Annotated in this window: 53 protein-coding genes, 1 tRNA gene and 1 pseudogene (1 of these 55 running past the window's edge); 22 read left to right on the forward strand and 33 right to left on the reverse strand. The window is 37.0% G+C overall.

Annotation, left to right across the window (positions count from 1 at the left end):
• The 17 genes from AC27IF_RS05515 to AC27IF_RS05595 all read right to left on the reverse strand — a co-directional run.
• Positions 1–438 (reverse strand): flagellar protein FlaG (locus AC27IF_RS05515; protein WP_487052768.1); only part of this gene is annotated, 438 nt, incomplete at its 3' end.
• A 113-nt stretch (positions 439–551) separates the two neighbouring features.
• Positions 552–1,364, reverse strand: coding sequence for a flagellin N-terminal helical domain-containing protein (locus tag AC27IF_RS05520; protein ID WP_487052769.1), 813 nt, complete (start codon positions 1,362–1,364; stop codon positions 552–554).
• Positions 1,365–1,556: 192 nt separating this feature from the next.
• The gene (locus tag AC27IF_RS05525; RefSeq protein ID WP_487052770.1) at positions 1,557–2,369 is read right to left on the reverse strand and encodes a flagellin N-terminal helical domain-containing protein; all 813 of its coding nucleotides are present in this window, start codon (positions 2,367–2,369) and stop codon (positions 1,557–1,559) included.
• A 190-nt stretch (positions 2,370–2,559) separates the two neighbouring features.
• Positions 2,560–3,375: a flagellin N-terminal helical domain-containing protein gene (locus AC27IF_RS05530; RefSeq protein ID WP_487052772.1), complete on the reverse strand. Its 816-nt coding sequence runs from the start codon at positions 3,373–3,375 to the stop codon at positions 2,560–2,562.
• A 177-nt stretch (positions 3,376–3,552) separates the two neighbouring features.
• Entirely contained in the window at positions 3,553–4,758 is a 1,206-nt protein-coding gene (gene flgL / locus AC27IF_RS05535; RefSeq protein WP_487052774.1) for a flagellar hook-associated protein FlgL, read from the reverse strand.
• A 14-nt stretch (positions 4,759–4,772) separates the two neighbouring features.
• Positions 4,773–6,743 carry a flagellar hook-associated protein FlgK gene (gene flgK / locus AC27IF_RS05540; RefSeq protein WP_487052776.1) on the reverse strand — a complete coding sequence of 657 codons (1,971 nt, stop codon included), beginning with the start codon at positions 6,741–6,743 and terminating at the stop codon, positions 4,773–4,775.
• A gap of 45 nt (positions 6,744–6,788) precedes the next feature.
• Positions 6,789–7,841, reverse strand: a complete 1,053-nt coding sequence (gene flgJ / locus AC27IF_RS05545) for a flagellar assembly peptidoglycan hydrolase FlgJ (RefSeq protein ID WP_487052778.1) — start codon at positions 7,839–7,841, stop codon at positions 6,789–6,791.
• A gap of 62 nt (positions 7,842–7,903) precedes the next feature.
• The gene (locus tag AC27IF_RS05550) at positions 7,904–8,986 is read right to left on the reverse strand and encodes a flagellar basal body P-ring protein FlgI (RefSeq protein ID WP_487052780.1); all 1,083 of its coding nucleotides are present in this window, start codon (positions 8,984–8,986) and stop codon (positions 7,904–7,906) included.
• Between the two features lie 32 nt (positions 8,987–9,018).
• Positions 9,019–9,714: a flagellar basal body L-ring protein FlgH gene (gene flgH / locus AC27IF_RS05555; RefSeq protein ID WP_487052782.1), complete on the reverse strand. Its 696-nt coding sequence runs from the start codon at positions 9,712–9,714 to the stop codon at positions 9,019–9,021.
• A 34-nt stretch (positions 9,715–9,748) separates the two neighbouring features.
• Complete coding sequence (gene flgG / locus AC27IF_RS05560) at positions 9,749–10,537, reverse strand: flagellar basal-body rod protein FlgG (protein WP_487052783.1); 789 nt, start codon at positions 10,535–10,537, stop codon at positions 9,749–9,751.
• A gap of 68 nt (positions 10,538–10,605) precedes the next feature.
• The gene (gene flgF, locus AC27IF_RS05565; protein WP_487052784.1) at positions 10,606–11,349 is read right to left on the reverse strand and encodes a flagellar basal-body rod protein FlgF; all 744 of its coding nucleotides are present in this window, start codon (positions 11,347–11,349) and stop codon (positions 10,606–10,608) included.
• A 164-nt stretch (positions 11,350–11,513) separates the two neighbouring features.
• Positions 11,514–12,890, reverse strand: a complete 1,377-nt coding sequence (gene flgE / locus AC27IF_RS05570; protein ID WP_487052786.1) for a flagellar hook protein FlgE — start codon at positions 12,888–12,890, stop codon at positions 11,514–11,516.
• Positions 12,891–12,916: 26 nt separating this feature from the next.
• Positions 12,917–13,606: a flagellar hook assembly protein FlgD gene (locus AC27IF_RS05575; protein WP_487052787.1), complete on the reverse strand. Its 690-nt coding sequence runs from the start codon at positions 13,604–13,606 to the stop codon at positions 12,917–12,919.
• A gap of 156 nt (positions 13,607–13,762) precedes the next feature.
• Positions 13,763–14,182 (reverse strand): flagellar basal body rod protein FlgC, encoded by a 420-nt coding sequence (gene flgC, locus AC27IF_RS05580; RefSeq protein WP_487052788.1) that lies wholly within the window; start codon positions 14,180–14,182, stop codon positions 13,763–13,765.
• Positions 14,183–14,184: 2 nt separating this feature from the next.
• Positions 14,185–14,583 carry a flagellar basal body rod protein FlgB gene (gene flgB, locus AC27IF_RS05585; RefSeq protein ID WP_487052789.1) on the reverse strand — a complete coding sequence of 133 codons (399 nt, stop codon included), beginning with the start codon at positions 14,581–14,583 and terminating at the stop codon, positions 14,185–14,187.
• Between the two features lie 214 nt (positions 14,584–14,797).
• Positions 14,798–15,628: a CheR family methyltransferase gene (locus AC27IF_RS05590; protein WP_487052790.1), complete on the reverse strand. Its 831-nt coding sequence runs from the start codon at positions 15,626–15,628 to the stop codon at positions 14,798–14,800.
• Positions 15,629–15,667: 39 nt separating this feature from the next.
• Entirely contained in the window at positions 15,668–16,597 is a 930-nt protein-coding gene (locus tag AC27IF_RS05595) for a chemotaxis protein (RefSeq protein ID WP_487052791.1), read from the reverse strand.
• A gap of 276 nt (positions 16,598–16,873) precedes the next feature.
• On the opposite strand from AC27IF_RS05595, the gene flgA reads away from it, so the two are divergent.
• The 3 genes from flgA to AC27IF_RS05610 all read left to right on the forward strand — a co-directional run bounded on the left by flgA (position 16,874) and on the right by AC27IF_RS05610 (position 18,509).
• Entirely contained in the window at positions 16,874–17,566 is a 693-nt protein-coding gene (gene flgA, locus AC27IF_RS05600; RefSeq protein WP_487052792.1) for a flagellar basal body P-ring formation chaperone FlgA, read from the forward strand.
• A gap of 95 nt (positions 17,567–17,661) precedes the next feature.
• Positions 17,662–17,970: a flagellar biosynthesis anti-sigma factor FlgM gene (flgM, locus tag AC27IF_RS05605; RefSeq protein WP_487052793.1), complete on the forward strand. Its 309-nt coding sequence runs from the start codon at positions 17,662–17,664 to the stop codon at positions 17,968–17,970.
• Positions 17,971–18,077: 107 nt separating this feature from the next.
• Positions 18,078–18,509 (forward strand): flagella synthesis protein FlgN, encoded by a 432-nt coding sequence (locus AC27IF_RS05610; protein WP_487052794.1) that lies wholly within the window; start codon positions 18,078–18,080, stop codon positions 18,507–18,509.
• Positions 18,510–18,556: 47 nt separating this feature from the next.
• On the opposite strand, the gene AC27IF_RS05615 is transcribed toward AC27IF_RS05610, so the two are convergent.
• Together AC27IF_RS05615 and AC27IF_RS05620 are read right to left on the reverse strand one after the other, a co-directional pair.
• Positions 18,557–19,057 (reverse strand): LPP20 family lipoprotein, encoded by a 501-nt coding sequence (locus AC27IF_RS05615; protein WP_487052796.1) that lies wholly within the window; start codon positions 19,055–19,057, stop codon positions 18,557–18,559.
• Between the two features lie 12 nt (positions 19,058–19,069).
• On the reverse strand, positions 19,070–19,714 hold the full coding sequence (locus AC27IF_RS05620; protein ID WP_487052797.1) for a FlgO family outer membrane protein: 645 nt from the start codon (positions 19,712–19,714) through the stop codon (positions 19,070–19,072).
• Positions 19,715–19,957: 243 nt separating this feature from the next.
• On the opposite strand from AC27IF_RS05620, the gene AC27IF_RS05625 reads away from it, so the two are divergent.
• The gene (locus AC27IF_RS05625; protein WP_487052799.1) at positions 19,958–21,133 is read left to right on the forward strand and encodes a flagella assembly protein FlgT; all 1,176 of its coding nucleotides are present in this window, start codon (positions 19,958–19,960) and stop codon (positions 21,131–21,133) included.
• 635 nt (positions 21,134–21,768) lie between these two features.
• Here the strand turns inward: AC27IF_RS05625 and AC27IF_RS05630 are convergent.
• The 3 genes from AC27IF_RS05630 to AC27IF_RS05640 all read right to left on the reverse strand — a co-directional run bounded on the left by AC27IF_RS05630 (position 21,769) and on the right by AC27IF_RS05640 (position 29,327).
• On the reverse strand, positions 21,769–26,070 hold the full coding sequence (locus AC27IF_RS05630) for an Ig-like domain-containing protein (RefSeq protein ID WP_487052801.1): 4,302 nt from the start codon (positions 26,068–26,070) through the stop codon (positions 21,769–21,771).
• Between the two features lie 668 nt (positions 26,071–26,738).
• Positions 26,739–26,876, reverse strand: coding sequence for a hypothetical protein (locus tag AC27IF_RS05635; protein WP_487052803.1), 138 nt, complete (start codon positions 26,874–26,876; stop codon positions 26,739–26,741).
• A 138-nt stretch (positions 26,877–27,014) separates the two neighbouring features.
• Complete coding sequence (locus tag AC27IF_RS05640) at positions 27,015–29,327, reverse strand: sensor histidine kinase (RefSeq protein ID WP_487052804.1); 2,313 nt, start codon at positions 29,325–29,327, stop codon at positions 27,015–27,017.
• Between the two features lie 250 nt (positions 29,328–29,577).
• On the opposite strand from AC27IF_RS05640, the gene tkt reads away from it, so the two are divergent.
• Together tkt and epd are read left to right on the forward strand one after the other, a co-directional pair.
• Positions 29,578–31,566: a transketolase gene (gene tkt / locus AC27IF_RS05645; RefSeq protein WP_487052805.1), complete on the forward strand. Its 1,989-nt coding sequence runs from the start codon at positions 29,578–29,580 to the stop codon at positions 31,564–31,566.
• 83 nt (positions 31,567–31,649) lie between these two features.
• The gene (gene epd / locus AC27IF_RS05650; RefSeq protein WP_487052806.1) at positions 31,650–32,672 is read left to right on the forward strand and encodes an erythrose-4-phosphate dehydrogenase; all 1,023 of its coding nucleotides are present in this window, start codon (positions 31,650–31,652) and stop codon (positions 32,670–32,672) included.
• 92 nt (positions 32,673–32,764) lie between these two features.
• Here epd and AC27IF_RS05655 read toward each other — a convergent pair whose 3' ends face one another.
• Positions 32,765–33,607 carry an HDOD domain-containing protein gene (locus tag AC27IF_RS05655; protein ID WP_487052807.1) on the reverse strand — a complete coding sequence of 281 codons (843 nt, stop codon included), beginning with the start codon at positions 33,605–33,607 and terminating at the stop codon, positions 32,765–32,767.
• Positions 33,608–33,884: 277 nt separating this feature from the next.
• Here AC27IF_RS05655 and trhP point away from each other — a divergent pair, with 277 nt between their 5' ends.
• Positions 33,885–35,288 (forward strand): prephenate-dependent tRNA uridine(34) hydroxylase TrhP, encoded by a 1,404-nt coding sequence (gene trhP, locus AC27IF_RS05660; protein ID WP_487052808.1) that lies wholly within the window; start codon positions 33,885–33,887, stop codon positions 35,286–35,288.
• Between the two features lie 11 nt (positions 35,289–35,299).
• Positions 35,300–35,551, forward strand: coding sequence for a YfhL family 4Fe-4S dicluster ferredoxin (locus AC27IF_RS05665; protein WP_487052809.1), 252 nt, complete (start codon positions 35,300–35,302; stop codon positions 35,549–35,551).
• A gap of 125 nt (positions 35,552–35,676) precedes the next feature.
• Here AC27IF_RS05665 and AC27IF_RS05670 read toward each other — a convergent pair whose 3' ends face one another.
• The 3 genes from AC27IF_RS05670 to AC27IF_RS05680 form a co-directional block, all read right to left on the reverse strand.
• Positions 35,677–38,397, reverse strand: coding sequence for a CHASE domain-containing protein (locus AC27IF_RS05670; protein ID WP_487052810.1), 2,721 nt, complete (start codon positions 38,395–38,397; stop codon positions 35,677–35,679).
• Between the two features lie 318 nt (positions 38,398–38,715).
• A tRNA-Leu gene (locus tag AC27IF_RS05675) sits at positions 38,716–38,803 on the reverse strand.
• 118 nt (positions 38,804–38,921) lie between these two features.
• Positions 38,922–39,125: a helix-turn-helix domain-containing protein gene (locus AC27IF_RS05680; RefSeq protein WP_487053322.1), complete on the reverse strand. Its 204-nt coding sequence runs from the start codon at positions 39,123–39,125 to the stop codon at positions 38,922–38,924.
• 163 nt (positions 39,126–39,288) lie between these two features.
• Between AC27IF_RS05680 and AC27IF_RS05685 the strand changes: the two genes are divergently transcribed.
• From AC27IF_RS05685 to AC27IF_RS05715, 7 genes and pseudogenes are all read left to right on the forward strand, one after another.
• A complete protein-coding gene (locus tag AC27IF_RS05685; protein WP_487052812.1) occupies positions 39,289–39,528 on the forward strand; it encodes a zinc ribbon domain-containing protein in 240 nt (79 codons plus the stop codon).
• Between the two features lie 136 nt (positions 39,529–39,664).
• A pseudogene (locus tag AC27IF_RS05690) lies at positions 39,665–40,423 on the forward strand (endonuclease).
• Positions 40,424–40,756: 333 nt separating this feature from the next.
• The gene (locus AC27IF_RS05695; protein ID WP_487052814.1) at positions 40,757–41,314 is read left to right on the forward strand and encodes a hypothetical protein; all 558 of its coding nucleotides are present in this window, start codon (positions 40,757–40,759) and stop codon (positions 41,312–41,314) included.
• 120 nt (positions 41,315–41,434) lie between these two features.
• On the forward strand, positions 41,435–42,013 hold the full coding sequence (locus tag AC27IF_RS05700; RefSeq protein ID WP_487052816.1) for a protein kinase family protein: 579 nt from the start codon (positions 41,435–41,437) through the stop codon (positions 42,011–42,013).
• Positions 42,014–42,120: 107 nt separating this feature from the next.
• Positions 42,121–42,741 carry a hypothetical protein gene (locus tag AC27IF_RS05705; protein ID WP_487052817.1) on the forward strand — a complete coding sequence of 207 codons (621 nt, stop codon included), beginning with the start codon at positions 42,121–42,123 and terminating at the stop codon, positions 42,739–42,741.
• Between the two features lie 177 nt (positions 42,742–42,918).
• Entirely contained in the window at positions 42,919–43,305 is a 387-nt protein-coding gene (locus tag AC27IF_RS05710; protein ID WP_487052819.1) for a hypothetical protein, read from the forward strand.
• A gap of 148 nt (positions 43,306–43,453) precedes the next feature.
• Complete coding sequence (locus AC27IF_RS05715) at positions 43,454–43,627, forward strand: hypothetical protein (protein ID WP_487052821.1); 174 nt, start codon at positions 43,454–43,456, stop codon at positions 43,625–43,627.
• Here the strand turns inward: AC27IF_RS05715 and AC27IF_RS05720 are convergent.
• Positions 43,617–44,435, reverse strand: coding sequence for a hypothetical protein (locus tag AC27IF_RS05720; protein ID WP_487052823.1), 819 nt, complete (start codon positions 44,433–44,435; stop codon positions 43,617–43,619). The genes AC27IF_RS05715 and AC27IF_RS05720 overlap by 11 nt on opposite strands.
• A gap of 195 nt (positions 44,436–44,630) precedes the next feature.
• Between AC27IF_RS05720 and AC27IF_RS05725 the strand changes: the two genes are divergently transcribed.
• The 5 genes from AC27IF_RS05725 to AC27IF_RS05745 all read left to right on the forward strand — a co-directional run bounded on the left by AC27IF_RS05725 (position 44,631) and on the right by AC27IF_RS05745 (position 49,773).
• Positions 44,631–44,960 carry a hypothetical protein gene (locus AC27IF_RS05725; RefSeq protein WP_487052824.1) on the forward strand — a complete coding sequence of 110 codons (330 nt, stop codon included), beginning with the start codon at positions 44,631–44,633 and terminating at the stop codon, positions 44,958–44,960.
• A gap of 144 nt (positions 44,961–45,104) precedes the next feature.
• The gene (locus AC27IF_RS05730) at positions 45,105–46,025 is read left to right on the forward strand and encodes a LysR family transcriptional regulator (protein WP_487052826.1); all 921 of its coding nucleotides are present in this window, start codon (positions 45,105–45,107) and stop codon (positions 46,023–46,025) included.
• 26 nt (positions 46,026–46,051) lie between these two features.
• Entirely contained in the window at positions 46,052–47,602 is a 1,551-nt protein-coding gene (locus AC27IF_RS05735) for a hypothetical protein (RefSeq protein WP_487052827.1), read from the forward strand.
• Between the two features lie 9 nt (positions 47,603–47,611).
• Positions 47,612–48,568 (forward strand): uracil-DNA glycosylase, encoded by a 957-nt coding sequence (locus AC27IF_RS05740; RefSeq protein WP_487052828.1) that lies wholly within the window; start codon positions 47,612–47,614, stop codon positions 48,566–48,568.
• A 113-nt stretch (positions 48,569–48,681) separates the two neighbouring features.
• Positions 48,682–49,773 carry a YHYH domain-containing protein gene (locus tag AC27IF_RS05745; RefSeq protein ID WP_487052829.1) on the forward strand — a complete coding sequence of 364 codons (1,092 nt, stop codon included), beginning with the start codon at positions 48,682–48,684 and terminating at the stop codon, positions 49,771–49,773.
• 173 nt (positions 49,774–49,946) lie between these two features.
• Here AC27IF_RS05745 and AC27IF_RS05750 read toward each other — a convergent pair whose 3' ends face one another.
• Positions 49,947–51,044 (reverse strand): HNH endonuclease, encoded by a 1,098-nt coding sequence (locus AC27IF_RS05750; RefSeq protein ID WP_487052830.1) that lies wholly within the window; start codon positions 51,042–51,044, stop codon positions 49,947–49,949.
• 317 nt (positions 51,045–51,361) lie between these two features.
• Between AC27IF_RS05750 and AC27IF_RS05755 the strand changes: the two genes are divergently transcribed.
• Positions 51,362–52,189, forward strand: a complete 828-nt coding sequence (locus AC27IF_RS05755) for a hypothetical protein (RefSeq protein ID WP_487052831.1) — start codon at positions 51,362–51,364, stop codon at positions 52,187–52,189.
• A 161-nt stretch (positions 52,190–52,350) separates the two neighbouring features.
• Positions 52,351–53,538: a hypothetical protein gene (locus tag AC27IF_RS05760; protein ID WP_487052833.1), complete on the forward strand. Its 1,188-nt coding sequence runs from the start codon at positions 52,351–52,353 to the stop codon at positions 53,536–53,538.
• A 367-nt stretch (positions 53,539–53,905) separates the two neighbouring features.
• Here AC27IF_RS05760 and AC27IF_RS05765 read toward each other — a convergent pair whose 3' ends face one another.
• The 5 genes from AC27IF_RS05765 to AC27IF_RS05785 all read right to left on the reverse strand — a co-directional run.
• On the reverse strand, positions 53,906–54,358 hold the full coding sequence (locus AC27IF_RS05765) for a hypothetical protein (RefSeq protein ID WP_487052834.1): 453 nt from the start codon (positions 54,356–54,358) through the stop codon (positions 53,906–53,908).
• Between the two features lie 357 nt (positions 54,359–54,715).
• On the reverse strand, positions 54,716–56,785 hold the full coding sequence (locus tag AC27IF_RS05770) for a DNA-primase RepB domain-containing protein (protein ID WP_487052836.1): 2,070 nt from the start codon (positions 56,783–56,785) through the stop codon (positions 54,716–54,718).
• Positions 56,786–56,892: 107 nt separating this feature from the next.
• Positions 56,893–57,411 (reverse strand): hypothetical protein, encoded by a 519-nt coding sequence (locus AC27IF_RS05775; RefSeq protein WP_487052837.1) that lies wholly within the window; start codon positions 57,409–57,411, stop codon positions 56,893–56,895.
• A gap of 2 nt (positions 57,412–57,413) precedes the next feature.
• Positions 57,414–57,593 (reverse strand): hypothetical protein, encoded by a 180-nt coding sequence (locus AC27IF_RS05780; RefSeq protein ID WP_487052839.1) that lies wholly within the window; start codon positions 57,591–57,593, stop codon positions 57,414–57,416.
• On the reverse strand, positions 57,593–57,671 hold the end of the coding sequence (locus AC27IF_RS05785) for a hypothetical protein (RefSeq protein ID WP_487052840.1). The gene runs 218 nt beyond the window's last position; the window shows 79 of its 297 coding nt (coding positions 219–297); the start codon falls outside the window, past its right edge; it ends in the stop codon at positions 57,593–57,595. Before AC27IF_RS05785 ends, AC27IF_RS05780 begins: the two co-directional genes overlap by 1 nt.

Below are 57,671 nucleotides of genomic sequence, written 5' to 3' on the forward strand. Positions count from 1 at the left end.
TTTACTACTTATTTGTTCTTGCAGCTCTTTAATGCGAGTTGCCATGGAGATAATTTCATCGGAAGGAAACTGTCTGATCAACTCCTGGCTTTTAACATCAATAATCTTAATAACGGTTCTGCCAGAGTCTTCATCAACCAAGAAATCAACATTTTTACTTACTGAGTTAACAAAATTAGCAACAGATTCAATAGACTCTTCAATAAGACTTTGTGATTGCTCTGATTCTTGCTGATTAGCTTCATCTTGCTTAAGCTGTGCTTCAGCAGCTTTTAGTTGTGCTAAACTTTCCACCGGCACAGAATTGCCATTGGCTTGTTTAAGCGGCTCTTCGCTCGCTGTTAACTCACTTCGGTTTTGCTTAGTGTTTATTTGACTCGGCGCAGTGATATCTGCATTTAAACCTGCACCATGAGACGTTATTACCGATGTGGACATAATAAACCCCTACCTACTTAGTAGCTACAACTAACCATTTAGTTATAGCAACCCTAAACGACTAAAGGACACTCATTTTGAGTGCCCCTTAAATTACCTATAGGGCATCACAATTACAGTAATGACAATGCAATTTGTGGCTGCTGATTCGCTTGTGCCAACATTGAGCTAGCTGCTTGTTGCAATACTGAGTTACGTGCTAACGTTGCTGACTCTGCAGCATAATCAGTATCTTCGATACGTGAACGAGATGCTGATACATTTTCTGCAGCATTATCATTACTACGAATAACACTTGAGAAACGGTTTTGCTTAGCACCTAAATCTGAACGAGTACTGTTTACCGTTGATAAAACGCTATCTAAGTTAGTAATAACTGATTGCGCATCAGCAAATGTTGTCAAGTTACCTGCTGCACCAATTGCGGCAACAGAGAAACTAGCACTGATTGTAATAGAAATCGTTTGACCGGCATCAGCACCAATTTGGAAACTAGCTGAATAAGTAGAATCTAATAAAGCTGTACCACCAAATGAAGCTTGCTCAGAGATACGCGTTAATTCAAATTCTAATTCAGTGTACTCAGTATCAAGTGCAGCTAAATCTGCTTCGGTATTTGAACCGTTTGATGCTTGTACTGCTAACGTACGCATACGTTGTACTGTATTAGTATATTCATCAAGTGCACCCTCAGCCGTTTGTGCTAATGAAATTGCATCATTGGCATTACGTGAGCCTTGATTTAAACCATTTACTTGTGAAGTTAAACGGCTAGAAATTTGTAAGCCGGCAGCATCATCTTTAGCACTGTTAATACGTTTACCTGACGACAAACGTTGATAGCTAGTGTTTAACTCATTAGTTGAGTTTGACAACTGACGTTGAGAGTTTAACGATGCGATATTACTATTTACTGATAAAGCCATGATATGCCCCTATTGGATTCTATCCGTTTTTCTATTTACAACTAAAATTGGTTGTTAACAAAATTGATTACTAATTAAGTTATCGGTTAACGTTTAAATTACTTTAGAAATATTTTCAATTTCTTTCATTTAATTTTCATATTATTGATAAGTTGTTGTATTAAAAGTATATAACAACTTATCAAAGCTCAATTACAATAACGACAAAGCTATTTGTGGCTGCTGATTTGCTTGCGCCAACATTGAACTAGCTGCTTGTTGTAATACAGAGTTACGTGCCAATTGCGCTGATTCTGCCGCATAATCGGTATCTTCAATACGAGATCTCGATGCTGAAACATTCTCTGCTGCATTTTCATTACTACGAATAACACTTGAAAAACGGTTTTGTTTAGCACCTAAATCTGAACGAGTGCTGTTGACCGTAGAAAGCACAGTATCTAAATCAGTTATACGCGATTGCGCACCATTAAAGCTGGTGATAGAGCCGGCAGCATTAATGTTAGTTGATGAGAAATTCTGTGCGATTGAAATTGAAATGGTTTGCCCTGCATCAGCACCAATTTGAAAGTTTGCTGAATAAGAGCCGTCTAATAAATTAGTACCACCAAAAGAAGCTTGAGCCGCTACTCGGTCTAATTCTAACTCAAGTTCACTATACTCAGTATTCAATGCCACTAAATCAGCATCGGTATTTGAACCATTAGATGCTTGAACGGCTAAGGTACGCATACGCTGTACAGTATTGGTATATTCATCAAGTGCACCTTCAGCGGTTTGTGCTAAAGAAATAGCATCATTCGCGTTACGTGAGCCTTGGTTTAACCCGTTAACTTGAGATGTTAATCGGCTAGAAATTTGCAAACCAGCCGCATCATCTTTAGCGCTGTTAATTCGCTTGCCTGATGATAAACGTTGGTAGCTAGTATTTAATTCATTAGTTGAATTTGACAGCTGACGCTGTGAGTTTAATGATGCAATATTACTATTTACACTTAAAGCCATCTCGATACCCTCAAAGTTAGGTTAAACAGTAAATAGACTAATGAATTTACCGCTGTTAACTAAGTTATCGGACACATTGAAAATAACTTTAATCTTTTTTAAAATAAAAAAGCTTACTTCGTTAAAAACAAAGTAAGCTTTAATTATTTACTTTTCTTATTATTGGCTTTAGGCCAATAAATTCAGTAGATTACTGAAGTAAAGATAGCGCTATTTGTGGTTGCTGATTCGCTTGTGCCAACATTGAACTAGACGCTTGTTGTAACACTGAGTTACGAGCAAGCATTGCTGATTCAGCTGCATAATCGGCATCTTCGATACGTGAACGTGACGCGGATACGTTTTCTGCGGCATTTTCATTACTACGGATTACACTTGAAAAACGATTTTGCTTCGCACCTAAATCAGAACGCGTACTGTTAACTGTCGCTAACACAGAATCTAAATTGGTAATTCTTGACTGCGCCCCATCGAAACTAGTAATACTACCGACAGCACCCACCGCGGTTGCAGAGAAGCTTGCTGCTATAGTAATTGAAATAGTTTGTCCGGCATCAGCACCAATTTGGAAGTTAGCCGAATAGGTACCATCTAATAAATTTACACCACCAAAGCTAGCGTCGTTAGATATTCTATCTAATTCTAGCTCAAGCTCTGTAAACTCAGTGTTAAGTGCCGCTAAATCAACCTCGGTATTTGAACCATTTGATGCTTGTACTGCTAGGGTTCTCATACGCTGAACGGTATTGGTATATTCGTCTAACGCGCCTTCAGCGGTTTGCGCCAAAGAGATGGCATCATTAGCGTTTCGAGAAGCTTGATTTAAACCATTTATTTGTGAAGTTAAACGTGCAGATATTTGTAAACCTGCGGCATCATCTTTGGCACTGTTAATTCTTTTACCAGAAGACAAACGTTCATATGAAGTTGTCAAATCATTGGTAGATTGAGCCAATTGACGCTGCGAGTTCAACGATGCGATATTACTATTGACGACTAAAGCCATTGTTATCATCTCCTAATTTTAGGGTGGCTCTTAGATAACAAAATCGTTTGGGAACCACACATTTTCTAAATTACTGTTTAACTTGTACTACTAAGTTAAATTTAACGTTTACTGTTTTATTAAAATTCTTATCAAAATATTAAATGCATGTTGCATGCCAAAATTAATTGACGGTCATTACAAATAATTAAACAAGCTTAAATTCTTAATTTGTACAAAGCTTTGCTGCGCTGCTTGTAATGACACTTGTGACTGTTCGAACGTTGCGACAGCCTTAGCAAAATCTAAATCTTCAATGTTAGAGCGCCCCGAAGATAGGTAAAGCTCTGCATCTAGGTGATTAGATTCTTGATTATCAATCAGCGTAAGTCTCACCCCTGCTTCAGCTCTTCTGCCTGTCATATGGTTTAAGGCTTCATCTAATTGACCTAAAATCACATCGTAATCAACTTTATGTTGAACAGGATCGGCTGGGTTAACACCAACATTCATCCAGTCGATAGCGGCTTTAACCGTGTCAAAAATACTGATATCGGCTTGCGGAGTTAAATCAAAGTCATCACCCGGCAACGGGTTGCCGCTAATCTGCACTTCAACACCATTAAAGGCAACGGTTTGCCCTGGCGCATAAGTGGTAGTATTAAATACAACAGCACCATTACCATCGGTCACGGTTAAGTCTGTTGCAGAAGCAAAATTGAAATTGTAATCAGGTGGGTTAGTAACCGTATCATAAGCGCCGGGATTAGCTATTACAGCTTTGTTAACCGAAATACCCGAAGTATTAGTATTATAATTTGCTGAAAAGTCGCCAATATCATTAGGGACTTTTTCAAAAGCATCATCACCAGACTGATTAATATCAACCATCACGTTTTTAGCTATTTGCAGCTCTCTGACACCGCTATCACCGTGATAAATAACAGAGTCATCTGGCTGTAAGGTAAATGGCTGCACGTCAACCTGATAACCGGCATAAATGTAATCACCAGATTCATCTTGCGTGTTAGCAATATCGAGCAATTGTGACTGAGTATTCTTTCCTAGCTCAGCTAAAGACTTAATACTGTCATCAGATAAAGTACCATTATTAGCTTGAATGAATAATTGCTTAAGCTGCTGCATCACATCTTCAGCACTGGCGAAAGAGACTTCTTGAAGGCTGTTACGGTTTTCAGCTTGATTAAGGTTTCGTTGGTATTTTTCAATATTAGCCAAGCCATCTTTATAGCCCGCTAACGTACCATAAGAAACAGCATCATCTTTCGCCGTTAACACTCTTTTACCGCTCGCTAAATATTGGATTTGATCATTAACATCAGACTGTTTATTACTCAGCTGTTGAGCATTTTGAAAATAAAACTGTTGAGTAGAGACTCGCATAAATGACTCCTTATTTACCTAGCGGCTGCCAGTAATGTGTCAAAAATAGTATTGGCAACTGAAATGATTTGTGACGCTGCTTGATAAGCTTGCTGAAACTTCAATAAGTTAGCCGCCTCTTCATCAAGGTTAACCCCTGATGTTTCTTGATTGCGATTATATGCTTGGGTATACAGTGCTTCTGCAGTTTCAGCCACTAGCTTTGCTGAGCTTGACTTAGAGCCAACAACCGAAGTTGAAATCGCTAAGCTTTGGCTAAAGGTTTCTTTGCCACCATTTAACACGCCAGCTTCTTGAGTTTTAGCCATAGCAACAATGTTGCTGTTATTACCCAAACCAAAAGCATCATCAATAAAAAATTGTTCAGGGGCACTAGGCGCTGAGCCTGATGGGGTACCAGAAATTTCCACCTGAAAGCTTGCCGTTGCCGGCAATGGCGGCAAGTCAATGGTTTGACTCGGTGGTGTATAAGCAATTGGGGCTGATGTTGCCCCTAAGTTATCCGTAATAGTGTAGTTAAACGTTCCGACAGGGCTTTCTAAAACATCAATACGGATAGGCATTGCTGCTTGTGCACTTAACGGGTCAAACATATCTACAATAGCAATTTTACCGGCGCTAATATTATTATCTGACGGGGTGATCTCTACAGCAGAGCTAGCAGCAATACCTGCGCCATCAGTTAATGTTACATTCATTAAGGCAGCACTATTTTCTGTTGGCCTAACGACAAAAGAATCATCATTCGCTGGTGCGCCACTGCTTTCAATAAACTCAAAACCAAAGGGAGTAGTATAAGTTCCCGCGCCCGGCGCTCCAAGGTTAGTTGTCGCGTTAGTAGTCATGTTTGTCATGATGTAATCAGTGCCATTATATCGCACTTCAAATTCATCCGTAGGTAAGGCCGAAACATCAGTAATATTGACCTGTGCCTGTAAATTACCGCCATTAGTTGATGGCGACAGTACTCGTCCCTGCTGCAATTGTGAGGTGTTAATATCATTGAAAATATTAGCGCCTTGCTGACCATTTAAATCTAAACCATCGGCTTGGCTATCATTCAACGTAGAAGCAATAGCCATGGATAACCGATTAATTTCACTGCGAATCTGGGTTAAATGCTCATCTCTAAATTCAAAAGCACCACCAAGCGCCCCACCTAACGTATCTCCTTGGATGGAAACACTAGAATTAGGGCTAACTAAACGTAACTGAGTTTTTAAAGGATCAGGATCACCAGCATCAACACTAACTGTTAAAGGCGTAATACCCGCAACCAGTGTAGTTCCTTGCCCTATCATTACAGTCATCACACCGTTAGTATCTTCGACGGTATTCACATTGGTGTATTGACCTAATTCATTAATTAATTGATCGCGTTTATCCAACAAGTCATTTGGCTGACCTGCTTGTGTTAAATCTTTTGCTTGTAAAATAGTTTCATTAATTTTGGCAAGTTCAATAGAGATCTCTGAAATATTACTGGCAACCTGAGCAATTTCGCCATTAATAGACTTTTCAATATCATCAAAATTTTGATTCAAGGCGTTGAAGTCTGCGGCTAATGATTCTGCTTGATTTAAGACGATGCTACGCAGGCCTAAATCGCTTGGATTATCAGCAATGCCATTAACGGCCTGATAAAATTGCCCCACTGAATTCATGATGGCTTGACCAGAATAGCTCATGATGTCATTAAGCTGATTTAAGCTGCCATTTAAAGCATTCGCATTGCCTAAATTAGATTGATTAAGTAATTGTTCTTTATAGGAGAATTGATCATAAAGACGAGTAATATCTTGAACGTAAGTGCCCGAGCCTATGTAATTAGAGCCGCTAGTTAAACCTAAAGAAGCATTCTGCTCGGCTCGTTGACGGGTATACCCTTCAGTATTAACATTAGATATATTATGACCTGTTGTTGCCAACTGCTGCTGAGCAGCTAATAAGCCACTCACGCCGGTTTGGTATAAACTTACTGTCATAATTAATGCCTCAACATAAGAGGTAGCGAACTACCTATTATCAATTTATTTACTTATTAAATTTGAGACTGTACGCAGTGTTGCCATAATTTTATTGGCGTATTGTGGATCTGTCGCATAGCCTGCTTTTTGTATTCCTTGCAGGAAGTGTTCCACATTACTAGGATTTTCAAGTGCCTCTTGATATCTATCGCCACTTGAGAGGAAATTGACATAGTCATTAACACTTTCAGATAATGATTGGTAAGCTCTAAATGGCGCAGATTTTTTCACCATAGTGCCTTGTTCAAATTCTAAAGTATCTTTTTGAATTTTATCGCCAGCCCAGCGGTTATCGGCTTTTATGTTAAATAAATTGTTTGAACTAGTGCCGTCATCGTGTTTAATTATTTTTTGACCCCAACCGGTTTCCAGTGCCGCTTGAGCAATAACCACTTGAAATGGAACACCGAGTTTTTCCTGCACGGCTTTTGCCGGCTCAGTTAACGCAGTAACAAAATCTTTAGGCGCTGAAAAGTTTGGCGTGGATAATTTGACGCTTGCAGGAGTACTGCTATCAAGAGTTATTTCATTCGTCTTCGCAGCCGTTTTTTGAGCTTTAAATGGAATGGTAGTTTCATCAGTTGCTGAAGAGTTTGCTCGGCTCAAATAAGTCTGCAAATATTCGTCATTTGGCGGTGTTTTTTCCCAATTCAGTTTATCTTCTTTAGCAAGCTTTTTAACTTCCTCAAGATTACCGTCATTTCGAAGTACTGTTCTTGGAGTGAAGTTGTCGCTATCACCGCCTAATTGTCGAACAATCAACTCAGATAAACCTAAAGAGCCATTAGATGACATCTCAAGTGACATTTGCTGATCATGCATATCACGATAAAATTTAGTAGATTGAGAATTAAATGGGCTATCGGACTCCAACACTTCTTGTGCTTTACGCATGCTTTTTAGCAACATTTGCGTAAATATTGCTTCAAACTGCTGAGCAGCTTCTTCCAAAGCCGCTTTTTTAGCATCACCATCTGCCGACTTTGATTGTTGGCGAATTGAGTTCAAGCCATTAATTTCTAGGAAGTTTTGGGCTTGTTTAAAGTTAGTATCCATTATTAGATCCAGCCTGTAGTCATAATATCAGTTAACCCGCACGATAAACGTGTCGAGATAACTTAAATAATGATGAGTTCGCCGCGAATAGCCCCCGCTTGATCAAGTGCTTCTAATATCGCCATAACATCCCCTGGCCCAGCACCCACTTCATTGATAGCTCGTACTAATGTGTCTAAGGTGACACCCGGTTTGAAAACAAACATACGAGCGTCGCTTTGGGTTACATTAACCGCAGATTCATTAGTTACTACAGTTTCACCTTCAGCAAAAGCATTCGGCTGTGAAACATTTTGCACTTCATTAATAGAGACGGTAATACCACCATGAGTAATGGCTGCAGCTAATAATCGCACTTCTGAGCCAATAACTATGGTACCTGTTCGAGAGTTAACAATAATCTTTGCTGAGCTAGAGTCTGGCTCAAATTCTAAATTTTCTAATACCGATAAAAAACTGACTCGATCAGCGATATCACGCGGGGCAGTAACTCGCACTGAGGTTGCATCTATCGCTCGCGCAGAGCCGGCAATAAGATCGTTAATCGTATCTGACAAGCGCTTTGCTGTAGTAAAGTCAGAGCGCTGTAAATTAAACGTAATATAGTCCCCTTGCCCAAAAGGCGACTCAACTTCACGCTCAACCGTAGCACCATTAGCAATACGCCCCACTGTTGGCGTATTAACAATAACTTTCGAGCCATCCAGTCCTTCAGCACCTAAACCGCTAACGACTAATGAGCCTTGGGCAACCGCATAAGCGTTACCATCAATCCCCATTAAGATGGTTTGTAATAAGGTACCGCCACGTAAACTTTGTGCGCTCCCCATACTAGAAACAGTAACATCAATAGTTTGACCGGGCTTTTTAAAAGCATTTAATTCTGCATGCACAGCTACCGCGGCAACATTTTTAATTTTTGGTTTTAAGTTTTCTGGCATGGTAATGCCAAAGTTACTTAACATGGTTTTGAAACTTTGCTCAGTAAAAGGGCTTTGCTCGCCTGTGCCTGGTAAACCAACCACTAAACCATAACCAATCAGTTGGTTAGAGCGAACGCCGGCAACATCAGTTAAATCTTTGATGCGCTGAGCTTGGCTAGCAAATGCTAGCAAAGTCATGATAATTGTAATTACTGCTTTCATAATATTACCCTTCGAAGACGAAAATCGCGCGTCTACAGTGGCCACCATGTGCTATTGAAAAATTTAGTTAACCAACCTTGCTCATTCATATCAGCAAAACTACCGGTACCTGCATATTGAATACGGGCATTGGCTACCTTGTTAGATAAAATAGTATTGTTAGAGTTAATATCTTTTGAGCGAATAACGCCGGTTAAGCGGATATACTCATCACCATTGTTTAAGGTGATCCATTTTTCTCCGCGGATCATCAAATTACCGTTAGGTAAAACTTTGAGTACGTGCACGGAGATGTTTCCGCTTAAACTATTACCTTGGTCGGCCTTTGAATCTCCTTTAAACTTGGTATTTTGATTGATACCAAATTGAACCGATTGACCATTAATTGTGACAGGCGCACCACCTAAGCCGATAATGGGATCTAATACGGTATTGTTCTCTTTTTTCAATTCCGTTTTAGCATTTTTGTTCGCTTGCGTGTTTTCTTCTAAAATCACTGAAATAATATCGCCAATGCGATGCGCTTTTGAATCAGAGTAAATGTTATTTACATAGTTCTTTTTAAAAAGAGAGCCGGTAGGCACAATGGCACTTTCTTCTGCTTCAGGTAAAATAGGCGCAAAATCAGGATCATTGGGTAAAGCTTTACTGAGCTCAACCGTATTGCTACAAGCACTTAATTGCGTAACAAGCAGCGCCGTAGCAAAATAAGTTAATGTGTTTTTCATAATCGCCTCCATAACAGCTAAGGATAAAACTGAGCTATAGCTGCTGGTTGATGTAACTTAACATTTGATCTACCGCAGAAATGACTTTTGAGTTCATTTCATAAACACGCTGGGATTCAATTAAGTTAACTAATTCTTCTGTGGTATTAACATTGGAGGTTTCTAACGCCCCTTGTACTATCATGCCAAACCCTTCAAGCCCTGGAACACCCTCTTGAGGCGTACCACTGACTTGTGTTTCTGTATATAAGTTCTGCCCTATTGGCTCGAGTCCTGTCGGGTTTACAAAATTAACCGTGTTAATTTGCCCGACCACGGCTGGCTCTGCTTGGCCTTGTAATGTCACCGACACTTCACCGTCTTGTGAAACAATAATACTTAACGCATCTTCAGGAATGGTGATTTGAGGTTGTAGTAAATAACCTGCACCCGGCGTTACCATATTACCTTCATCATCCATGGTAAATTGACCATTTCGGCTATAAGCTGAAGTTCCATCCGGCATTAGAATTTCAAAAAATCCCTCACCTTGAATCATCAGATCTAAAGCATTATCTGTGGTTAACATATCCCCTTGGGTGTGGATTTTTTGTGTTGCTACCACTTTGGTACCTGCACCTAGCATTAAGCCTGAAGGCGCTTCACTATCATCGGCAGTACGACCACCAGGTTGGTTGATGTTTTGATAAAGTAAATCTTCAAATACCGCACGACTTTTCTTAAAGCCTACAGTACTGGCGTTGGCCAAGTTATTAGAAATTACCGCAATATCTTTCGTTTGCGCATCTAAGCCGGTTTTACTAATCCATAATGCTGGGTTCATACATCACCTCAAATTCAAATTCTTTAAATCCGATTTTATAAAAAATCGGCGAACACTTAGTAAACGCTTTAGAAAGCGCGTAATAACGCAGCGGAGCTAGCGTCTATTTCTTCTGCGGTTTTAATCATTTTTAACTGCATTTCAAACTGCCTTTGTAAGGCAATCATGTCGGTCATTTCATTAATTGGGTTAACATTACTTGACTCTAATTTTCCACCGAGTACTGACACCGTAATATCTGCCTGCTCTAACGCGCCATCTTTACGGCGGAACAAGCCATCACTGCCTTTTTCTAACATGCGAGAATCAGGGTTAACTAATTTCAACTTAGCCACTTCTTCTTGCACTGTACTTGGCGCGCCTTCAGGTTGAACCATAATGGTTCCGTCACGAGTCACTTCAATATTGTTAACCGGCAAAGGTAAGTAGATAGGACCACCGTCACCCACGACTAATTGGCCGCTATTGGTTTCTAAAGCGCCTTCTTCCGTTAATCGTAATTGTCCGTTTCGGGTGTAAGCAACTTCGCCTGTGGCATCTTGTACGGCTAACCAACCGCTACCTTCAATCGCAATATCAAGGGAGCGACCTGTGGTGATAACCCCACCTGAGTCAAAATTTTGGCTAGCGCGCTCTGTCATCGCAAACACTCGCGTTGGCTGTCCTTCACCAAATGCTTGCATGCTTCTCGCCTGCGCTAAATCTGCCTTAAAGCCAGTGGTTTTAGCGTTCGCAAGATTATTTGCGTTAATTGAGAGGGCTTGCATATTCTGTTTGGCACCGCTCATAGCGATGTAAAGCAGCTTATCCATAATGAACTCCAGTATGGGTAAATCTAATAAATAACTCTTTAATAGGTAAATGCAAAGAAAGTGCCAAGGTAAGAGCGATGAAGAGATAGTGAGGGGGTATAATTAAAAATGGCGCTAAATTCACATTTAGCGCCACTTATTCAAGCTAAGATAATGAAAAAATATTATCTAATTTGTAATATCGTTTGGTTTAACTGATTATCTACTTCTAGCGCTCGAGAGTTGGCTTGGAAGTTACGCTGCGCTGAAATTAAATCAATTAGCTCAGTAGTTAAATTAACGTTTGATTGCTCTAATGCAGAGGAGTTTATTGTACCAAAAGTACCCGATCCCCCTTCACCCGCTAGTGGCTCACCAGAGACAATACTTTCTTTCCAACTCGTATTACCAATCTGTGTTAAACCTTGCTCGTTAGCAAAGTTAACCATAGCAATTCGAGCAAGTGGTTGTGAAGTACCGTTTGAATACGTCGCTCGTACTAGACCATCAGCGCCAATATCAATACCAGTTAATCGCCCTACCGCTAAACCATCTTGGTTTAATGCAGTAACTTCAAAGTTAGAAGCAAATTGGGTGGGCTCATTTGGATTCGGTCCTGTGGGATCTAAATTAAAATCTATTTGAACCGTTTGTGTGGTATCAGCGCCATTTGGTAAATGGTTTGCGAAATCGTCAGTAATAATACCACCATCTGCAAGGCTAGGTACTTGCGCGATAAAGTCACCTGAAGCATCAAACTCTAATCTAGCTCCATGAACACCAGTAGGTGCGAGTGGACCTGATACATCACCACCCAAAATACCTGTGGGAGCAGGGATACTAGAATCAACTAAATCAATTGGGCTACCATCTACAGCGGCAAACATCATCCACTCATTAGGGTTAGTAGCAGGATCATCTTTAACAAAGAAATAAGTCATCACATGACTATCGCCTAAGGAGTCAAAGATAGTGACTGAGGTAGAGTTATTATAAGTCAGTGGATCATCGGGATCAAAGTTCCCCGGTGCACCAGCTATAAATGAATCACCAGCAGGTAAATTCATACGAATATCGACTTCACTGGTTTTAGTTGGCGCGCCAGAGGCGGTTGGAATAAGCACCGGCTCTGCGGTACTTAAACTTACTGATGAAGAAGAGCCATCTGAGTTAACTGGAAAACCTAATAAATGACCGCCGGCTGAGTTAACAACAAAATTTTCAGCATTCAGTTTAAATTGCCCTGCACGCGTGTAAGAGCGCTCTAAAGAATCAATTTCAGGCACAGTAGCAAAGAAACCATTACCGGTAATCGCTAAATCAAGGGCATTGTTGGTAAATTGAATACTACCTTGAGAAAATTGCTGTGCAACATCAGCAGTAAGCACACCATCCCCTACTTTAGTTTTACCTGAAGCAAGTAGTGATGCTGCATAAACATCAACAAATTCAGCACGAGACTCTTTAAAGCCTGTGGTATTTACATTGGCGATGTTATTTGATGATACATCAAGATCTTTTTGCGCTGCGTTTAATCCGCTTAGTGCTATATTAAATGACATAATTTAACCCTCTTAAAAATTCTGTGTTAACCTTCTGAAACTTCAACAACATCGGATAATGCCATTGCGCTGCCACCATTAAGGTTTAATAAAATACTGCCATTAGCACCTGCTAATGTGACACTGTCTACTTTTCGATAAGTCATGGCTTGTAATTCTGATGCTTGTCCGTCAACTAAACCTGCAACTCTAAACCGATATGCACCTGCTGGTGCCGCCTCTCCTTCAGAGTTTTGACCATTCCAAACAAAGGTGCCGCCTCCTGCTTGTAAATCTCCAACTGGTACGGTTTGAATAATTTCACCGGCAATATTCTCAACATAAATATTAACGTTACTAGCACTAACATCCGTGACAATTTTACCTTTTACATCTTCACCTTCATTCATCCCAAACACATTATCTTCTACCAGTACACTTCGGCCCACGAGTGAAGATGCTTGTAATGCTTGGCTTGAAGTCATTGAGCTTGCAAAATCGGTAAATGATTCATTTAACTGCTGAACACCATCTGTGGTTGAGAATGCTGTCATCTGAGAAATCATTTCGTTGTTATCTACAGGTTTTGTCGGATCTTGGTTTGCTAACTCTTTCGTTAACAGAGCAAAGAAATCCTCCTGAGTAAGCATGCCGTTATCATTTTCTTCGGCTACCTTGTATTCTTCTTGTTCCCAGCGAATGCCGTCTAAAAGACTACCGCCTGATACTGTTTCCATTATCTACTCCTAATTCCTGCTAGCCTAGCGCTGACTTAGTTCTAAGATTTTATTAAGCATATTCTTTGCACTTACTTTACAAAGAGCTGCTAACTGAACATTAGTTTGATACGAACGTGATGCTAAGCACACTGATTCATATAGTTCATCTGTCAATTACTTTTGTCCTAGCTGGATAGTTCTGTTTAGCATGTTTTTCGCTGACTCAGCTAACTGCACATTCGTTTGGTATGAACGAGATGCTGAGATCATATTGGTCATTTCTTCAATAACGTTTACATTGGGCTTATAAATAAAGCCTTCGCCATCAGCCATTGGGTGGTCTGGTGCATACTCAACATTGAGGGGCTTATTGCTCTCAACAATACCGAGTACTTGCACACCGGCATTACCTTCTTGTCCTGCGGCAGCTTCTTGCATAGCAGCGGCAAATACTGGATGGCGTGCACGGTAGGTTTGGTCAATACTTGAACTAACACTATCCGCGTTGGCAATATTACTGGCTGTGGTGTTTAAGCGTGTTGATTGCGCGCTCATGCCACTACCTGTGATATTAAATACGTTAAATAGACTCATAATTACCTACCTCCGCTGATGACTTTTTGCAGCGCTTTTATTTTACCGTTTAGAAATTGCACACTTGCTTGATACTCTAATGAGTTTTCTAAATACAAGTTTCGTTCCACTTGTACATCAACCGTATTACCATCACCTGTATCTGGTTGATTAGGAGTGCGAAAATCTACGTTATTATTTAATTCGGTACGAACATCAAAATGTTTACTGTTCGTTCGGCTCATGCCGTTTTGTTGTTGCAAGGTGGCTTGTTGCATGGCTTTTTGAAAGTCCATACCTTTGGCTTTATATCCAGGCGTGTCAGAATTAGCTATATTATTTGCTAATACCTCTGCACGTTCAGCGCGTAGTTGCATGCCTTGCGCATGTAACTCAAACCCTTTATCGAAACCTATAGCCATAAGATGCCACCATTGAATAAACCTTAACATCAAGGTATTCAATATTTATGCCAGATAAAGTGTCAAAGAAGATATTTGAAGGTAGTTATTGGAGGAAGTTTGTTGTTAATTGCGTTAACTCAAGGAGTAGTTAACGCTTTATAAAATAAGCTCACACCAGTTTATGGCTAAGATAGCGCATAAATTGTCGTTGCTAAAAAACACAAAAATGAAGTTATTTTTTTTGATAAACAATGCCAGGATTACACCTAAGCATATTAAAATCATTACTTAAACCAGAGAGTGATTCAGACGCTCCTAAAAATAAATAACCCGCTTTATTTAAGGTGCCATGAATTTGACCAATGATTTGCGTTTTTATTTCTGGCGAGAAATAAATGAGTACATTACGACAAAATACAATATCGAATCGCCCCATCAAACTATAGCTATTTAAAAGATTGAGAGGCCTGAAGCTAACCATTTTTTTCACTTCATCCTTAACCTTCAGCATGTCATTATCTCCTTGCTCAAAGAACTTATTTTTTCGCTCTTCTGATAAGCCTCTCGCTAACGCTAAAGAATCATAATGACCATACTTACAATGCTCTAGCATTGTGGTTGAAATATCAGTACCAATAACTTGCACACCTCGAGGAAAAGCTCCAGGATTTGCTTGTTGATATTCTAAGACTGACATTGCTATTGAATAAGGCTCTTGCCCTGAAGAGCTAGCCGCAGACCAAATTTTTACTGGTGTTCTTTGATCAGCAAAATCAGGTAACAGCTGTCTTTTGAGTAATTTAAAGGGATAATCATCACGAAACCAAAGTGTTTCATTAGTTGTCATCGCATCAATAACTGCCGCACGTAATTGTCGCTCTACAGGAGATAATGTACGGCTAACCAATTCACTTAATGACGCTATATCAAACTTATTCATCAGTGGTGCCAATCGACTTTTTACTAGGTACTGCTTATTTTCACCTAAGACGATGCCACATTGTTGCTCCAAAAATGTTCTAAATTGAAGGTAACTTCTATCGTCAAGTTGTCTTGCTGACACTATAAATTCTTCCCCTACACTATTCTTTTGATGGTGAATTTACGCTTCATAATTTAACCATTTCTTCACAGCCGTTGCTAATTCATCCGGATGAAATTTAGGGATAAAGTCTTCTGCGCCAACTTTTGCGACCATGGCATTATTAAATACACCACTTAATGAGGTATGCAGTATTATCGGCATTTTTGCCATTCGTTCATTACCTTTAACTTCGGCAGTTAGGGTATAGCCATCCATTTCAGGCATTTCAATATCTGACACCATTAGGGCAACTTTTTCAGTAATGCTATTTTCGCAAGTTGCTTCAATAGCCATAAGCTGCTCTAAGGCATCTTGGCCATTTTTCGCTAATGCCATTTTAATACCTAATGGCTCTAGTGCTCTCTTCACTTGGTTTCGAGCAACTGTTGAGTCATCAGCAATCATCACAATTCGCTCACCCAATTCAACGCCTACACCTTCATCAGCAACATCGTCGCTTAAATCAGTAGAAACTGGGTTTATCTCATTAAGAATTTTCTCAACATCTAAAATAGATACCATCTCGTTATCTATTTCAGTTACTGCCGTTAAATAACTAGACTTTCCTGCACCTTCAGGTGGTGGCATCATGTCCTTCCAACTGAGGGTAACGATACGTTCAACACCAGCTACTAAGAATCCTTGCACACTACGATTGTACTCTGCAATGATGATGAAAGAGTCTTTAGTTTGAGTAATTGCTGGCGCACCGATCGCTTTGCTTAAATCAATTACCGAGATAGTTTGCCCGCGAATATGAGCAACACCTTTTATAAAGGAGTCCTGCTTTGGTAAGGAGGTTAATCGAGGGCATTGTAAAACTTCTCTCACTTTAAAGACATTAATACCGAATCTCTGTCTACCCACTAATTTAAAAAGTAGTAACTCCAGTCTATTTTGTCCAACAAGCTGTGTTCGTTGGTTAACTGAATCTAATATACCTGCCATAAAAACCTCGTTTAAAATCAAAACTGCTTGCACTTCAACTTAAAAAGCATAAAGGCACAATTCTTGATTACTCTATTTAAGAGTCAATAATAAGTCGAAACGACTTGCCGATAGTGGCAATTAGCTTATCAAAAAGTCAAGTTATTACTAGATAAGTAATTAACAAGACTAGAATTATTAACTGCTTGTCACAATATTGACAGACTAACAACTATGCTGACTTAATTTAAGCATAGTCGAGTATTTGAATTTACCTAAAGATAAACAACAAAAACTATGCCTTATATAAAAGTTTTTTTATTTATATCGTACTTTATAGTACTAACACCTGCTTTTAGCTTTGCTAAGGCTTTTGACAGTGCATATCTTGAGACACTTGCTAAAGATTACCTTGAGAACAAAATAACACCACCACCCGGTGGAAAGTTAGCTATTAGCGTTAGTAAACTAGACTCAAGAATAATAATAAAACCCTGCCAACAAGCGCTTAAGGCAAATATACCTGAAAATCATAACGGTAGAAACGTAAATGTTAAAATAAGTTGCGATGATTCAACTCCTTGGAAAATATATATCCCAGCAAAAGTTGAAAAAACCTTTGCAGTTTTAGTGGCCACAACAATCATTGAAAAAGGTATGATCCTTTCTGAAAGCAATATCGCTATTCAATATTTATCGAGTAATAAAATACGAGGTAAAAAGCTTGCTGATAAAACTGCGGTATTAGGCAGTAAAGCAATAAAACGGATCGGTAAAGGCAGAGCAATCAGTAGAAAGAACGTTTGTTTAGTATGTAAAGGCGATACGGTAACGATTATTGCTAAGTCTGACAACTTTATGATTAAAACACGTGGCATTGCGATGAGTGATGGTAATATTAATCAGCAAATTAAAGTGAAGAACTCTCGCTCGGGGAATATTATCAACCCAAAAGTTAGCGCTATTAATCAAGTCACTATTCACCTATAATTTTATTAGTATTTAAATTTAAGTTTTGACCTTATTTGCCGATATAAAGTTAGTGAATAATTTTAGGATAAAATCTACTGCCGCAGGTTAATATTATGGCTATAAATATCAATAACTTGAACAATCAAGCTCAAGTTCACCAAAATAAGCAAACGCAAGTAAAGCAGCAAGCTGCTCAAACAGCTAACACTAATGCACCAGTAAACCAACCACGTGCAGACTCTGTTTCAATCACACCACAAGCAAAACAGCTAAGTGATTTACAAAAGAAAGCAAATGAAGCACCCGCGGTTGATCAGAAAAAAATTGATGAACTAAAGAAAGCAATTGCTTCCGGTGATTACAAAGTGGATCCACAAAAGCTTGCCGCAAGCATTGCTAAGTTTGAGTTTGATCTTATTTAATTGATTATCATTATAATGTTTGTTTGATTTTGACTGCTTTCATTTGATATCAATGAAGCACTAGGTGATAATTGTTATTAATATGATGTTTTTACAGGGTGTTTTACATGTCAGCTTCACCACAATCACTAGCATTACTTGCTAAGCAATTTACACAACTTCAAGCACTTGAAAAAATTATTCATGACGAAAAAGAAATACTACAACAACATCAACCTGATAAGTTAATTGCAATTAGTGAACAGAAAAATCAGTTACTTATTAACATTCAGCAGTTAGATCAAGAGATTTCAGTTAACCAGCAATTTGCGCAAGATAAAGCGGCAAATTTATTAACACAAGAATTAGCAGATATTGAGTCATTATTGCTGCAATGCCAGCAAAAAAACCTCGTCAACGGACAAATCATTAATCAATCGCAGCTTTCAGTTGAGCGTATGAAAACATCCTTGTTAGAAAGCCATAATAAAACCTCTATTACTTACGACAGTAAAGGTAAGAAAAGCGGTGGTTTATCTAGTATTGGTATTAAAGCGTAATAGAAAAGCCTTTTTGAAAAGCATAATATTATTGGTTTATGCTTTCGTTAAAAATATTGTACATCCTTGATTTCTTTTCGGTTTAAACTCGCCTGATAAATATCAAAAACATCTTTAAAGTCTAATTGCAGTTCAGTGGTATATGTGTCGCCTACTGGGTAGCTTTTTACCACTTTTGCCCCTCTAATCAATCCTTGCACTGAAGCAGCCAACTGTTGGTTTTCAATGATCATGTCTGCCATGGTCGTTTTACTACTCACCTGTTGGCCATAAACCTGTTCAGCCAATTCTGCGTAGGCGGCAATTTTTGACGCTTTAATGGCCATCAGCATCCGCTGAGTTTCATGTTCAGAATTTTGTAGGCTAATAGGTGCATAACCAATACCACGAATAATGGGAAATGCTTCAGGCTCGACAACTTGCCATTGAACATGCTTATCATACATAGTTGAGCAGGCTGAAATACCGATTAGCCCAACAGTCAATAATAAGACTCTAATCAATGCGCTTTTCACTTGGGTTACTAACATCATCTGTTTACTTAACATAGTGACACCTAATTAATTTTGTATCTCAACCGCTCTTTGATTTTCAATTAGCATGGCGTTGCTTCGAATGATCATACCGTCTTTCATTTTGACATTTTCACTGTGGCTTTTCTCTTCACCTAACACCCATGAAGGAATAAATGATTGCGCTGTTGCTACCACCACTCGAGATTGAATACCTATCATTCGGGCATTGATCAAGATGCCATTTTCCTGCTCCATCATAGTACCAGCTACAACGTAGTCAATAATCTGACGTTCAGGCAACTCTTTCCAGTCTCGACTGAATATATAGTCACCTTCTTTAGTAACACGTATATGCCCTGTTGTTTTAAAGTCAATGACAACTAAACCATGACGTTGTAATTCATGAACAAAATTCTCTGCTAACTGATTTCCCAGCCAATTAGTTGATTCTAAATCTTTTAAATTAACAAAAGAAGCAACAGCAACAGGGGTTTTAGCGTTGACGAAGGCACTACTGTCTAGCATCTGATAAGCTAAACCTTTAACCACATCATTAATGGCATGCTTTGGTAAGTTGTAACTATCAATTTCACCTTTATCAACTTGTGCTGACTTATAAAAGTCATCTTCTTGTGTAATACCACAAGAGAGTAATGTTGGTAAAAGTAATGGTATAAGCCACTTTTTCATGGTGATCCCCTTTAAAAAGTCAGCGCTGTTAAATATTTTGGCTTTAGCGCGTTAACTGGCAACTTTATTTAAATGCCGCTATGCCAAATAGTATGCACATATCAAGCCAAAAGATTAACATCAAATACTTAGTGATAAAGAGAGGGAATAACAGGCATACATAATGCATGTTAGCTTTTGCATTCACTCAATTATTATTAAGTGAACATAGCAAGTATACTACTTACTCTACTGGAAAATTATATGCGCAACCTAATATTATCGTTGACTTTATTCATCAGCTCAAGTCTAGTCACTTTTATCAGCCAAGCACAATGGTATGAGGCGCAAGGACATGCAAGCTTAGAGAAGAACTCATTAGAAATAGCCCGCACAAAAGCAACAGAAAATGCTTTAAAGAAAGCGCTACTTGTAGCAGGGGCAACCGTTTCTAGTGTGCAGCAAGTTGTTAATGGCCTATTAACCCAAGACCAAATTAGTATTCGCGCCAGTGGTAGTGTTAACTCTATTGAATTAGTGGATGAACTACATAGCGAAAACACGCTAAGCGTGACTATACGGGCTGATATTTTTCCACAAGAAAAAAAGTGTTTTGCCTTAGATTTCAAAAAATCAATATTACTGACCCAAAGCCATTTATTGCATAGAGAGCAAGCTAATATTGGTAAAATTTACCCCATTAATGTCACGTTAGTTAAACAATTAGATAAACGTATTCGTGCACAAAGTAGCTTCGCTAACACCAAGTTATTATTAAAAAATTCCACGGCTTTTTCTCGGTATAATCGAAGTTTTCAAGAAGAAGAAATAAAGCACCTTGTTATTTCACTTGCTGAAAATACTGATAGCCAATATGTGCTATTTAATGAAATCAATGATCTTTCTCTAACACAAGAGCGAAGCAACAGTTGGAAGATATGGCAACAAGGTACTTATCCTAGAAATTTCGATTACACATTATATTTATATAATGGCATTAGCGGTGAACTAGTGTGGCAGCAAAATTATCAAGACTCTGCGGTTTGGGACTTTAATAAGCGTGAAGAAATAGATGTAAACAGCAGTCTGTTTTGGCAAAGTGATTACGGAAATATGATCAGTGCGCTCATTGATAAAACTGTCTCTGACATTGATGAAAATATAATGTGCGAGCCTAGTGAAGGGAAAATAATCAAGGTCAACGGTAATCAAGTTGTAATCAATTTAGGCCGCCGACACGGTGTAAAAGTTGGTGATGAATTTACCCTATTACATTTAAGTAATTTCACCAGTGATAATGGTCGACATTATGCAAGCTACAATATCAGTCCATTTAAGGTTAAAGTGAATCAGGTCACTAACCAAAGTGCTACGGCTATCACTATTGATAACAACTTATTAGGTAATATTCAGCTCAATGATTTAGCGGTTAGGTTTTAAAGTCGACAAACAAAATAATACTTAACAAATATTTTGCAAAAACCTACAATAGTTACACTGTCCTCATAGTTTAAGTGGATAGAATGCCCCTACAATTATCACTAGTGGGCAGTAAGTACAAAGTAATATCAAAGCATGTAACATAACCTAATACAGATGAATAGTTGCCTGCTTAGTTAACTTGAATGGTCTATTAGCTCAGCTGGATAGAGCATCCGCCTCCTATTAATTTGGGCCTCATTTACGAAAGTTTTTGAGTGTAAGATGTCAAATTCGGGGAAACCTTTCAGGTCATGCTGATGGCAATCCCGAGCCAAGCCTTATGCAAATAAGGAAGGTGTAGAGACTAGACGGCATCCACCTAACGCTTATAGTTATGGTGAAGGGATAGTCCAGCGCACAAAGCCTATGGGTGGCAGTGAAAACTGTAGTGTGATGAAGCGGAAGGTCGCAGGTTCGAATCCCGCATGGACCGCCATTTTTTAAAGATCAGCCAATACCAGCCATTTTGTTGGCTCACTTCTCTGCCCTTTTACTCATATCACAGGGCTTAGTACAGGCCCTGCGGTTATTTTTGAACAAAAAAAAGGGCCTCTTCAGAGACCCTTAAACTCAGTACGACAAAGTATTAAGCATTAGTGACCTAATTCAAGCATCCCCCATACTTCAAGATTATTTACCGTCACAACTGCATCACCATTTGAGTTAGTCGAAACGTTAAGGTTAGTGCTGGTGCCGTCAGGCAAGTGCAAGGTGGCAGAGCTAACCGCTTGTGGGAAGTAGCTCGCAGGTATCGCAACATCAACACCGTTCAGTGTTGGCGTTACGCCGCCAGCAAACGGACGATTTACTAAATGCACAACATACGGCGCATTGGCATTAGTCTCATGAATACGAGATACCGCAGTTACTGTCTCATTAGACACAGCGCCATTGATACTTACATTAATCACTAAGCCATCAATAGTACCACGTTGACCAATATGTCTAACTTTACTCCCTTGCTGATCTAATACCGCTTGCTGCTCAGCAGTTAAGTACTGAAGATCACCGTCAAAGAAAATATGATCAAACTTATCAAAGTCTTCCGAGCGTGGAACCACAGGGTAACCCGCGTCACCAAACACTAACATATCAAAGTTAATATTATCTTCCGTCAGTAATTTCACACTAGATTGCACTTGATTACCGCCGTCAATAAAGCCTGCTTTCATTGATGAATACATAGCATGAACAAGCCCAACTTTCGCATAAGAGGTATAGTTATCAAAGAGTTGCTCATTCGCACGTACAAATTGGTAGATATCGCGATAATTATCAGCCCCCGGAGACCAAGTCCAAATATCACCACCTACCCATACATTAGCAGGAATAGAGAATAAACCACCATAAGCATAAGCCTGTGCTACCCAACCTCGACCAAAACGCGGAGCGTCTTGTATACGAAGTTCATCAAACTCCCAAGGGTAAGGTGCGTAAGCTAATGTTTTATCAATAGCTTGTGCGCCTTTTAAGTGAACCAAAATGTTTGTCGGTAACTCGGCAATAGTGGTTCTGGCGCCTAAGTTCAACTCACCAGATAAGAAGGTAATATTCTCGTTAAAGATATAACCACGTGATTCAAACAATTGCGTGCTTGCACCAATTTCAATATCTGGGCGTTGCTGACGAATATAAGTCAATACTTCACCAAACTTTTGATTCCATACATCACGGTTAAAATACAAGAAGTCTTCAAGCATGGGAATATTGCCTTCAACTCTATCTGCCCCGTTCGAGAATGAAGTATGGGTAACACCTGCATTTAACAAATGCTGTTTGTAATCAAAGGTATTGATATTATTAATACCCATGGCAGCAAGCGCAGAATTACTGTACTTTTTATTTAACCATATACGAAAATTCTCCATTGCATACGGAGAGAAGTCTCCACCAAAGGTACGCATATCGGTTGAACGAGTAGAGTTAGTTTGTGTATCAAACATCAACTTATCAGGGTTAGCCTTTAATAGCTGGTCAACCTGAGATTTCATAAATGGTACAAACGCAGGGCTATGATTACTTAACCAATTATTGTTAAAACCGTTATGGCTTAAATAGCCCATAAAGGTCATTCTTACATTACGATCGTCAAGTGTTTGAACATAGTGTGGTTGCGGGTTTGTGGTATATTCCGTGAACCAACCATAGCCCCAGTCAAACTCGCCACGTGCAGTATATTCAAAACCTTCGCTTTGGAATGTATCAACAACATTAACCGCCCAATCCATAATCACAGTGTCATCATAAAAATCATGCTCTGGTGGATGCCCCCAGAACGCGCCAGTAGCACCAAAGTCATCAAATCCCTCTAGCTCTCGATTTTGCGGATACGTGTACCATACATCAGATTTCAATACTTTATTCGCAACAGGGATATCAACAGGCGCTTTTAAAAATGGCAAGCCAGTTACAGGGCCTTCCACTTCTGCCACAAAGTGATCATCTGGATTATAAACCGGTAAAGGACGAACATTATTGTCGCTCACTTTGGTCATACGAATTAAATCACCACTCCATTGCCAGTCAGAGCCACCAATAGCTTCTACACGTACCTTATAATTACCGCTTGTTTCAACGACAAAGTCGCCACCGTAAAGTTCGACTTCTTCCGGACTTTCCCAACCTCCAGTGCTATCAAAATATCCCCAAGAAGCCGTCTCACCGTTTAAATCAATTCGAGCACCATAGCTACCGTCACTGCCTGTTGCCACGGTGATAAACGAACGATACGTACCCGCTTCAAAATAAATATTATGGTATTCACCATAATCTCCATTCGTGACCCAGCTAACATTTGTAGCGCCAGTTTCAGCAACAAAACCATCATTAGGATCACTGGCTACACGACCTGTAGTACCAGTAACATCGAAATCTTCTAGTTGGATTATAATGCCACCTGGTGGTGGAAGTATCGGGTCAACAATTACATTGCCAGCCGACTTAAAGATATTGCTACTTAGTGTACTTGGGTGCACAAAGTTTGTACCACCACTCACATCAATACCAAAACCAATACCACTCACGGCACCGCTACCGCCGTCGGCATTACCAAGCCTTAACTCGAAATCATGCCAACCAGCAGAAAGGTTTAAATCTGATGTTTGTGACGCATTTTCCCAACTGTCATTTGACAGCACTAACACGTTATCAATGTACAAACGTACACTGTCATCAATATTCTCATAGAATGAAATATGACCATCCGCGTCATAAATTTGTCCTCTAAAAACCTCGGTAGAGTTTGCTCTAATAGCATCGTCGGTTTCTAGTAAGTCTGTAGTCACTAAATAATTAGGAGAATCAGCGATATAACCTGCATTACCTATAAAATTAGTTGCACCATCAACACGTCCCCAAAGTAAGCCATCACCATCATGAGGAAAACTCCCCTCTGGTGGGTCAACAGGGCCGCCGCCATTGTCAGCTTCAACTGTTACGCTAGTTTGTGCACTAAAGTTACCATCATTAGTGTTTACGGTTATGGTTGCTTGACCGGCACTCACTGCAGTGATGCTACCACTCGCATTAACAGTGGCCACTAAAGCATTGTTAGTAGAATATGACACAGCAGTGTTAGTTGCATCTATCGGGGCTACTGTTGCAGTGATAGTTTGTGACTGACCAATTGTGAGCGTAGTACTGGTTGGGTTAACACTTACTCCTGTCACCGCAATGTCATCCGCTAACACAGTAACATTGGTGGTTGCCATAAAGTTACCATCATTTGTACTTACCGTGATGATGGCTTGTCCAGCACTTACCGCATTGATACTACCATTAGCATTTACGGTTGCGATGGCACTATTACTTGATGAAAATGATACTCCTGCATCAGTGGCATTTGCAGGTAAAACTGTTGCTGTCGCTGTTTGTGACTGACCAATATTCAAACTAGTATTGGCAGGTGATAGGGATACACCAGTAACAGAAACATCTGAGCCAGAGCCAGTATCACTTGATTCATATACAAAGGTTAACGTATCGCCATTCCATTGCCATGCAGCACTACCATGGCTTTTCAATCGTACGCTATAAGTACCAGCACTTGGAATGACAATGTTACCATTTAAATTAAAATCGTCGTAATTATCCCAGCCTCCTGTTGCACTAAGGTATGAACTGGCAACAGAATAACTATCGATAATAATTTCAGCGCCTATTTGGCCATTAACCGGAGAGCCTGCAGCCAATGTAGCACTATAAGTGCCAGCCTCTGTAAACGTTACCTCATAATCGGCATAATCACCTGAGGTATTGAAATTAATACCACTACCAGTGGTATTAAAACCCAACACGGTATCACCAGCAACAGCCGCGCCGTCTTTATTGGTGGAAATGAAGTTCTCAAGGTTTACCACTAGGTTTTCCACCGGTTCATCAGGGTTGCCGTTATCAGGCTCAGTACCACCGGTTAGAGAAAAAGACTCTAAATTCCACTGCCAATTGGGGCCAACAGCAAGTAAACGAATCGTTGAATTCCCCTCAGGTAGTGTTACCGTGTGCGTTGCAGTCAATGGCTGGAAGTCATCCCAATCAGTTAATGGCACAATCACTGACCCTTGGCTTTCAAATGTATCGCCACTATTAACGAGTACCTCGATACCAGGATTAGCGGAAACAGCAGTACCCACAAGGTATTCGATAGAATATTCCCCCCCTATAGCGGTGACATCATAGTCAACATAGTCACCCACGTTTACCCAATTAATGGCTTGTTCACCGTTAACTGAATAAATAGTGACAGGGTTTTGTTGACCATCATTGAAAGTACCACCTAAGTTACTAAAAGACTCAGCTTGTATTGTGAGTGTTTCTTCAGCATATGCTTGTGTAGCAAAGGCTGACAATGAAATGACAACCCCTATACTCAGCATTGTTCTAGTTGTTTTATACATTTAAATTTCCTATTTTATTTTTATTTTTATTTTCAATACAGCGGCCAATTAGACATCACTTTAGCCATCATAATGATGAATTACGCAATAAAGTTAAGTTAATCAATGCTATATCATCCATACCACTTTGATGCTGAAATTTCATACAGCAATCGTATTAAAAACTAGCACAATATTGTTTATTGTTCAAAGTGCATTGTTAACAATTTCATATAAGAATGATTATTTAAAAGGTTAAAGGATAAATAAAAACCACTATTTAGTAACGGCTATACAGCCACTCTACTTAATTTAATTATATAAGATCTCTTTACTGACTTACGGTACAGCAATAAATTACATGCATAATGTTTTGAACTGGGGTTAGAGCTTCTTAACTAAACAGAGAGAGAATTAATAATTTTCTTAATCTATTTGAATCTCACGATAACCATCAAATTTTGGTTAATCACAAAATGAATAGGGGCAAGTATGGCGTATATTTGATTATCGCAGCATAACGGTATGAAAATACTAACCGGATTATTTGATTTCGCAAAGAAAAAAGCCTCAACCACACATAAATGCATAGTTGAGGCTTAAATTTCCATTTGTAATTATGATCTTACCCTAAGGTATACAATACATTATCAAAGCGCACAGCATTCAAACACACTGTAGTTCGATCATTATTTTTCTGATTGCACTGTTTTTACTTCCATGTCATCAGCTATTGAGGTGTTACTCAATATTGCTGATACGGCCATAACTAGCACTGCCAGAATAACCGTCGTCAGCTTTAATCCCCTAGAGGATGACTTATTCATGATTTACCTTATTATAATGCTTGGTTGTTAGAATATGTGTGCCCTAAAACTAGTTGGGCAAATGTACAACCTGATTAAAAACTAAACTATTTAATTTTATAATACAAGTAAAATATTCAACTATATAAAACAATTACCTTAACTATCATGCTTTTCATCAAATAAGCGTGCTTGATAATTTTGTTGCTGCTCATGGGTAGTTTGGGTAATTTTTATAACCGCGGTTAAAATCTTTTCACCAGTATTGGTTATGCCAAGACTGACATCCCCTTTCATTAACTGACAAATCTCTTTTACCATCGCCATTTGTGTACTGTATTGAGCGACATCTGCTGAAATATATTCTTCAAACGGTGATTTACCCTCTGATTTTACGCCATCATGTTCTGTAAAAATAAACAATAAAGTTGAGGCTTTTAACTGATGGTGGTGAACCTTTACGGTTAGGCGAAGGTCGTCCATCGCATAAAGCCCGTGGACACTTTCACATAAGGCAATTAAAAACTGCTGAATGCGTAGTTCATCACTGCTAATGAAATGAGGAACAGCGGGATCAATTAACAGCGTAAGGTTTCTATTGGTCATCTTGTTTTGAACTTTAAGGACTTCATCCACACGAGCTAAAAACCCATGAAAATCAAATGGCTCTGATTTAACAAATAATTCTCTTGATTCAATCTTTGATAAGTCAACAACCATATCCAGTAATTGACTCATGCTTTTCTGTGCTAAGTCGATATTATTAATGATAGTAGCTTGTTCTTGTTGCTGTACCTTTTTTAATTGCTCGATAAATGATTTGATCGCCTGCAAAGGAGTTTGTAGCTCTTTATTTAGCGTGTTTAAAAACTCTGTTTTCGCAATACTTTCATGATCAGATTGGTCTTTAGCTAATATTAACTCTTGAGTTTTTCGCCTTACTTGCACACTTAACTCGCTTGAATAGACAGCCATCATTAAGATAAGTAATTGAAATACCACTCCACCCAAAGTAACCCCAAGCAACATTCCCCATGCTTGCCAGTTTTTTTTCTGCATTTGCCAAGATTGTTGTTCAACGAAGCTAATACGCCATTGTCGTGAATAAATACTCAATTCAAGTTGCTCAACATGTCGATTAGGATGCGAAATTTGTTGGCCAAAAAGTATATACGGCTCAACAGAGCTAATATCTTCAATAAATAAATCGGTACCACTTGTGGTTAACTTGTCTACTTGACGAAAAAACTCTTCAAATTGAACAACAGCGATAACAAACCCTAGCAAGCTTTCATGATTAGGCTCATTAAAAGGGTTTATTATCTGCTTATTGGTATCGTGAACTGAAGAAACAAATAAAATACCTGGATTACTATGATCGTCTTGAATCAAGTTTATAGGCGCACTCGCAATAACTTCACTACTAGCCATCACATTGTCCATAGATACTACATCGGCTGAATTAGTTAAAACGTCGAAACCTAAAATAATACGATTACCTAATAATGGATAAACAAAGCGAACAGGTGCGTAAACATCTCTTTTAGCTGCACTTTTCATTAGAGAAGTATTGCTTCGTTCCATAATTGTACTTTCTTGCTTTTCATAACTCGCACGATATTTATCTGCCACGATGGGAGCCCATTCAAGCGCTCTAATAGCCGAGTTTTCACGATATATTTGTTCTGCAAAAAGTGAAAATTCAGCAGCCGTTACCTTTCCACTGGCTTTTACAAAAGCAGATAAACTATTTAATTCATTTACCGCTAATGACACTTCTTGCTTTATGGCTTCCTCCACCCCACTCTTCACTCGCTCGAACATATCTTCACGATTATGTAATTGTGCATTCTGAGAGATTTTAAACAACAAACTGATGGACACAAAAGCTAAAGAGGAGGCTAAAATAATAAAATATCGTTTTGAAGATTTTAACTGCTGCCTTTTTTGTGTAAGCAATAATAATGGTGTAAAAAATATTGAAAATAATACGCTAGCCGACCAACTACTTAGGAAGGTATATAATAAATTACCCGCTAATGTCTCGTTATCTAACATGGTAATTACTAATATAGTGCTCGAAGACACTATCGCAGTTAAGGGACCGATTTTAAAAAGAAAGACTAATAAGACTTGTCGTGATTTAAGCCATTTTTGTTGATGAATTTCTTTTAAAGTTAATTGTTTAGCCCAATAACTTTGCATCATGATGGCTAAAACCGTAATGATTACCATCGCTAAGTTGATGTTAACTTGAAAGTGCCAAAATAAGATCCCTGAAAATGCAATTACAATAGGGATAGTGACTAATAAAACATTAGAGCCTAGAAAAATAATTAATGCCGTGGTTATACCGGCAATTGGACCAATAAAACTAATGAATGATAATGGTTCGATAAATAAGACAATACTGAGACAAACGACTAGATAGATAATTATGGCAAGATAAAAGCGTTGAAGATTATTTAGCATTATTTTTATATCGCGAATCAATGAATTAAGTATGAAAGTAATTAAAGATACTAGCACTATTGTCAAGCACAGCTCAAACCATACTCCCGCCTTCTTTTCAGATATGTTCTATAACATGAAAACTTTTATAAAAAAATATAACAAAATATGCAATTTAATTTGCGATCACCCTTAGGGTAAGAGAAAATACGCGCAATTATTATTATGGGTGTAAAAAACCTCTTCAAAAATCAGTAGAACTGGAGCCAATATGTCGTCGCGTCAAGAACTAGCCAATGCCATTCGCGTTTTAAGTATGGATGCCGTACAAAAAGCAAAATCAGGACACCCAGGTGCCCCAATGGGAATGGCCGATATCGCCGAAGTGTTATGGCGTGATTTTCTAAAGCACAACCCAAGTGATCCTAACTGGGCTGATCGCGATAGATTCGTGCTTTCTAATGGCCATGGTTCAATGTTAATTTATTCTTTATTGCATTTATCTGGTTATGATTTATCTATTGATGACTTAAGAAACTTCCGTCAATTACACTCTAAAACTCCTGGTCACCCTGAATATGGTTACACTCCTGGTGTTGAAACCACAACTGGCCCTCTTGGCGCTGGTATTTCAAATGCTGTCGGTATGGCGATTGCAGAAAAAACCTTAGCGGCACAATTTAACCGTGAAGATCACGATATTGTTGATCACTTCACCTATTGTTTCTTAGGTGACGGTTGTTTAATGGAAGGTATCTCTCATGAAGCTTGTTCATTGGCTGGTACTTTAGGTTTAGGTAAATTAATTACTTTTTGGGATGACAACGGCATCTCAATCGACGGTCACGTTGAAGGTTGGTTTACTGATAACACCCCTGCACGTTTTGAATCGTACGGCTGGCATGTTATTAGTGTTGATGGTCATGACTCACAAGCAATTTCTGCCGCTATTGCAGAAGCAAAATCAGTGACTGATAAGCCAAGCATGATTTGTTGTAAAACCATTATCGGTTTTGGCTCTCCGAATAAATCAGGCACGCACAATTGTCATGGCGCACCATTAGGTGATGAAGAAGTTCAAGCAACTCGCGACTTTTTAAACTGGCAACATGCCCCATTTGAAGTACCTGAAAATGTTTACGCCCAATGGGATCAAAACGAAAAAGGTCAAGCAAAGCAAGTAAGCTGGAATGAAAAATTCAGTGCTTATCAAGCAGCTCATCCAGAATTAGCTGGCGAATTTGAACGCCGTGTTATTAAAGGTGAACTACCACAAGATTTTGAAGAGAAAGCCAATGCTTTCATTCAAGAATGCCACGAAAGTAGTGAAAACATTGCGTCACGTAAAGCATCACAAAATGCGATAGAAGCTTTCGGTAAAGTATTACCTGAAATGCTTGGTGGCTCTGCCGATTTAGCTGGCTCTAATTTAACCTTATGGTCTGGTTCAAAAGGTATTGAAACAGATGCTGCCGGTAACTACATTTTTTACGGTGTACGTGAATTTGGTATGAGCGGCATCATGAACGGTATTTCATTACATGGCGGCTTCATCAATTACGGTGCTACTTTCATGATGTTCATGGAGTACGCGCGTAATGCTGTACGTATGTCTGCACTTATGGGCATTCAAAACATTTTTGTTTACACCCATGACTCAATTGGCCAAGGTGAAGATGGTCCGACGCATCAACCTATTGAGCAATTAACTAACTTGCGTACCACTCCAAACTTAACGACATGGCGCCCTTGTGATGCTACTGAGTCTGCTGTTGCATGGAAAGCCGCGGTACAAAACCAAAAAGCGCCTTCAGCTTTGGTTTTCTCTCGTCAAGGTTTACCCGCTATGACACGTAGCCAAGCTCAAGTTACTGATATCGCTAAAGGCGGTTACATTTTACAAGATTGTGACGGAACGCCTGAAGTTATCTTAATGGCAACAGGCTCTGAAGTTGGCTTAGCGGTTGACTCAGCAAAAGCATTAGCAGAGCAAGGTAAAAAAGTTCGCGTAGTGTCTATGCCATCTACTAACATCTTTGACGCACAGTCAAGTGAGTACAAAGAGTCAGTTTTACCAGCAAATGTTACTAAACGTGTTGCCATTGAAGCAGCACATGTAGATTTCTGGGCTAAATATGTTGGCCTTAGTGGTGCTGTTGTCGGTATGACAACATTTGGTGAGTCTGCACCAGGTAATGTATTACTTGAACACTTCGGTTTCACTGTTGATAATGTCATTAATACAGTAAACGCATTATAAAAAAGTGAAAACTATAAAGCCACAAGCTACAAAATCACTTGTAGCTTGTGGCTTTTTCTTTAGCGAAAAAATGAAAGAAACTTATGATAAATATTGCTATTAACGGCTTTGGTCGTATCGGTCGTAGCATTGTTAGAGCTATTTATGAAAGTGGCAAAACTGAGCTATTTAATATTGTCGCTATTAACGATCTGGCGCCTGCGGATGGAATTGCACACCTATTAAAATACGATAGTACGCATGGCCGCTTCGCTTTTCCTGTTGAATTACACGATGGAAATTTGGTAATCAGCCAAAGTAAAATTGCTTTGTCTCACGTTGAAAACTTATCTGACTTACCATGGAAAGAACACCAAGTAGACATTGTATTAGATTGTACCGGTAAGTTTGGCAGTAAAGCCGATGGCCTTGCCCATATAAAACAAGGGGCGAAAAAAGTACTTTTTTCTCACCCTGCTAGCCACGACGTAGACGCAACTATTATTTATGGTGTTAATCACCAACTACTAAATAATGACCACCGCATTGTCTCTAATGGCTCTTGCACAACTAACTGTATTGTTCCCGTTATTAAAGTACTTGATGATGCCTTTGGAATTGAAAGTGGCACAATTACCACCATACATTCATCCATGCATGATCAACAAGTCATTGATGCTTATCATCCTGATTTACGTCGTTCACGTGCTGCTAGTCAGTCTATTATTCCTGTAGATACCAAACTCGCCTTAGGTATTGAAAGAATTTTACCTAAATTCAAAAGTCGTTTTGAAGCGATAGCGGTGCGTATACCTACCATCAATGTTACCGCAATGGATTTAAGTATTACGGTTAATGAAGATGTCACTATTGAAGACATTAACCAAGTCATAATAGAAAATCAGCGTAAGTCGCTCACAGAACATGGTTTACAAGGTATTTTGTCGTACACCGAAGAGCCTTTGGTGTCAGCTGACTTCAATCATGACTCTCATTCTTGTATTGTGGATGGTAATCAAACACGCGTTAGTCATATGCGTTTGGTAAAGATGTTAATATGGTGTGATAACGAGTGGGGATTTGCTAACCGGATGTTAGATACCACTGAAAAAATGTTCAACATTTAGTGCGAGCTTTCTTAAAACAAAAAAACAGCTTTTCAGCTGTTTTTTTATTACGGCCTAAATATCTCTTAAATCGGGTTCAAGTTAATTAAGTATTAGCTAAACATAGACTTAACATCTGAACATAAGGCTTTAAAGTCATCACCTTTCATAAAGTCTACGTCAGGCAAAATACCTTTTTTTACATAACTGTTTAATAATACTTCTTGGGTTGAGCCATTCTTGAAAATATTATGATAAATAGCCCCTGCCCGGATAAAATCTAAATAGTGAACTTCTTTAGGTAAAATGGTTAAGTCACTCCAACTTTCAACCAAGAGAGTAAGCTCATCTGTAAACTCCCAAGCTCGAGTAATTGTGCCGCCAATTTTTCCAGATAATTTAATAATAGCTTGTTGTAAAAAAGTAGGATTTGCGAAGATGTCTGGATGTTGCTCAGCTTCCGTTAAGATAGGCAAAACACCAATATTATGAACTAACGCCGCTAAGGTAATAGTGTCTAATGTTAACGGTGTGTGCTTATTTTCTTTTAAATATATGCTCATTAAACTAATGGCTACTGAAGCAATATCAACCGTTTTTCGCCATGACTTTTTCATATACATAGTCACAACATCATTTTCTGAAACAAATACCTGCTCAAGCGCCATAGCAGTAGCAATACTTTTAATTTGTCTTAAGCCAATGCGAGTGGTAGCTTGAGAAACAGTTTCAACTTTGATACTTCGCCCTAATAAAGCACTATTAGCTACTTTAATCATACCAAGAGCTAACGCAGGATCTTGTGAAATAATATCACTCATTTGCCCTAAATTAATATCGGTATCATCTGCTGCTTGTCGAACTTTTAACGCCACTTCAGGCAAGGTAGGCAACACTAACGCATCTTGTTTAATTTTTTCCATTAAAATTGTATATAAAGCATTTTCAGTCGCCATAGAATTCCCCTATTTATTATTGTACAAAACTAACTCTACAACTTAAAAGTAGCACAATTTCTCTTATCTCCAAGAGTTTTTTTTACTGTTTTTCAATATTGTATAAAAATACGGTCATATTGCTTGATTCTGTTTATCGGCAATAATTTATTCGCAATAACATTGATTTCCATCAAGCTTTTAATGTTTTTGAATACTCTATCACTACGGCTTTTAATATAAAATATGCGCCTAAATTTTTTGGCTCGATTGTCGAGCGTATTTAAAAGATCATATTATGTTTAAGCCTGAATTACTTTCACCTGCTGGTAGCCTTAAAAATATGCGATATGCCTTTGCTTATGGTGCTGATGCTGTTTATGCAGGACAACCCCGCTACTCCCTTAGGGTTAGAAATAATGAGTTTTCTTTAGATAATATTAAAACGGGCATTAATGAAGCGCATTCTTTAGGCAAAAAGTTTTACCTAGTCAACAATATCGCACCACATAATAGTAAATTAAAAACCTTCATCAAAGATATTGCACCGTTAATTGCAATGAAACCAGATGCGTTGATCATGTCAGATCCCGGTTTGATCATGTTAGTTCGTCAGAGTTTTCCCGACATGGCAATACATTTATCAGTTCAAGCTAACGCTGTGAATTGGGCAACAGTTAAGTTTTGGTATGCTCAAGGGGTTGAACGAGTCATTTTATCCCGAGAGTTATCCTTAGATGAAATTGAAGATATTCGCTTTCATTGCCCAGAAATGGAATTAGAAGTTTTCGTGCATGGGGCATTATGTATGGCATATTCTGGCCGATGTTTATTATCAGGATATATAAATAAACGAGACCCGAACCAAGGCACTTGTACCAATTCATGCCGCTGGAAATATGACAGCCATAACGCTAAAGAAACAGAGACTGGCGACATTGTTGCCATAGCGCCTGCAAAGATTTATACACCAAACAAAGAAATTGTAACAGCTGATACCCAATTTACAGAAAATAAGCCGATTAATGATGTCGTTTTACTGCAAGAGCAAGGTAGACCGGGTGAATACATGCCTGCTTTTGAAGATGAACATGGCACCTATATAATGAATTCAAAAGATTTACGCGCCGTTGAACATGTTGAACGGCTAGTAAAAATTGGTGTGCATTCTTTAAAAATTGAAGGTAGAACTAAATCTTTCTATTATTGTGCACGTACCGCACAAATTTACCAACAAGCAATTAGTGACGCGTTAGCGAATAAGCCCTTTAATAACAAACTAAACTCTGATTTGGAGCATTTAGCCCACCGAGGCTATACCGCAGGCTTCTTAAAACGTCATCGCCCTTCAGATATGCAAAACTATGATTACGGATATTCAAAAAGTGACAGCCAGCAATTCGTTGGTGAAGTCACTGGAAGATGTGAAAAAACCAACCTCATTGAAATCGATGTAAAAAATAAATTTCTTGTTGGTGATGAACTTGAGTTGATGACCCCTCAAGGTAACGTCAGTTTTACCTTAGAACATATGGTCAACTCTAAAAATGGAGAAATTATTACCGACGCTAAAGGCTCAGGTCATAAAGTCGCTATTGAATTATCAACCGAGTTAGATTTGTCATTTGCTATCATAATGCGTTATTTAACTGACGGAGGAACAACTCGTCAGCCATTTACACAAAACCAAGCGGATTCATAGGTAACAAGGTAATGGCATTATTTATTGAAAGCTCCTGTATCAACTGTGACATGTGTGAGCCTGAATGCCCAAATGAGGCGATATCGTTAGGAGAACATATATACGAAATTGATACAGCAAGATGTACTGAATGCGTTGGCCATTATGATAAACCTACTTGTGTTGATGTTTGCCCGATAGACTGCGTCAAACCAGATCCAAACCATAATGAGAGTAAAGATACCCTGCTAGAAAAATTTTTATCATTAGATGAGGTCATTTAACCCCGTAGATAATACAAATAAGTAAAGCGAGTTTATTTTTAAAGCGTACGTTATCTTAGTCCATTTAATATCATCATAAAAATTATCACGCTTTATCAGCGTAATATTTAATCAAATGTTATTTCCTAACTATTTTTTGTTAATACACTTAGTAAACTTTGCGTTAGCTCTTCGAAGTCGATAGGTTTTGCTAAGTGTTTATCAAAACCAGTTTCCTTGGCCTTTTCTTTACTTTGTTCATCAACATCTGCAGTTAATGCAAAAATAGCAATATGATTATATTCAGGAAAAGAACGAATGGTTTTAGTGGCTTGATAACCGTCTAGCACAGGCATTTGGCAATCCATTAGCACAACGTCAACCTGCTCTTTTTTTATGTAATCAATGGCAAGTTGGCCATTTTCAACTAATACAGCATCTATACCTAACTTCTTTAAAATAGTCTTTATTAATACCTGATTAATCTTATTATCTTCGGCAACTAACACTTTTAATGTCGATAAATTTTCTTCGAGGGTAACTTGGGGTGAAGCGGCTTTAGTTTCATTGACAGAAATAGCTAATTGGCAGGTGAAGGTAAACGTTGCTCCCTCCCCTTTAACGCTCGACACTTGGATATCGCCCATCATTAATTGGCTAAGTTTTTTAGCGATAGTTAAGCCTAACCCTGTGCCGCCGAAATCGCGCGATGTAGACGTATCAGCCTGAGTAAAAGGTTTAAATAACTGAGAAATGTTTTTTTCGGCAATTCCAATACCGGTATCTTGTACTTGTATTTGAATATGCGCTTTATTGTCTACTTGCCCCAATAACTCAGCCGTTAAGGTAACACCACCTTGCTGAGTGAACTTCATCGCATTGCCACATAAGTTTATTAACACTTGCTCAATACGAATTTGATCCCCTTTAAAAAATATTTGCTCAGGTATATTATCAACTAACTGCCATTGTAGTTTTTTTTCTAAAGCTTGTGCTTCAAAGATACTATGGACTCTCTTTAACACTCGATGTAAATCGACAAAATCATGATTAAGTAATAATTTTTTGGACTCAATTTTAGAGATATCTAATATGTCATTAACTATATGCAGTAATAAATCTGAAGAAATGGCTATGTTATCAACAAAAGATTTAATTTCGTTAATATCATCGGAATCTTTCGCCAACACAGCGAAGCCAAGCACTGAGTTCATTGGTGTACGGATTTCATGACTCATATTGGCTAAAAACTGACTCTTTGCCTGATTGGCATAATTTGCCTCTTCAACAGCAACGTTTAGCGACTCAGTACGCTGGTTAACTAAGCTATCTAAGGCCAACTGGCGATTATTCATTAATAATAATGAAGTAATAATTGTGATCACTATCACCACAAGAAATATATATAGCACTAAAAACTCTTCACTCAACTGATGAGTAATATATTTTTTGTTGGCTAATAAATTATACTGCCACTTTTGCCCCGCAACAGTAAAAGTACCAGAGAAGTGCGCTGAACTAGTTGGCAATGTTAATACTAGGTTTTCTTTTTTTTCTGCATTACTAATAAACCATTGCTGCTTGCCTACTTCAAAAAATTCATAAAAGAATAGTTTTTGTTGTTCTGGAGTAAATGCATTGATTAGCAAGTTTTCAGCTAAAAATACCGCCGTAGCAAAACCTATCAACTGCTTGCTTCTTCTTCCCTCTTCAGTAAGAGGCTTGTTAAAGACGGGATAAAATAATAAAAATGCCGGCTCTTTTTGATCTGATTGTACTAACTGAATAATCGGTGTCGCTTTAGGCTGGTAACTTTCTATAGCATTATTCAGTGTGTTCTTTCGTGATGGATTTGAAAACACATTAAAACCAATCGCTTTTTCATTACCTTTCACTGGACTAATTAACCTGACATAAACGATGGGATCACTACTAAGTATTGAATTTCCTTTAATAGAAACATTACTGGAATGTATCTGGATTAGCTCTTGTTCATGACGTATTTTATCTTGCTGAGAAATAATAGGGTTCCATGACATCGCTTTAATCGCTGTTGAATGACTATCAATGCTGCTGACATATGAGCGAAACAATGCCTGATTGATAGACGGTGTATTTTGAATAAAGATAGCTAAATCTCTTAACTGATTAATCGCGCTATTTATTTGCCGATGAATACCATTTTCTATAATTCTTGCTTCTTTTTTAACGAACCTCTCTGAATTAACATTTAGCTTAGTAACAAAAAACTGAGTGATTAACGCTGCAATAGTGAATAGTACAACCACTGAACTTATTATTGTGATTCTTGCTTTGCGTTGGTTTATTTTTAATCGTCTAAAGTTAAGAATGCTAAAAAAAAGTGGAGCAATAAATAATACCCCTAAAGAATCACTAAACCACCAATAAACCATGTTCAATTGGAAGTTTTCAAAATCATATCCGGAATTAAAAATACTTAAAGCATAAACGCCAATATTGGCAGCAATAAGGTTTATAAAGATCCCGACAATGAATACAAAGTGAATTGTTTTTGAATTTTGCCATTGCTCAAAAGGGTTACCCAACCAATAACGTAATAAGGCAGCTCCAACAATCGCTTGTAACATGCTTCCAAAAGCAATAAACCCATTTTGAATACCTGCAGTAGAGAAAACTAAACTAAATTCAAAGTCGGGAATAATAGAAAAATTAACAATAAAAGAAGCAAGGAACACTGCAGGGAAAAAACGCCACCACCAAAGGTAACAGCCAATTAATGCAATACCTGCAGGTAACCAAATAGGAATAACTTGGCTTTGAAAGGAAATAGCTGAAAGTAATTGGCCTGAAAAAATATAACCTAGGAATAATATTACATACCACAACCTATTGTTTTTTATTGTAGAAGTGATTTTACGTCAACCTGTAATTTGTCTATTTATTCATAATAGTAACTATAGTTGAGCTAACTTCCTACATCAAATTAATTAGCTATGCTATTTATTGAAATCTACATTACTTGTTAAAGCTATCTTACTGGAATAGTTAATAAATAAGCGATTGATTAAGTTAAAAACTATAAAGACACCTAGATACTAATGTCTGATATGAGAGAGTATAAACTTTCGTGAATATTGCAATATTGCAATACTGCAGTTTAAAATAAGACACAAAAAAACCAGCTATTTAGCTGGTTTAATGTTTGGTACCGGAAGACGGACTTGAACCGTCACGCCCGAAGGCAACGGATTTTGAATCCAAAAATAGCGGTTTACATAGGTATACTACGGTTGACTCTAGTTTAAATCAACCGTTTTATTGCTGTGTAGAGATACTCAGTTTTAGGGTAAATTGCACATATTTACCCATATGCACATATTTGCACACGAAAGGTACTGTTATATGAAAACTAAAAAAGCTCAGTTATATCAATTTTCAAAGCTTTAGCTATTTGATATATCTTGGTTAAAGTAACATTCTTTTCACCACGCTCAATACGTCCCATGTAGCTCCTATCAGTATCTGATAACTCAGCTAGTTTTTCTTGAGATATACTTTGTTGTTTTCTTATCTCGCGAACTTTAGAACCAAAGGCAAGCAATTTATCGTCAATCAATATCATTCTACCTCAAATAAAAGATAGAAATATCATCAATTACGGCTTATTATACCACGGCCTATAACACCCATTAACTATAGGTTTTGTATTTATTCTATAGTAGAGATGATATATGCTTGTTAAATACACAATTAAAAATTAATAAAGGAAGAAAAGTATGTTTTGGATATTATGGATACTATTTACAGTTTTAATTTGTATTTGGGCAGATAAATGGAACGTGTCGTGGGTTTTATGGGGAATTATCTCATTAATTATCAGCCCACTAATTGCAGGAATTATTTTATTAATCTTAGGAACAAACCATCCTGAATGTCCTTCTTGTAAAGAAATAGTTAAGTCAGGCTCGCGCATTTGTAAACATTGTGGTCAGAAATTTAAAGAAGAGATTGCATAAACAATTGATAGAAGTTACTTTCTAAATGATATTTACGAATAATTACCTTGTTGATAGGGATTTGAGTTGATTTTATACTTCTTGAATTTATTTGCCGTAGGCTAGCATAAGTAAAAAACATATGTTCCAATACCCTATGAGAATCATATTATTACTGTTGTCGCTCATTTCTATTGCTACATATGCAGCCCAAATACCTTCATCATTTAGTAAAGCTAAAAAGTTGGCTTTAAGTCAAATATATAAAGTTCATCAAATATCATTCTATTGCGGCTGTACTTTTAATAATAAAAAAGAAGTAGATCAAACTAGCTGTGGTTATGAACCTAGAACACCAATTACAAGCTCAGGTAAGCAAAATATTCGAGATAATAGGATTGAATGGGAACATGTATTTCCTGCAAGCAAAATGGGCAGTAATATAGTCTGTTGGGGCAGTGAAAGAAGTCAATTTCCACAATGTGTTAAATCAAGCGGTAAACTTAAATCAGGCCGCGAGTGCTGTCAAAAGATAAATAAAGACTTTCGTAACGCTCATAATGATCTAGTTAATTTAACTCCTGCTATTGGTGAAGTGAATGCGGATAGAAGTAACCTGCCTTATAAAGTTATACAAGATGAAAGTCGTTCCTATGGCCAGTGTAATTTTGAATATGACACTAAGAACAAAGTAGTTGAACCATCCGAGCCAATTAGAAGTGATATAGCTCGTATACAACTTTACATGCTAGATAAATATGGTGCAAAGCTAGGCTTTTAGTTTAGCTCTAAGAAGAAACTAATGCTTGAGCAATGGAGTGAGCAAGACCCTACAGGTGAATGGGAGGTTAAAAGGAATAAAGGTATCTGTAAAACTCAAGGCTCCGGTAATGAGTTGGTTAGTGAGTGTGATTAAGGTCAAGTAAATTGCATTACGGAAGTAAGCTTTAAAATATTTGCTGTATATTTTCTAATGAATTGGCTGTGTCATATTACTGAGAAGTCTCAGTAATAAACCAAAATCACTATTTATGCCCCTAATTAATTGATATTGTTTGGAATAATTTTTCATTATATATTGGATATTACTGATACTTCTCAGTAATATCTAAGCCTTAACAAAATATTTTATTTTTAGTTTCTAAGATACTGAAAATATGGGATATTAATAATGATTTAATTATAGTTATGAGAGAGTCATTACTGAGAAGTCTTCATAATAAGCTGTTAGTGTGCAAGGATAGTCTGGATGAAATTTTACAAATATGTTTTACTTTCTACACTTTTTGTTGGAAATAATGTTAATTCAGAACCAACCAAATCGTTAAACTGGTTAATGAATGAACCAGCAAGCCTATTCGATATAGGAATGATAAGAATGCGATTGGATAACACTAATCGCTGGACCCCTAAGTTACTGGAAAAAGTAAAAGATAAAGGTTTAAAGCTAGGTAATATTGGTGTTGGCAGTGTTGTTTACACTTGGGATGAAAATACAATATCTATAACAGCCCCTTTAATAGGCGAACCTTCTGAAAAATTATGTGCTGAAACCTTAAAAGAGTATAAAAATATAATATCCCCTCTATCCAAAAAATCTAAACTTAAATATAGGTTTTTGGCAGGAAGTTTCGGACATGTTAACTACAAAAGTAAATCGCGACCAAAGAGCTTAGATGAAGAGGTCAGTAAATTATTTGTATTTACAATCGGTATAACTAATAAAAGCAATGATAATGAAAAAAGCATTTATTGTTCTTCAACAATAAATAATGACCACCCATCATATACAAAGTACGGTTTTTAAGCACACTAACAAGCAAATTAACAAGGACTAAAAACAGTTGGCTTTAGCTCCTTCGTCGCCATTATAGCCAACAATTTTTAGCCTGTTATTTGGGCGTTATGTAGCTAGAGGAGTCACCATTTGAGTCACATAAAATACTTAGGTAGTGGTAGCTTTTCCGATGTATATGATTTAGGAAATGGACAGGTATTCAAAGCTTATAAGCGAAAAAACATCAGCGATTCAAATACAGATCAAGCTGATAATGATGCTTATACTAAAGCCATGTTCAGAGCTGAATTAAAAGCATACGAATGTATCCATTCAGACATCAATATAAGTACGTATTTTGCCGATTTTTATGGTGTTGCAGATCCTTATGAAGTACTTTCTTTCATTGAGCTATGCGAATCAAAATATGTTAGTGGGTGCGGTTTAATTATAGAACGCCTAATAGGCGAAGAATCTAAGATGCCACATGTAGCTGATGATATATATGAACGTGTTGATGAGGTTTTAGATTGTGCTAACGATATTTTAAGTCCTCTCGGGCTTAATCCTTTGGATTCATCTTGCATAAATTTTGGAGATGGAAATTTTAAAATAATTGATTTTGGTTTGTGGTTAGATGATGACGTTTTCTACGTAGATAAATTGGCTACAAATCTAAAGTTTTCAAACCGTGATCGGGAAAACTTAGATCGAGAGTTCGCTACATAACAAGCTAATAAATAAGGACTAAAAACAGTTTTCTGTTTTCGCACCTCAACATTTTAGCAAACTATTTTTAGGGCGTTAGCCATACTAATTCGAGTAAGGAGTTCTCGTTGAATAAAAGTGCAATCAAGGATTTATCTTCCAATGCTCTAGAAATAGCATTGGATGGTAATTTAGATAATGGCATATTGAAAGACATACCAATCTTTGGTTCTGCAATTAAAGTTGCAGAATTGACAATGTCTATTCGTGATCACTTTTTCCTAAAAAAACTCAGTAGGTTTATTTATCAATTGGATGCTCTTAACGAAACAGATAAAGAGTCTATTCATCATTTTTCAAAATCACCAGATAGCGAAAAGATTTCAAGCAAATTAATTCAAGTCATAGATAATGTCACAGACATTGAAAAAGCAGACTTAATCGGAAAACTCTTTATCTATTTTTGCTCAGGCAAAATAGATAAGTCTAATTTCTTGAGAGCTGTTGATACAATCCACAACTATTTTATAGAAGACATTAAACGTTTTATTTTTGAGTCAAATGTTTGGTTTTGTACATTCGAAGATTTAGAACAGCGAAACATTGAAAGCTTAGTCGGTAGCCCATTAATCAAAGAGCAGCTTATTGATCGGCAAGATTTGATTCGCTCAGGGAGAAAGGATGAAGTTGGTATTACAAATTATGAAAATTCAAACTTCGGTGAAATCTTCAAACAAGCATTAACGTAATGGCTACAAGTCATTAAAGCAGGACAAAAAACCGTTAGCTTTTGCTCCTGCATCGCTTATTTTAACCAACAGATATTTGCCCATTATTTGGGCGTATCTCTCTAGGAGTAGCAAGTCATCATTGAGTTTCTAAAAAGTTATGTATTCTTAGCCCCTTATGCCACAGCAGTTGGTGTTATGGTTGCTATATATCAAGTTTGGAGAAATACAGAGCAATCAAAAACAACTTTTGAAGACTCTATTTCTAAGGAATATCGAGATATATCTAAAAGTATTCCATATAACGCGCTACTTGGTAAAACTTTAGTTGGTGACGAAATAAATCAAACTTTAAATGAAATTTATAATTACATGGACTTCTGTAATGAACAAATATTTCTCCGTAAATCAGGTAGAGTAAGAAAAGATACTTGGAATAATTGGCAAGAAGGTATGTGCACAAACTTTTCACTGCCTATATTCTCAAGCACTGCAAATGAAGTCTTCGAACAATTACCAGATACTTTTAGTGAATTAAAAAAGGTGATGGAACACAAGTATAAAACTGATCCTAGAAAGTGGTAGGAGATATATACAAGGCACTTAAGCAGAACTTTTAACAGTTGGTAACTTCTATGTATTTTATAACATCGGTCCATTTTTACAGCGTTGCATTTACATTTAACTACGTATAGTCTATACAGAATAAGTGAGCTATAAAGGGAATTTAAGCATGCAAGATGAAACTATTAAAAGGATCAGTGCCCTAACCCACCTTTTTATTGATGGAAGCATCAAAGAAGAAGAGCGTAAGGAGCTGGAAGAGCTACAACGTCAATGGTTATTAGAATCAGAGATATCCGAAAAGAATGATATTGCTGTACAGCGTAGCTTTGCTAAAACTTAATCCACTCCTCATTTTCTATTTCAACTGTTCTTGGTGTATATCTACTTCGCGAATTCGTATCTATTAACCTAATATCAAAAGCATCACCACTTTTAGACGGGACTCCTTCGTACGGCATAGAATTTAATTCAGGAACACTTCTCATTAAAGGCTTTTCGGCAAACATAGGTTTCTCTATAACTGGCGCAAAATAAGGAAATATTGTTTTGGATGATGGAGAGTGCTCCCAATAGAGAATAAAGTCTTGTTCACACACCAGGATACTTCCATCAATATTAAAGAAGTCTTCTTTTGAACACGCTAAAATAACTGACTTTATATGTTCTTGATAATCACTTACTGAAACATTATGAGAGCGGCGAGCGCAATAGAATTTTGTTTTACCATCACGCCAGTTAATCTCATCTTCACGTAATGAGTAAGGCTGACCTAAAGTTAAAATGCCTTCATATTTCTCAGGGAAGCTTGATTTACTTCTAGGGATTTTTCCGTCATCAATAAAGTTAAAGACGGCACCATGAAGGGCACCATATGCTCTACCTGGTGTGGTGTTCTTTGTGGCGGAATAATAACTCTCTTGAGACGGATACATTACTAAAGCAACTTCGTCAGGAAGTTGAAACCCTGTATCAGGGAATATAGCAGGAAAATATCCATTTAGTCCTACAGGCTCCATCATTTGAACCGTCGCAGGAATAAATAGCTCCCCAAGTTTATCGATGAATTTATCTCTTTTATTAAGATAGCTTTCAGAGCGGTAACCTTGCCATACCCTGAAACCTTCGGGGCCACATTTTGTAATCGTCATTATATTCTTAAATTGCTTAACCTTGGTTCCATATCATGTCGTTAATGATAACCGTTTGCAATGCGAATACTGAATACCTGTATGCAAAATTATCATTGGTTATTAATTTTCAAATAGAAGAACATTATATTTAAAAATATTGAATAGAATTTAAGGTGTGTTTGATATGTTTTATTTAAGAAGTAAGGGCGAGGTTTGAAAAGTAATTCAAAATGTTTTGTTAATAACACAAATGATAATATCAATGTAACTTTATATATTGCGGAGCTAGTTTCAGGGGAGTTTATAACGAATGAAACTCGCACAGTAAAAATACATGCTGGCCAGTCTAAAGACATTGAATACGGCAATGTTCAAAGCTCTTTTCTTGTTGGTATAAAAGTTCTATCAAATTTGAATGGATCTATTGTTAGCTCAATGCAGAGCACCAACGATGCAAAAAGTGAATTATGTATATCACTGAATAATAGTCACATCTTTGAAATTCAATCTGTTTCCACTCTGAATATTGAAATGCTCGCTTAAGTTAATGAAAATATAAAAACCATAAAAACTCGTTCCGGGAGGTTGAAGGGAGGATAAAAAATTAGTAATGTTTCATGGATGAAACCAGCCTAAATATATGTTACAAGTAAGTCACTAATAATAAGGAAAGGTTGTTACTTGCTCATGAAGGTTAATCCACTCTCGAATATTAACCCTAGCGTATTCCCTGCTTTTTTGGCTGTTGCAGAGCACAAAAGCTTTACTGCCGCAGCTGATGCTATTTATAAAACTCAAAGTGGAATTAGCCGTCACGTTAGTGAACTAGAAAAGCAACTTGGTGTTCAACTATTTGTCCGTAGTTCAAAGGATGTTGAGCTTACCGAGATAGGCAAGCAATTTGTAGACCTCATCAAGATTCACCTCGATTCTTTAGATAGATTATATGAAGAAGCACAAAATGAACAAAAAGGCTGTCGGGGGAAGGTGCGTTATGCAATGCCCCCCAGCTGCCTTTTGTCTCCTCACTTCCCTATCATATTAGACAAACGAAAAGACTACCCTGAAATAGAACTCAATGTTGAATTGATGCCTAATGACAACGTATTTGAAATGGTACTTGGCTCTCAAGCAGATTTTGGATTTGTAACGGAGCGTATTAATAACCCTGCATTACAATATGAATCATTCTGCCAAGAAGAGTATGTCATGGTTGGCTCTCCTGAAGTTATCGCAAACCTAAATATTGATAATGTTATTCATGAAAAATATGTTTCATACCCAGGTATGGATGTATATGTGAATTTATGGCTAAAACATTTCCTACCGGATGAGCAGTTTACTAAAGCACGTTCATTATATTATGCCGGAGTGATCAACGTTATTGAAGGTGCTATAACAATGGTTAAAAAAGGTGTGGGGTTATCTGTATTCCCTCATCATTGTGTGAGCCAATATATTGAAACAGGTGAACTAGTAGTGTATTCACCAGGTAATACCGAGGCATTAACAAACTGGATTTATATAGTTCAACAAAATTCTTCATCAATCCCTTTTCGAGTATCGATGATAATAGAATGGTTTCTTGAGCTTCATAGGGATGATTGATTAACTCACTTAGATAAGGATATTACATGTATAAAGTTTTAGCATTAAATGGCGATTGTTGGGCTACCCCAGATAGCACGATTGAAAGTTTTTGGTCAGCATTAGGCACAGGAATTGACGGACTAACTTTAAATATATTTCTTACGAACGATAATAAAATTGTTTGCGCTCCTTCTAGCCAACTTCTCCCTTATACGGGTAAAGAGGTTCAGATTAATGAAGCTTCATTTTCTGAAATACAAAAGCTTGATGCCGGAGCAACTTGGCGTTCAACTGTTTTAAATGATGGACAGCCAACGGGAGCAAGAGGGGAAGACACTCCTTGGATAGCACCTAACCAACGACAGAAATTGTCATACCCCGATATAGCCTTAGTTTTACAAACCTTTGGACGTAGAACGAATATCCAACTTAAGCTAAGTGAAGACGCTGAAATAGTTAATCACCTAATTCCAACTCTTCAACAATTTGGATTAGAAAATAAAATAACGTTAATCGCTAATCAACATCAAATTTCAGCCATTCAAGAATTATCTCACATCTCATGCGTTTTAGATGTTACATCGTTAGATAGCAAAGAGCTCTTAACACTCATAACAGTTCCATCTATTTCAAATGAAATATTTGTTTTATATGAGCAGCTTAAGGAGTTATCAGAAACTGAAATAGCAGCTTTTGCACAAAAATTGTCAGAGCAATCTCAAGCTGTTTATATAAGCAGTGAAACAATGCCTTTTTGTTTATCCAGTGATTCTTTAAAGGACTTAAATGGTTGGAAGCTACCAAACCCTTCAGTCGTTAGTAAAGGTGCATTACCGAGCATCGAACAAAGAACTCCGCCAGGTTCTATTTTTCAAGATAACTTTTCAGGTACTAGTATAAACTCATCACAATGGGCTACTGGTTACTCTCATGATAATGAAGACACTAAGATTCAAATAAAAAATGCATTGATTATAGATATTAAACAAGGAGGTCATTATTCTGGTGGTGCAGCTGTCATGAAAATTCCAACTCATGGTGATTTTGATGCACAGGTAGCCTTTAATGTCGCACATCCACATCAAGGTACAACCTTTGAATTAGCAGCAATATCGATTAATCCTAGCTATAAACAATGTAACCTTACATTCGATGTGCATGGAGCACCTCCTTACGCCTCAAGTGAAAGAGATGAAGATGACGGTTTTCGTTGTGGTTGGAATAATGGTTTGTCCGTCACAAACTTTATTTCATCAAGTGAAGACATCAAAAAAGCAGGAGCATCCAGCTCTGACTATAGCTTATGGGGAGAGCCCTATTCTTCAAACATTTATAATTGTTATGGCAGAGATGTGGGTAATGGGGAATTTGACTCACCTGATGGCTATATAAGACTGGTACGTCATGGCGCTATATTTAACTCCTATTATCGAGATAAATATAATGATGCATGGGTTTGTTCAGGGACAATGTTAGTTCAAAATTTACCTGATGATGTATTCCTACGCTTAGCCGCTAAACACTGGAAGAAAAAGAACCCTGAGCCGCCTCATAACAAAGTTACATTTAAAGCGTTCATATTAAAACAATACTAAGGATGGAATATGAAAATAATAAATACAATTACCTTACTCACGGTACTCGTGATAACAGGGTGTACAAGCCAACCACAAAAAGAAGTAGATAAGTCTCAAGAAACTTTTGCTAAAGCTGTTAATTGTCAGCAATTAGAAAGCCTTAGCTGGGAAGATAACACTTTATATGATGTTACTTACCAGTGCATTCCAAAAGGATGGGAGAGCTTTTTTACTTCTGCCCAAGTGAAAGAATCAATAAAAACCATTTCGGAACAACTAGCATCAGAAGTGAAAGATGGATGGGAAATAAGCCCTGATATCGGATCGACTTTTAAAGCGTTATATATGGTAAATCCTAAAAATGCACAAGGTGTCATATTAGGGCAAGATCCTGCGCCACAGCCAGGGTTAGCAACTGGTTTATCTTTTTCATTACCTTCGGGGACGCCAACATCTAAAGTTGCTTCAGTGCAACGTGTATTTTTAGAAGCCAATAATGAAAAAGTGTGTACAAGTTTATCCGATGGAGATGCTTCTCAATGGGCAAGAAATAACGTTCTTCTTCTTAATATGGCACTAACTATCCCATGTCCCCCTGGTAAGTTTTGTAAAATAGCCAAACATGTTCCTCTTTGGGAGGGGTTTACAGGCCATTTAATGGAATATATTGATACTTTTGAGCAGCCGATGTCTTTTATTCTGTGGGGAAGCAAAGCTAAAGCGTATGCTAATACAGTGAAAAACCCAACCCATAAGACTTTCGAGGGAGGTCATCCTTCCCCAAAAGCACCATCTACTAATTTCTTTTGTAAAAACTATTTTAGTTGCGCTAACAAATGGTTAACTAAAAATGAGTCAAAGCCTATTGATTGGAACTTAAGTGAAAACTGTCAAGTTGAGCCTGCTTGTGTATGGGAATGGGACTCATCAACACGTACATCTTCTTGTAAGAGTGTTTGTCAGGACCAAGCTTGCCCGATTTAGGGGGAGCTTAGTTACATAGTTGAAATATGCAAACTTACTCAACCGGTTAATATATTTCAACGAAGTTAAGTTTAATTCATCAGTAACAGTGATAAATCACCATGGAGAAGGATATGCAGTCAACATTAACTAAAATAAATAATATGTTTTTTAACGGTATTATTGGACTACTTTTATTTTATTCTTTCGTTTGTGAGGCTCATCCAGGAGGTAAAGATAGTAATGGCGGTCATCTTGAGCGCTCTACCGGTATTTATCATTGTCATGATGTTGGCTGTATTACCACTAAAACTAAAAACTCAATTAAAATCACTTCTTTTAATATCCAGTTTTTGGGAAACGGTAAAAATCGTGATAATTCAGCTCTAGCGTCTGTGGTCGCGGATAGTGATATAGTTTTAGTGCAAGAGCTAGTTGCCCCTCCTACTCAAGGAGTATACCCCGATGGCTCTAAATATAATGCAGACCCAGAAGCCTTAGCTTTTTTCAAAGAAATGACCGGCAGAGGTTTTACATATATCTTATCTGAAGAAGATACTGGGACTGGTGATAAAATTCATAAAGCATCCTCAGCCACAGAGTGGTGGGTTGCTTTTTATAAAGAACAAAAAGTTTCTGTTTCTAAGGAGCTTCTTGAAGCGGGAATTGGTGGCTTCTTAGAAAGTGATAGATCAAATCATGATGATTTTGAACGTGTTCCATACGCATTTCCTTTTGTAATAAACGAGTCTGGAACAGACTTTGTTCTGGTTTCCGTACACCTAATGCCTTTATCAGGACCGAAAAGCAGAGCCAGAAGAAAGCATGAGTTGGAGTCTATCTATACTTGGATAGATGAGCATGATGAGAAAGAAAAAGATTTTATTATTGTTGGTGATATGAACCTTTATAAATGTGATGTATTAACAACAATGAATATAGGCGAATTTAAAACACTAAATTCAAATTGTTTAAACACGAATACCAATGTGAATGGACCTGAGCCATTTGATCACGTTCTTTACAGAGAAAATTTCACTCAAGAAATTGATATAGAGTATGGTTTTACGGTAACAAACCTAATTACAGCGATGAAAGCACCTTGGTATGAAAACTTCACTCATGAATACCCAGGTGAACCATATCAACATAATCCATTTAGGGCTCGATTTTCAGATCATCATCCGGTTAGTTTTAAAATAAAATCTGTAATAGATGATGATTAGACAATCAATATAAAAATGAAAATTAGCCATGTTTTAAAGCTACTATGTGCGCATTGGAGACATTAGCAACTCGTTAACCCTTACGTCCGCTTCAGAAGGTTTAGATAACGACAAAAAAGAAATCAATTGCAAATGGTTCGTATCTAAATACTTATACTTTAAATTTAATAATATTATCCGTAGTGTTCTTGTCTATGGCAGTTTGGACAAAGTGCTATTGCATTGTCTACCGTATCATCACCGCCATCGGCTAACCTAATTTTATGGTGAACCTCTAAGTAAGGCGTATCATCTTTTCTACGTATAAAAGGCGCCTTATTATTAGGTAGTTTACAATTTTCAGCCTCACAATAACCATTAGCCCTTTCCAGTACATATGCCACTACATCAGGGTTACGGTCATAAACAGTTGCAGTCACTATCCTAGCATTTGGTTTAGGCTTCTTAGCCGCCTTTTTAAGGCGCTTCTTTCGCTCTGCCGACGAATCAGCTAAAGATTGTTTTACTTGATCTTGAAAGCTATTCTGGTGGCTTACAGCTGATATAGCAGCATCTGTATCAGCGCCAGCTAATTGAAACCACATCTTCCCATCTGTATCAGTAATGTGACCTAAAGACTTAAAAATACCTTTGTAGGTAAATGGCCCGCTATCAGTGTTTCTTACAAATGTATAAATAGGGATGTTGACTGAATTGATTATTGCAGTGTTATCTTCGAATGACTCTTTAAATACATCCTGTTTTTCTTCAAATCCCTCGACTTTCTGCTTCATGCTTTTTAAATAGTATTTTAGTAATTTATTTTCAGATAACCATTGATTAGGGTACTTCCCATTATTCAAAGTTGCTTTAATAACGATTTCAGTAACTAAGCCGTTTACTTTATTAAGCTGAATTCCACCTAAACGGGTATCGTACTTACCCAAAGGTGATAATAACTCTCTAGCTGAATACTCATTATCTATATGGAAGTCTTTAATTAAGGTTTTATCATTTAAGTGAACATTAAAACGCTTTCTAAACTCACCTAATACGCTTTCATAAGTATCAAGTCCTAACCCAGTTAATTGTTGATATGCTTCGTTTTCATAATCTTTTGAGGCTGTATGTTCAAGGTATTGATATAGGTCTCCGACCTTAGCAAAGCTATTTACCCATGGCCGTTGGTTGTTAATTACATTCTTTATTTTTCCTGAAACTTTATCGGAATTTAGCCCTGGTTCAAACACTTTGTTAATTATAAAATCCTTCGCTTCTTGTATTACACTCATAAGTTACTTCCGCTGTTATATATGAACCTAATACTACAAATAATTCCATCAAGTTAATACTTAAAATTGATGACTACACACTATTACTGCTAGTACTACTGTGAATTCCAGAAATGGGAAAGTCTAAGATATTTGGCCATATATTTTCTAATGCATTATGAGGTCTCATATTAACATCTCCGTTCTGATGATAATTAACAGATTATTGGTTTATAATGATTTGAAATTATGGGATATTAATACGAATTTAATAAACTTCATGTGACGGACAATGCTGAAACGGCTACATAATAAGAAGTTAGGTTTACAAGGAAAGTATGATTAGCACATTAATCCCATTTAAACTAGTAATAGAAAAAGTCCCATTCTTAGAGTACTTTTTCAGAATATCTAAATTTATCATTTGGCCTAAGATAAGAAAATCGGAAGTAGCGGACAATGATTTAAGGTTTGCTTTAGTTGATTTGGTGCTATCCTTTTCTGTTTTTTCTATATTGATAGCACTAACAACATCTAATGGTACTGATTTAAGTTTCAGAGACGTTACTTCAATTTTTAATTTTGAATGGGTTGTTTTATCATTTATTTATTACTCTTTTGTACCTGCTTTTTTTCTAGGTCTATTTTATTTGGCTTACTTTAAATGGGTAGATAAACGCGACAAACCGTTTGCCAGTATATATCTATTAGTTCTCCATTTTGTAAGGACTCACTCTATAACCGTTGTGCTTGCATTATACGGCTTATCATATATTTTATCTTTATACTTTAATCATGGCATCCATCCTGATAACTTCGATGAATACTTTGCATCTTTAGATAGTACAAAAACTTACAGTATTATTTTTATAATAGTTTTTTTTTACATATATGTACTGCCTTTAACTATTTTCTGTAAAAGTAAAAAAGGAATTAAACCTTTTTGTATTTCTTTCGTTTGTTCGCTTATTATTTATTTTTCAGCTTTGCAAATGAATATGGTTGTACCCTCATACTTCACGAAAAATTCAATCGATTCTGAAAAGTTATGTGATGTTACTAAGAAATCAAAATTCTATAAAAAACAGAGCGTTCACAACAAAAAACAAATAGAATCATCCGCATGCAATCAGAGCAAGTCATCTACCAGGGCAAATAACAGTTAGCCTTGCTCCTGCGTCACTATTTTAACCAGCAATTATTTGCCTCTGAATGAGGTGTTGGTTAGAAATCTCATCCACTTTTCGAAATTTGAAATAGGTTCAACAATCTTAAGTTACAGTAGTATTTTTAATAAATAATATATTTTACATAAAAAGGTATTGATGTGTCAGATTTAGCTAAAAGAGAAGAAAATGGTCGTTTAGGGGAAGCATTAACGGAAGCGGTTTTATTAAAAAGATTTTGGGTTTTAGACCGCTCTGCTGATGTAGATGGAGGAGATTTTTTAGTACAAAAACGACATAACTCATTACAAGAATTACGTCAGTCCACTAAGAAAATAGATAGTTTAGGTATTGTTCAATCAAAGTTCTTTGAAGGGCAAAATCGCGTCGAAATAAAATCACACTATGTCACCGATGATAATGAACCACGCGAAGATTTTTTTTGTTTTATTTTTACCGAAGATGAAGATGGGGAAGATGTTTGTTACTTTTTTACTGCACATGATATTGTGAATCATCTCAATCCATCTAAAAGTGGGGAAGTGTACTACTTCGCTATTTTAGAAAGTAGAAAATATGAAGCATTTAAAGGGTTAAAGAAGAAGGTAATACTCGATAAAATTGAAAATGGAATGCTTAAAGTTGAAGTGTCTAGAAATAAAGAGTTCCTTAAACAAGCATCATTTGTTTTTGCAAATGCCACTAGACATTTTGATGAAATACCCAATTTCGAGTATCACTTACAGGTTTACAATAACGTACCATTGGTGATTTGCAAGAATTTAAACACACATCACGAGCACCTTCTTGAAGTGAGAAGAGATTTGTTTCATTGCCATGCAGAATACGCATGGGGAAATTATAACAGTAGCGTTAAATTACTTGCTATTAGCATCCTCACACATCATATGGATGGCATGCAACCACCTGAACAAGCTGTTTTCTCTCTTATTGAAAATAAACTCGCACTACTAAATTCAAGCGATACATATATTCTTACTTCTGAGGAGATACAATCCTGTATTATGGAACAATTAGAATATTTAGATACTATTCCAAGAAAAGAAGACAAATTATTAAAACAAATAAACCAAAATGCGGAATTCTTTGTCGTGTTAGGAAGGGATAACAATAAAGTTAAATTTCAAAATAAAGCTTCTAAGATCTTAATGATAGATCTTCCTGATGGGCATCACCTATTATCAGAAATAGACAGATTTCTTCCTATATCTAGACAATCGATCGATGTTGTTGCTTCTAATTTATTGTATCCATTTATACTAGAAACGAAGCCTGATGGAGAGGTCGTATTTCATGATAAAATTAAAATTATCTATTATGATAACTAAATCATATCAGTCTATTGTTAAATTAAAATTGCATTCAAGCTTAGTATCAAGTTACTCAAATAGAAAAATAATAGTGGGCCATCGCTTCGCAATTATAGCCAACCATTATTGTCAACTTAGCAAAGCGTTATCGATACAAAATCTAATCCAAATTCAATCCTAATATGTTGATGCTAATGTCTCGAATGTGGCATTAGTTGCAATAGTCAAAAAGGTACTTCCCAGCGACACCGGATCTCAAGGGTGCGGCTCTGCGCGGAATATCGCTTTTTTAGAAAAAATAAATTATAGGACCTTAAACCTAAAAACATGTTTAATAGTTGGAAAGGCTTATTAACTCACCAACTATTAATACTAGCCCTTTAGGCTAAAAATCATGTATCAAATTAGAAGAATGAATATTAAAAACACTGTCTGTACCTATAAAGTGCTCTTCTAATAACTTTATCTGTTCATCAAATTCAAAGATTGTATTATTAGTCACTTCAATATCACGAACATATGCTCCCCATTCTTCAATATCCATCTTATTTTTAAATAATAAAATTAGTAATTCTTGTTGTTTCTCTGAAGCATTTATTAAATTTGACCACTTTTCAAATCCCATCAACAATGCAAAAAGATGTTGTGCTTTCATTAAGGTAAAGCATTTTAATTCGACTTCGACCAAGTCATAACTATTAATTATTTCATCAATGTCAAAGTACTTGGGCTTATAGCCAAATATAGCTATTTCATTTTCTTCAGATTGTAAGAACTGAGTTTGATAGTCTTTATGTAGGTTTTTTGCTTGGAGTTTAAAGAATGGGATAGCTTGCATAATATAATCCTAGTTAGTTTATCAATATTACTATCTAAAATTTCATGCACTCGTAACCATTTAATAGATAATAATCTTGATATAGGTTTTATATTATCGGTATTGGTTGATGAAATCTTTGCACGAGTGAGCAGGCTACCAAAAAGCACAACTAAACTATAATTAATATTTACATCATTATCAATTAAAACATATTTAACCTATGGTAGTTAAAAAACTAGAAAACTAGAAAACTAAGAATCAATTAACCAATGTGGCTTATTAGTTTAGTAATAACTACTAACTGGTTTATTATATATACCCCTTATAAATACTGGGTTTCCTAGTTTATTAGTTTTTTACTCCCCATTTGTGAAACTAACCATTGTGGATTGAATGGTATAAATTAGCATTATTCTTACAGACCTCTACCGACCATTCTTTTCCTTCTTTTTGTTTTAACAGTGAAGTAATATAACTTTTACTAAAACGTGGCTTTAATGCTGAGTGTAATTCATTTATTAACTCTGTTTTCTTTTTGATATTTTGCTGAATTAAATCATGAGCTTTATTGATAATAATATTATTTTTATCCTGAATTACTGCATGAGAAGGATTATCCACACATTTAACAGAATTTAATAAATCTTCATAATTAATATTGTCTTCAATAGAGTATGTGAAAAACACTTCTTTTTTTACATTCCCTCTGGCTTTATTATTAATAAATTTAACCTTTCTTACAGAATCAGTTTCACCATCACTTTCGATAACATATGCACAGTCAAAATCATCAAGTATATCTGTTGTGCCTGCATGTACTTTTCGACCATTATTATCATTTTGTTTGTTAACATGTGCTAGAGCTATAACTGTCCCGCCACTAGTCGAAAAACGCCTTAATACTTTAGAGAACTCACTACTTCCTTTCTTATCCATTAAATCAGTAAATTTTTTTAATGTGTCTAAAATGATGATTTGGTTTTTTGCACAATTATTTTCTATCATCGACTCAAGATACTCAGTAAGTCTTGATGTTTTAAACCGAGGAATGTCTTGTGCCATTTTGTTTTCAAGATAATCAGCTTTAACAACATCAGGTAGAATCATGTCAATTCCGTACTTTTCAAATATACTCAATTTAAATACTGCTGCATTAAAACTATCATCAGCATTAATATAAGAAATATCTTCACCATTAATTTCACCTGACTGAACAGCCTCTATTAATAACTTTATTGTTATTAATGTTTTCCCAGTGTTCGGTGCGGCATATAAAACAGTTAGTTGACCGAGGACTGCAATATCTTTAAGTACAAACTTATCTTCAAGCATCTGCTTTTTCATACTTTTACTTGCACCGTTCAGTGTAAATTGCTTTAAACCGATTAATGGGATGCAAGGAGCTTTTGATATGTATGGAGGTTGAATATTAACTTGTGCACGTTTGGCATCAGAATCCCAGCCTCCTGTAGGCTCAGGTACAGGTCTACCTTGAAATGAGTATAGAGCTGACTTACAACCGAAGTCACTTTTACAAAGAGCATAACCATCAGCTATAAATTTATAAAATTGTAGTTGTTCATGAGCAGCCCATGGCGGATTACATCTTGGATTTAAGTGCTCCCAAAGTACCTCCTGAGCCACACCTAGTGGTAAACCATAATCTCTAGCTTTGGGAGCGAAATATTGTGTTAATTTAGTATTCCCGTTTACACCGCTAGTAGGAATATTTTCGCTACTAGTCTTATTAATGAAATCTATCAATATTTTTCTAGTGAAAGATGAATCATCGCAAGCATGTTTTTTACCAGTGATAGCTGGTACAGGTCTTTTAGTATAACTAGTTGGATTCAAACCTAACTTTAGTACTAAATCATCAAGTGAATATTTAATATTATTATCTTTGATTACTTTAGACATAAATGGATTAGTTGAATTTTTTAAATGGTAAAAGTCAGGTACCCTCATAACACGCGCTAAATCGCATACACTTTTATCAGAGTTAAACTTTTCAGCAAGTTGCCTTTGTAAAGGCTTGAATAGCTCAATACGGCTATCAGGCTCATTTAGAAACCAATAGACATGAAACTTATTGCAACTAGTTTCAACGACTATAGAGGGTTGTACAGGCAAATTTTTGATGACTTGTGCATTATCAGCACTACTATCGTCAAGGTCTATAAATAGTGAGCGTATCGCTGTTATGTTTACATTTTTTACGCCTAACCCATTTGTTTTATTGATTGTAGTAAAAATACTGAACCCTGCGTTATTTAATGTTTTTAATTCAGAAAAAACTTGGTTTAAATCGCCATTAATACACTGTATTTGACTGGTGTGGCTATTGATAGCCCTAAAAGGAATGTTTTCTTTAGTATTATATAAAAACCTTAGCAACACATTGTTTTTAAAGTCTTTTAGTAATTGATCTTCTGCGGTACTCATGAGATGATGCCTTTATTGCGCTATTGGTACGTGTCAATTTTTAATGAAATCAAAGAATAAAAAAGCACCTCTGAAACAGGTGCTTTTTTTTCGGCTGAAATATCTAATTAAGCTTCATCAAGAAATTCATCGTATTCTTTAGTTTTATGATCTGTAATTGATTCCCCTCTAATAGCTCGACCTATTAAATAAGCTTGAAGCTCAAGTTGTTTACGTAATTTCGGCTCTAAACCTTGCAGTTGAGTACGAATTAAATAATCTTCAGTATTGGTATATTCAGACCACTTTTTAGAAGCTTTCTCTTTCTTTAACTCGTAATTTTCTTGAGCTTTTTGACGTGATATATCTTCTTTAGATTGTATTACGTACTCACGACCATCATGTGCGGCTAAAGCAAAGCCAACAGTACCTAAATCTTCAATTTTTGTAATTTTGAAGTGTTCTTTTGGTTTTTTAATTGCTGCTTCCATTAGGTCAAGTTCTACTTCAGTAAAGTCCTCTCTAAATGACTTTAAAGCAAGGTTTTCACTTTTACACTCAGTAAGTTGCTTTCCTGTAGCTGACTCCAAGTAAGCTTGAATTAAATTATTTTTTCTAAAGTTTTTGTTACGTTGTGTTATGTTCATAATTATGATCCTGTCAATTCATTAAATATTTTATGTAAGTCGCTTTCGCTATGAGAGTTCACAGTAGCGTTTAGAGTTTCAGTAAGCAGCTTTAGTAGCTCAGTATCATTCAAAGCAGCCATTTCTCTAATTACTTCAACGATACCTTCCATCGTATTTGCGGAAATAACTATAGAAGGCATTAGTGAACCTCCTTTTGAGCAGGAAGTTCATTTGCCATCCATAGACAAAACATTGGCACATTGATATATAAGCGCTTA

This window comes from Colwellia sp. KS18-150 (genome assembly GCF_057551365.1).

Excerpts from the sequence above, each read along its gene's own strand:
- AC27IF_RS05520 (WP_487052769.1), bottom strand. The coding sequence starts at position 1,364 with ATGGCTTTATCAGTAAATAGTAATATCGCATCGTTAAACTCTCAACGT.
- AC27IF_RS05525 (WP_487052770.1), bottom strand. The coding sequence starts at position 2,369 with ATGGCTTTAAGTGTAAATAGTAATATTGCATCATTAAACTCACAGCGT.
- AC27IF_RS05530 (WP_487052772.1), bottom strand. The coding sequence starts at position 3,375 with ATGGCTTTAGTCGTCAATAGTAATATCGCATCGTTGAACTCGCAGCGT.
- flgL (WP_487052774.1), bottom strand. The coding sequence starts at position 4,758 with ATGCGAGTCTCTACTCAACAGTTTTATTTTCAAAATGCTCAACAGCTG.
- flgK (WP_487052776.1), bottom strand. The coding sequence starts at position 6,743 with ATGACAGTAAGTTTATACCAAACCGGCGTGAGTGGCTTATTAGCTGCT.
- flgJ (WP_487052778.1), bottom strand. The coding sequence starts at position 7,841 with ATGGATACTAACTTTAAACAAGCCCAAAACTTCCTAGAAATTAATGGC.
- AC27IF_RS05550 (WP_487052780.1), bottom strand. The coding sequence starts at position 8,986 with ATGAAAGCAGTAATTACAATTATCATGACTTTGCTAGCATTTGCTAGC.
- flgH (WP_487052782.1), bottom strand. The coding sequence starts at position 9,714 with ATGAAAAACACATTAACTTATTTTGCTACGGCGCTGCTTGTTACGCAA.
- flgG (WP_487052783.1), bottom strand. The coding sequence starts at position 10,537 with ATGAACCCAGCATTATGGATTAGTAAAACCGGCTTAGATGCGCAAACG.
- flgF (WP_487052784.1), bottom strand. The coding sequence starts at position 11,349 with ATGGATAAGCTGCTTTACATCGCTATGAGCGGTGCCAAACAGAATATG.
- flgE (WP_487052786.1), bottom strand. The coding sequence starts at position 12,890 with ATGTCATTTAATATAGCACTAAGCGGATTAAACGCAGCGCAAAAAGAT.
- AC27IF_RS05575 (WP_487052787.1), bottom strand. The coding sequence starts at position 13,606 with ATGGAAACAGTATCAGGCGGTAGTCTTTTAGACGGCATTCGCTGGGAA.
- flgC (WP_487052788.1), bottom strand. The coding sequence starts at position 14,182 with ATGAGTCTATTTAACGTATTTAATATCACAGGTAGTGGCATGAGCGCG.
- flgB (WP_487052789.1), bottom strand. The coding sequence starts at position 14,583 with ATGGCTATAGGTTTCGATAAAGGGTTTGAGTTACATGCGCAAGGCATG.
- AC27IF_RS05595 (WP_487052791.1), bottom strand. The coding sequence starts at position 16,597 with ATGGCAGGTATATTAGATTCAGTTAACCAACGAACACAGCTTGTTGGA.
- flgA (WP_487052792.1), top strand. The coding sequence starts at position 16,874 with ATGCCTTATATAAAAGTTTTTTTATTTATATCGTACTTTATAGTACTA.
- flgM (WP_487052793.1), top strand. The coding sequence starts at position 17,662 with ATGGCTATAAATATCAATAACTTGAACAATCAAGCTCAAGTTCACCAA.
- AC27IF_RS05610 (WP_487052794.1), top strand. The coding sequence starts at position 18,078 with ATGTCAGCTTCACCACAATCACTAGCATTACTTGCTAAGCAATTTACA.
- AC27IF_RS05615 (WP_487052796.1), bottom strand. The coding sequence starts at position 19,057 with ATGTTAAGTAAACAGATGATGTTAGTAACCCAAGTGAAAAGCGCATTG.
- AC27IF_RS05620 (WP_487052797.1), bottom strand. The coding sequence starts at position 19,714 with ATGAAAAAGTGGCTTATACCATTACTTTTACCAACATTACTCTCTTGT.
- AC27IF_RS05625 (WP_487052799.1), top strand. The coding sequence starts at position 19,958 with ATGCGCAACCTAATATTATCGTTGACTTTATTCATCAGCTCAAGTCTA.
- AC27IF_RS05630 (WP_487052801.1), bottom strand. The coding sequence starts at position 26,070 with ATGTATAAAACAACTAGAACAATGCTGAGTATAGGGGTTGTCATTTCA.
- AC27IF_RS05635 (WP_487052803.1), bottom strand. The coding sequence starts at position 26,876 with ATGAATAAGTCATCCTCTAGGGGATTAAAGCTGACGACGGTTATTCTG.
- AC27IF_RS05640 (WP_487052804.1), bottom strand. The coding sequence starts at position 29,327 with ATGCTAAATAATCTTCAACGCTTTTATCTTGCCATAATTATCTATCTA.
- tkt (WP_487052805.1), top strand. The coding sequence starts at position 29,578 with ATGTCGTCGCGTCAAGAACTAGCCAATGCCATTCGCGTTTTAAGTATG.
- epd (WP_487052806.1), top strand. The coding sequence starts at position 31,650 with ATGATAAATATTGCTATTAACGGCTTTGGTCGTATCGGTCGTAGCATT.
- AC27IF_RS05655 (WP_487052807.1), bottom strand. The coding sequence starts at position 33,607 with ATGGCGACTGAAAATGCTTTATATACAATTTTAATGGAAAAAATTAAA.
- trhP (WP_487052808.1), top strand. The coding sequence starts at position 33,885 with ATGTTTAAGCCTGAATTACTTTCACCTGCTGGTAGCCTTAAAAATATG.
- AC27IF_RS05665 (WP_487052809.1), top strand. The coding sequence starts at position 35,300 with ATGGCATTATTTATTGAAAGCTCCTGTATCAACTGTGACATGTGTGAG.
- AC27IF_RS05685 (WP_487052812.1), top strand. The coding sequence starts at position 39,289 with ATGTTTTGGATATTATGGATACTATTTACAGTTTTAATTTGTATTTGG.
- AC27IF_RS05695 (WP_487052814.1), top strand. The coding sequence starts at position 40,757 with ATGAAATTTTACAAATATGTTTTACTTTCTACACTTTTTGTTGGAAAT.
- AC27IF_RS05710 (WP_487052819.1), top strand. The coding sequence starts at position 42,919 with ATGGTTGCTATATATCAAGTTTGGAGAAATACAGAGCAATCAAAAACA.
- AC27IF_RS05715 (WP_487052821.1), top strand. The coding sequence starts at position 43,454 with ATGCAAGATGAAACTATTAAAAGGATCAGTGCCCTAACCCACCTTTTT.
- AC27IF_RS05720 (WP_487052823.1), bottom strand. The coding sequence starts at position 44,435 with ATGACGATTACAAAATGTGGCCCCGAAGGTTTCAGGGTATGGCAAGGT.
- AC27IF_RS05730 (WP_487052826.1), top strand. The coding sequence starts at position 45,105 with ATGAAGGTTAATCCACTCTCGAATATTAACCCTAGCGTATTCCCTGCT.
- AC27IF_RS05735 (WP_487052827.1), top strand. The coding sequence starts at position 46,052 with ATGTATAAAGTTTTAGCATTAAATGGCGATTGTTGGGCTACCCCAGAT.
- AC27IF_RS05740 (WP_487052828.1), top strand. The coding sequence starts at position 47,612 with ATGAAAATAATAAATACAATTACCTTACTCACGGTACTCGTGATAACA.
- AC27IF_RS05745 (WP_487052829.1), top strand. The coding sequence starts at position 48,682 with ATGCAGTCAACATTAACTAAAATAAATAATATGTTTTTTAACGGTATT.
- AC27IF_RS05750 (WP_487052830.1), bottom strand. The coding sequence starts at position 51,044 with ATGAGTGTAATACAAGAAGCGAAGGATTTTATAATTAACAAAGTGTTT.
- AC27IF_RS05755 (WP_487052831.1), top strand. The coding sequence starts at position 51,362 with ATGATTAGCACATTAATCCCATTTAAACTAGTAATAGAAAAAGTCCCA.
- AC27IF_RS05765 (WP_487052834.1), bottom strand. The coding sequence starts at position 54,358 with ATGCAAGCTATCCCATTCTTTAAACTCCAAGCAAAAAACCTACATAAA.
- AC27IF_RS05770 (WP_487052836.1), bottom strand. The coding sequence starts at position 56,785 with ATGAGTACCGCAGAAGATCAATTACTAAAAGACTTTAAAAACAATGTG.
- AC27IF_RS05775 (WP_487052837.1), bottom strand. The coding sequence starts at position 57,411 with ATGAACATAACACAACGTAACAAAAACTTTAGAAAAAATAATTTAATT.
- AC27IF_RS05780 (WP_487052839.1), bottom strand. The coding sequence starts at position 57,593 with ATGCCTTCTATAGTTATTTCCGCAAATACGATGGAAGGTATCGTTGAA.